Source organism: Streptomyces sp. CA-249302, from assembly GCF_050936785.1.
Classification (GTDB): Bacteria; Actinomycetota; Actinomycetes; order Streptomycetales; family Streptomycetaceae; genus Streptomyces.
In genome coordinates this window covers 2,727,044-2,783,717 of sequence record NZ_JBNJMG010000001.1, presented here as the reverse complement: position 1 = coordinate 2,783,717, position 56,674 = coordinate 2,727,044, and the positions used below count along the sequence as shown (strand labels likewise).

Here is a 56,674-nt window from a genome sequence, read left to right as displayed (position 1 = left end):
GAACTGGCCCACCTCCACTACGGCGGCGAGGAGGGCGTCGAGGCGGTCTCCCGCACGGTGCCGCTGGGCCGCCTCGCGACCCCCGCCGACATCGGCGCGGCGGCCGTCTTCCTCGCCTCCGACGCCGCCTCCTACATCAGCGGGGCGAGCCTGCTCGTGCACGGCGGCGGGGAGCGGCCGGCCTTCCTCGACGCGGCAACCGCCAACAAGGAGACGTGAGATGAGCGGAATCTGCGCGGGACGGGTCGTCGTGGTCACCGGCGCCGGACGAGGCCTCGGGCGGGCGCACGCGCTCGCGTTCGCGGCGGAGGGCGCACGGGTCGTGGTCAACGACCTCGGCGTCGGACTGGACGGCGCGCCCGGCGCCGGCAGCCCCGCCGGGCAGGTCGTTGACGAGATCCGCGCGGCGGGCGGCGAGGCGGTGGCCCACGGCGGCGACATCGCGACCACCGAAGGGGCCGCGTCGCTGGTGGCGGCCGCCCTGGAGGCGTACGGCCGCCTCGACACGCTCGTCAACAACGCCGGTTTCCTGCGCGACCGGATGCTCGTCAACCTCGACGAGGACGACTGGGACGCCGTACTCCGCGTCCACCTCAAGGGCCACTTCCTGCCACTGAAACACGCGGCCGCGCACTGGCGGGCGGAGGCCAAGGCCGGTCGGGTGCCGGTGGCCCGGATCGTCAACACCAGCAGCGGAGCAGGGCTGTTGGGTTCGGTCGGGCAAGGGAACTACAGCGCCGCGAAGGCGGGCATAGTGGGGCTGACGCTGGTCGCCGCGGCCGAACTCGCCCGCTACGGCGTCCAGGTCAACGCGATCGCGCCGGCCGCCCGGACCCGGATGACTGAACGGGCCTTCGCCGAGACGATGGCGGCGCCCGCGGCCGGCTTCGACGCGATGGCCCCCGAGAACGTGTCGCCCCTCGTCGTCTGGCTCGGCTCCGCCGCGAGCGCGGGCGTGACCGGGCGGGTCTTCGAGGCGGAGGCCGGCCGGATCACCGTCATGGAGGGCTGGCGGCCGGGCCCGACCGCCGACAAGGGGGCGCGCTGGAGCCCGGCCGAGGCGGGCGAGACGGCACTCAAGCTCCTCGCGGAGGCCGAGGTTCCGGGAGCGGTGTACGGGGCGTAGCGCCTGATCCGCCGTACCCTGCCTGGGGCTGGGGCTGGGGCTGGGGCTGGGGCTGAGGCTGAGGCTGGGGTCGGGGCCGACGCACCCGGCGGATCAGACCTCGGACAGGAGCCAGCCGATGCGCAGCTCCTCCGCGCCCGGGCGGGACGTCCGCAACAGCTCGGCGCGCTCGGGGTCGTCCTCGGGAAGGTGGTCGGCGAGGAGGGCCTGTGCGGCGACCGTCTGGGGCCGGGCGCCGAGCGCCGCGCGCAGGTGCAGCGAGCGGCGCAGCATCGCGAGCCGCTCGGCGGGCTCCTTGTGCGGTGCCAGGTGCCGGATGATGTAGGACTCGAAGTAGCCGTCGCCGGACTCCGTCGCGACCTCGAGGGCCGTCTCGTACAGCGGGAGGGCGCCGGCCGGGTCCTCGTCGATGTTGTCCAGCAGGACGGCCCAGTGGTACTCGGCCCAGGCGCGCGTCATCTCGTCGCCGCTCTCGGCGGCCGCGCGGTAGCCGGCCTCGGCCACGGCTCGGTCGTCGGGGCGGGCGTCGCGCCCGAACAGCAGGCGGCTGTAGGCCAGTCGAGCCGTCAGCAGGTGCGCGGTCGGCGATGCGGGATCGAGTGCCGCGACCGCCTTCTCGGCCTCCTCGTGACCCTCCATCCGGAAGAACCAGCGGTCTACGGCGATCTCCGCCCGCAGCTCGGGATCGGCGTCCGGGCCCAGGACGGCGAGCGCGGCATCCCACTCCCCGAGAAGCTGCAGGCGGCGTGCCGTGTAGGTGTCATCGGTTAGCATGACGCCTACATTAGGAAGCGGCGATGTAGGTGGTCAAGTGCAATACGGTGACTACATTGGGAACGTGACGCGGCTGGCCGTCGAGCTGGCCAACACCGGGACCCTCGATCGGGACGGCGAACTGGTCGCCGTGTTCTTCGAAGAGCACGAGGTCACTCCGCCGGAGGGCGGCGACTACGGCGAACTGCCGGACCTCGTGCGCACGGCCCTGGCGGAGACGGTCGACCGCGCCGCCCCCGAAGCGGTGCACCGCCTGCTGCGCGACTATCCGCCGGAGATGCACCTGTCCGACCACGACGGCGACTGGCACGTCCACTTCAGCCGCAACGGCACCCCGGCGGAGCGCTGGGTCGGCCAACTGATCGCCGCCAAGCTCGCCCTCGTCGTGGCCGGCGATCCGGCCGTGACGCTGGGGCGGTGCGCCGCGGCCGGGTGCGAGAACTACTTCGTGGACCAGTCACGGAACCGGACACGCCGCTTCTGTTCCAACGCGTGCGCGAGCCGGACGACGGTCGCGGCGTACCGGGCCAGGGCGGCGAAGGACTCCTAGCGGAGCCATCGGCGGAAGCGAGAGGCCGCTTACGTGTCGCACTCCAACACCGTCCGGCACAGCCCGCACCGCGCCCGCATCCTCCCCTTCACCGGCACCCGGATCCGCTGCTGGCAGGTCGGGCAGGGGAACGACACCCGTAGTGGACCCCGGCCGTCGGGCGTGAAGGCGTACGGGGTCTCCGGGTGCGGAACGGGGGAGTGGTCCTGGGCGTGGCGGCGGTCGCGGGCGTAGCGGCGGCGGCCCGCCCAGCCGGCCGCCGTCAGCGGCGGTTGCTGTTCGTCGCGGCGGGCCATCGCCATGCCCCGGGTGTACGCCTCGTACGCCTGCGGGCTGGTGAACCACACGGACGGGTCCTCGCCGAAGACCAGGGCGCGCTTGGCCAGCACGTAGCCGAACTCCTCCGGGGTGAGGTAGCCGAGCTTCTGCGAGGACGCCGCGTCCTCACGGAAGGCGTCCAGGAGGAGCCAGCCGGCGCCGAGATACGTCGTCGCCGTGTCCGTGAGGATCTCGTTGTCCCGGGTGCCCGGGAAGGACAGGTCCAGGCGGTGCAGATAGACGTGCATCACCTCGTGGGCCAGCGCGGCCCCGATGTCCCGACGATGGCTGCGGAAGCGGTCGTTCAGCTCGACGAAGTACTCGGGACCCGCGGCCAGCTCCACGTTGGCCGCATGGGTCATCTCCCGGAAGCCGACGATCATCCGGGCGTCGGGGAGCCGGTAGTGCCGGACCAGCTCGCGGGCCACCCGCTGGGCCCCCAGATGGAGATCGTCCGTGTCGCAGAAGGCCACGTCGGCCGGGGCCACGCTCGCCGAGAAGGACTGGATGGTGTCGTACGACAACCGTTTGTAGAGCGCGGTGATGGCGGCCCGCACCGTCTCCAGGTGTGGGTAGCCGTGCTCGACCGGTCCGCCGTTCGCCACGCCCGACCCCCAAGACGCCCTGAACCCGATTCCACTCTACGGGGAGCCGAGCGGATTTTCCCTGGCCGGGTTCCGCGGCCCCGGCGTGAGATCCGTCCTTGTCATGCCCGCTACTTGATCTTCATATTGATCGTCGGATCCATCTGCGTCTTCTGCCACTCAACCCCCCAAGAAAGGACCCACGTTGACGTCCATCACCCCCGGGAGGCGCCGTCGGCCCCTGGTCCGGCGCGCCGCGGCCGTCGGTGCCGTCGCCCTCGCCGTCGCGAGCCTGGAACCCGTCGCCGCGGCGCAGGCCGCGCCGTCGCCCGTCGTCGGAGGAACGCCCGCCGCGCAGAACGAGTTCCCGTTCATGGTCCATCTCTCGATGGGCTGCGGCGGGGCGCTCTACAAGAAGGACGTCGTACTGACCGCCGCGCACTGTGTGGGCGGTTCCGGCAGCACCACCCGCATCACCGTCACCGCCGGTGTCACCGACCTGAACTCCACCTCCGCGATCAAGGTGAAGTCCACCAAGGTCAAGCGTGCCCCCGGCTACGACGGCAAGGGCAAGGACTGGGCGCTGATCAAACTCGCCCACCCCGTCAACCTGCCGACCCTGAAGATCGCCACCAACAGCCGCTACAACCGCGGTGTGTTCACCGTCGCCGGCTGGGGCACGACCAAGGAGACCAGCCACACCGGCTCCACCAAACTCCTCAAGGCCACCGTCCCCTACGTCCCCGACAGCATGTGCAGGTGGAACTACGGCAACCGGCTCACTCCCAAGGACGAGCTCTGCGCCGGTTACCCCCAAGGTGGTGTCGACACCTGCCAGGGTGATTCCGGCGGCCCCATGTTCCGCAAGGACGACGCCGATCACTGGATCCAGGTCGGCATCGTCAGCTGGGGCGACGGCTGCGCCCGCCCGGGCGCGCCCGGGATCTACACCCAGGTCGACACCTTCGCGGGCGACATAGCCCGGGCGGCGGCAGCGCTCTAGAGCCGCTCTACACGCTCACCAGGCGTACGGCGGCAGGTCCGGCGGAGTCCGTCCCCTCCAGTTCCAGCAGCCACACCTCGTTGTCGCCCTCCCGCAGTACCGGCCCGGGGACGTACAGCGACTGCTGCGGTCCGGCCGACCAGTAGCGGCCCAGGTTGAAGCCGTTGACCCAGGCGAAACCCCGGGTCCAGCCCGGGAGTTCGAGCAAGGCGTCGCCCGCGCCGGCGACCGTGACGGCGCCCCGGTACAGCCCCGGGGCGCCGTCCTCGCCGAGCGGCTCCAGGGCGACGGCCCCTATGTCGTCGAGTGCGTCCAGGCGCAGCCCACGCGCGCGTACGTCGTGCAGGTACTGCCGTTCGTGCAGCAGGCCCCCGGTGATGCCCTTGGGTTCGCCGCTGCGCGGCCCGTAGTTGACCCGCCCCAGGGACTCCACCCACAGCTCCACGCGCGCGTGCCCGGCGACCGGCTCCTTGAGCTCCTCGTCGCCCTCGGCGAGCACCCCGGCCCGCTCCCCGTCGACGTACACCACCGCCAGGTCCCGCAGACCGCGCGCGATGAGCGGGTACGGCTGCCGCGGACCCGGAATCGTCGCCGCGTACCGCACCAGGCCCCGGTCCACGTCCAGTTCCTCGAAGGTCGGCGGCACAGGAGCCGCCGTCTCCGGGCCGCCGAGCGTCTCCAGTACGGTGTCCAGGGACGCCCGGCCCGTCAGGGTCACGTCGGCCGCCGCGCCCAACCGCGGGGGTGCGGGCGGGAGTTCGGGCAGCGGGCCCTCCGCGTACTCGGCGAGCACCTCGCGGAAGCGCCGGAACTTGTCCGTCGGCTTTCCGAACTCGTCGATCGGGGCGTCGTAGTCGTAGGACGTCACGTCGGGCTCCAGCGGGCCGTCGTGCAGCGCGCCACCGCCCCGGTTGGCGCCCGCCCAGCCGGCGAAGTTCGTACCGCCGTGCGCCATGTAGATGTTGACCGAGGCACCGCACTCCAGGACCTCGCGCAGGGCGGCCGCCGCGTCCTGCGCGTCGCGGGTGACGTGCCCGGCACCCCAGTGGTCGAACCAGCCGCACCAGAACTCCATGCACATCAGCGGCCCCTCGGGCCGGTGCCGGCGCAGCGTCTCGAACGCCTCGCGCGCCTGGGAGCCGAAGTTCACCGTGGCGAGCACACCGGGGATCGAACCGCCGGAGAGCATGTGGTCCTCCGGGCCGTCCGAGGTGACCAGCGGGACGGTGACGCCCTTGTCCCGCAGCAGCTCCACCAGCCGGCCCAGGTACTCCGCGTCGGAGCCGTAGCTGCCGTACTCGTTCTCGGCCTGCACCATCAGCACCGGGCCGCCCCGGTCGATCTGCCGCTCCACGACCTGCGGCAGCAGCGCGTCGAACCAGCGCTCCAGGTGCGCCAGGAAGCGTTCGTCACGGGTACGCGCGCGCGTGCCCAGCTCGCCGGTCAGCCAGTGCGGCAGCCCGCCGTTCTCCCACTCCGCGCAGATGTAAGGGCCGGGCCGCACGATCGCCCACAGCCCCGCCGCCCGGGCCGCGTCCAGGAAGCGCCCCAGGGCGCCCACATCCTCGTAACTCCCCGGCCTCGGCTCGTGGAGGTTCCACGGCACGTACGTCTCCACGCAGTTGAGGCCCATGGCGCGCAGCATCCCCAGCCGGTGCTCCCAGTGCGCCTCGTGCACCCGGAAGTAGTGCAGCGCGCCGGACAGCAGCCGTACCGGCCGCCCGTCCAGCAGGAAATCCGTGTCCCCCACCCTGAAGTCGCTCATACGCCCCAGCCTCACCCCTGGCGGTGATCACCGTCCATGGACAAAGATCGGCGCTGCTTGGACGAAAACGACCGGTACGGCGACGGCCGGGACCGGAGCGGCGCCGGAAGGAGCGCGTCGATGTACCACACCTGGATGCGGTTCTTCACGCCCGGACCGGCCCACCACCGGCTCGGCCTGGTCTGCCTCGGCGTCGGCCTCCAGTACGGCGCGCTGCCCACCGTCGGCCCGCGCACCCTCGACCACCACGTCGCCGTCGTCATCAGCGCGGGCGGCGGCTGGTACCTGGCCCCCGACGGACGCCGTACGACCGTCACCGCACCCGCACTGCTCTGGCTCACCCCCGGAGTCCCGCACCACTACGCGCCCGACGCCGGCGCCGGCTGGGACGAGGGGTTCGTGGACTTCGCCGGGCCCGCCACGGTCACGTACACCGAACTCGGCTACATCGAGCCGGAGCGGCCCGTGGTGCCCCTCTCGGACGCCGCCGGCGCGCGTGCCGTCATCGGCCGTATCGCGCGCGCCGCCCGCCGCGGCAACCCCCTCCTGGAGGTGGAGACCGGCGCCGCCGTCCATGAGCTCCTGGTCGCCCTGCGCCGCGCCCGTGCCGACCTCGCCCCCGACGGCGACCCGGTCCTCAAGGCCCTCGCCCGCGACGCCTGTCTGCCGCTGTCCGTCGCCGAGCACGCCGCCCGCAACCACATGACCCCCGCCGAACTGCGCACCGCCGTCCGCCGCGGCGCCGGATGCAGCCCCAAGGACTACCTCCTCGGCATCCGCCTGGGCAGAGCCAAGGAGCTGCTGGCGGCCACGGAACTCCCGGTCGCCGCCGTCGCCCGCCGCGTCGGCTACGACGATCCGGCCTACTTCTCCCGCCTGTTCACCCGCCGCGTCGGCACGGCCCCGGTCCGCTTCCGCGCCCAGCAGGGCCGCGCCGTCCCCGGCGGTTGGAGCAACCAGGTCCCCGACCCCGACGATCCACCCATGATCGGGCCGGCGCCCGCCCCGTAGGCTTGGCGCCCATGACCACCAGCAACAACGCGACCGGTGACGTCGACCCCGCGGTCCGTGAGGAACTCGCCCGGCTGCGCGACAGCATCGACAACATCGACGCGGCCGTCGTCCACATGCTCGCCGAGCGCTTCAAGGCCACCCAGCAGGTCGGCCACCTCAAGGCCGTGCACCAGCTGCCGCCCGCCGACCCGGCCCGCGAGGCCCGCCAGATCGAGCGCCTGCGCACCCTCGCCGAAAGCGCCAAACTGGATCCGGCGTTCGCTGAGAAGTTCCTGAATTTCATCATCGCCGAAGTGATCCGCCACCACGAGCGCATCGCCGAGGACACGGTGAACGGCGCCGCAAAAACGGCGAATTGACCTCGGTGATTACCGCCGGGGGCGTGACAGGAGCGCCCGCGCGGGGCATGCTGCGCTGTGCACTCCTTGTCAGCTGACGAGCACACCGCGTCAGCGCATCGGTCATAAGCTGGTTGTCCCATGCGGGAGGGACGTCGGGCCATGCCGGATGCCAAGATCCTCATCGTCGACGACCATGAGGACACGTTGTACGCGCTGGAGAGCGCCCTGGCCCCGCTGGGCTACCTGCTGGGCCGCGCCACCAGCGGCGACGAGGCGCTCAAGCAGGTGCTCCGCGGCCAGGTCGGCCTCCTGCTGCTCGACGTCCGCATGCCCGGCGTCAGCGGCCTGGAAGTGGTCCGCTACATGCGCCGCGTGGAACAGACCCAGCACATCCCGGTCGTCCTGCTCACCGGCTTCGGCCCGGACCACGAACTGACCTCCGCCGCCTTCGGCCTCGGCGTCGCCGACCTCGTCATGAAGCCCATCGACCCCTGGGCGCTGCGCACCAAGGTCCGCTACCTCTACGACTCCCACCGCCGCCACCTCGCCCTGGAGCAGGAGATCCGCGACCTGCGCGCCCTGGTCAAGGGCCAGAGCGTCGCCGCCGAACCCGCACCCCGCGGCGCGCTGCCGCACCCGGACGCGCGCGTGCCCGTCCAGCGCACGCCCGAGGCGCACGACGGGGAGTTCGAGCAGGACCGGACATAGGGCGCGTACCGATCCGCCCCTGTGCCTTGTCAGTGGCATCGGGCAGCATTACCTGCATGTCCGTACTGACGCGCGACGAAGCGCAGACCCGTGCCAAGCTCCTCGACGTCCACCGCTACACGATCGACCTCGATCTGACCGCCGGCGACGAGACCTTCGACTCCCGCACCGTCATCCGCTTCACCGCCGGCACGGACGCGGACACCTTCGTCGAGCTCAAGCCCGCCGAGCTGCGCTCCGCGACCCTGGACGGACGTCCCCTCGACCCGGAGACCCTCGACGGCAACCGCCTGCCGCTGAAGAACCTCACCGCCGGCGAGCACGAGCTGCGGATCGACGCGAGCATGCGCTACTCCCGCACCGGCGAGGGCATGCACCGCTTCACCGACCCCACCGACGGGGAGACCTACCTCTACACCCAGCTGTTCATGGAGGACGTCCAGCGCGTCTTCGCCGCCTTCGACCAGCCCGACCTCAAGGCCGTCTTCGAGCTGACGGTCAAGGCCCCCGAAGAGTGGACCGTCCTCGCCAACAGCGTCACCGAGCACCTCGGCGAGGGCCGCTGGCAGGCCGCCCCCACCCCGCTCATCTCCACCTACCTCGTCGCCGTCGCCGCCGGCCCCTGGCACTCCGTGCGCACCGAGCACCACGGCCTGCCCTTCGGCCTGCACTGCCGCCGCTCGCTCGCACCCCACCTGGACGTGGACGCCGACGAGCTCTTCGAGATCACCAAGCAGTGCTACGACCGCTACCACGAGAAGTTCGAGGAGCCGTACCCCTTCGACTCCTACGACCAGGCGTTCGTACCGGAGTTCAACGCCGGCGCCATGGAGAACCCCGGACTGGTCACCTTCCGCGACGAGTTCGTCTACCGCTCCGCCGTCACCGACGCCGAGCGCCAGACCCGCGCCATGGTCATCGCCCACGAGATGGCCCACATGTGGTTCGGCGACCTCGTCACCCTGCGCTGGTGGGACGACATCTGGCTGAACGAGTCCTTCGCCGAGTACATGGGCTACCAGACCCTCACCGAGGTCGCCCTCGGGGGGTTTGGGGGGGTGCCCCCCAAATGGAGGGGCACCGACACCTGGACCGACTTCGGAGTCGTCCGCAAGGGCTGGGGCTACGACGCCGACCAGCGCCCCTCCACCCACCCGGTGGCCCCCGAGGCCGTCGACGACACCGCCGCCGCCCTCCTCAACTTCGACGGCATCTCCTACGCCAAGGGCGCCTCCGCGCTGCGCCAACTCGTCGCCTGGCTCGGCGAGAAGGACTTCCTGGCCGGCATCAACACCCACTTCGCCCGCCACCGGTTCGGCAACGCCACCCTCGCCGACTTCATCGACTCCCTCGCCTCCGCCACCGACCGCGACGTGCACGCCTGGGCCGACGCCTGGCTGCGCACCACCGGCGTCGACACCCTCCGCCCCGTGGTCACCCGGGGCGACGAAGGCACGTACACCCTCCAGGTCGAGCACGACGGCAGCCGCCCGCACCACATCGCCGTCGGCCTCTACGACCAGGACGTCTCCGACGAGGGCCGCCACCTCACCCTGCGCACCCGCCTCGACCTCGACATCCCGCAGTCCGAGCCGACCCCCCTGGGCAAGCGCCCCGCCCTCCTCCTCCTGAACGACGGCGACTTCACCTACGCCAAGGTCCGCTTCGACCCCGAGTCCTTCGAAGCGGTCCGCACCAGCCTCTCCGGCCTGCCCGAGCCGCTCACCCGCGCGGTCGTCTGGAACGCCCTGCGGGACGCCGTCCGCGACGGCGGCAGTGCCCATCGGGGGGCGACCCCCGAACCCCCGCTGCCGCCCACCGCCTACCTGGACACGGCCCGCGCCCACCTCCCGCACGAGACCGACCTGGCCCTCGTCCAGGGCGTCCTCGCCTTCGCCGCCGCCCAGGTGGCCGGCCGCTACCTCACCCCCGACGAGCGCCCCGCCGCCCTGGCCACCCTCTCCTCCCTCTGCCGCGACCTCATCCGCCGCACCGAGGACGGCGACAACCCGGGCCTGCGCCTCATCGCCGTACGCCACTTCATCGACGTCGCCGCCCAGCCCGACACCATCGCCGCCTGGCTCGCCGACGGCACCGTCCCCGGCGGCCCCGAACTCGACCCCGAGCTGCGCTGGCGCGTCCTCGCCCGGCTCGCCGTCCTCGGCGCCACCGACGAGGCCACGATCGCCGCCGAACTGGACCGCGACCCCTCCGCCACCGGCCAGGAGGGCGCGGCCCGCTGCCGCGCGGCCCTGCCCGACGCGGACGCCAAGGCACGGGCCTGGGACGCCATGTTCGCCACCGACGACCTCTCCAACTACCTCTTCACCGCCACCGCCCAGGGCTTCTGGCAGCCCGAACAGGCAGATCTGGTACGGCAGTACGTCCCCCGCTACTACGAGGACGCCGTCGCCGTGGCCGCCCGCCGCGGCCCCGCCATCGCCGACGCGGCCGGCCGCTGGGCGTTCCCGGTGTACGCGGTGGACGAGGAAACCCTCCGCCTGGGCGAAGCCTGTCTGGCCGACGCGAACCCGATCCCGTCCCTGCGCCGCAAACTGGTCGACCAACTGGACGATCTGGCACGGGCGTTGCGGGTGCGGGAGGCGTAGGACCGGCGACGTGGGACGGCGCGGTCGGGACTGGTCCCTGCCGACGATGCGGGGGGCTGATCGTCTTTCCTGGGCTCGACAGGGCCGAAGACGATCAGCCCGAGCCCTCCAGGAGGCAATCCCCGTGATCGTAGTGACCGGCGCCACCGGCAACGTCGGCCGTGCTCTCGTCGAACGACTCGTCGCCGCCGTGGCCGAGCGGACCCTCCTCGACACCGGCCACGAGGGCGCGGTCCACCGCCTTACCGGGCCCGGGCCGATCAGCAACGCCGAACAGGTCGGCGCGATCGGCCGGACGCTCGGACGCGACCTGGACTTCGTCGAGGTACCCCCGGACCGGGCCGGTGCCGGGCTCTTCCCGCACGTTCCGCCGGCACTCCTCGACGGCCTGCTGAAGACGTTCGCGGCCACCGTCGACGTCCTCCCGGAGATCACCTACACCGTCGAGAAGATCACCGGGACACCGGCCCGCGCCTTCGGCCGGTGGGCTCACGACCGCGCCGGCGACTTCCGCGCCTGAACGGCCCCAACAGGCTTTCTCCGCACGGACGTACCCCCTTTCGGGTTCCTCTCGTTGAACTTTTCGGGCACGCGCCCCCATCCGCATACAAGCTGGAACTCCCTCAGCGCGCGTGCCCGGGAGGAACCCATGAGCCCACCGAGCCTCGCCTCGGGCCCCGAAGGCCCGGACGCGCTCCGCCCGCTGCTCGACACCGTGCTCGACGCCCTCACCGACGGCGCCGACGCGCGCGGAGGCCCACTGCCGGCCGGCGGCCCCGACGCGGTCGCCGCCAGGGTCCGGGCCGCCGTGGGCGACGTACTCCCCGAAGAGGGCGATCCGGAGGCTCTACGGCGCCTGGTACGAGCCCTGGCGGAAGGTTCCGCCGACCCCGCCGACCCCTTCTGTGCCGCCCACCTCCACTGCCCGCCCCTGGCGGTGGCAGCGGCAGCAGACCTGGCGGCGTCCGCCCTCAACCCGTCGATGGACTCCTGGGACCAGGCCCCGGCGGCGTCAGAACTCGAGTCACTGGTGACACGTTCACTGGCAAGAGAGGCGTACAGCGATTCCCTGAGGGGCGCGGGGCTGTATCGATATGCGTCTCCGCCGCGGGGCGCGACCAGCCCCCACGCACCCGCACCCGAATCCCTGGTGACAACCGGCGGCACCGAATCCAACCAACTGGCCCTCCTCCTGGCCAGAGAAGCCCTCGGCGCCGACGTCCGACTCGTCTGCGGAGCCAACGCCCACCACTCACTCCCACGCGCCGCCTGGCTCCTGGGCCTACCCGAGCCGCTGATCGTCCCCACCCCCACCGGCACCCTCGACCCCGCCGCCCTCCACGCCGCCCTCACCGACGGCCCCCACCTCGTCGCCGCCACAGCCGGCACCACCGACGCCGGACTCATCGACCCCCTCCCCGAGATCGCCGCCGTCTGTGAAGCAAACCGCGCCCGAATGCACATCGACGCCGCATACGGCGGAGGGCTCCTCTTCAGCGACCGCGAACGGCACAAGCTCACCGGCCTGAGCGCCGCAGACACCGTCACACTCGACCTGCACAAACTCGGCTGGCAACCAGTCGCCGCCGGCCTCCTCGCCGTCCGCGACCCCCAGGACCTCGCCGCCCTCCGGTACCGCGCCGACTACCTCAACGCCGACGACGACACCGAGGCCGGCCTCCCCGACCTCCTCGGCCGCTCCCTGCGCACCACCCGCCGCCCCGACATCCTCAAGATCGCCGTCACCCTGAAGACCCTCGGCCGCACCGGATTCGCCGCACTGGTCGACCAAGTCTGCGACCGGGCAAGGGAGTTCGCCGACCTCGTCCAGACCCACCCCGGCTTCGAACTCCACGACCTGCCGGTCATCAGCACGGTCCTGTTCCGCCCCGCCCGCGTCGACGACGACGCCGTGGCCGCCGTACGCCGAAAACTCCTCACCGACGGCCGTGCCGTCCTCGGCCGCGCCAGGCTCGACGGACGGCTCTGGCTGAAGGCCACGCTCCTCAACCCCCACACCCGGCTCGACGACCTGGCCGCCCTCCTGAAACTGGTGGAAGGAAACACCCCCCGATGAGTACCGCCCCCACCCCCACCCCCACGCCCACCCCCACCCCCACGCCCCCGCCCCACGAGCCCGACGCACCCCGCGACCTGGTCGGCATCGGCATCGGCCCGTTCAACCTCTCCCTCGCAGCCCTCGCCCACCCGCTCGCCGAACTCGACACCGTCTTCTACGAGCAGCGCCCCGGCTTCGACTGGCACCCGGGGCTGCTCATCGAGGGCGCCCGCATCCAAGTCCCGTTCCTGGCCGACCTGGTGACCCTCGCCGACCCGGCCAGCCCCTGGACCTTCCTCAACTACCTCAAGGCCCGCGACCGGCTCTTCCCCTTCTACTTCGCCGAGCGCTTCCACATCCAGCGCGCCGAGTACGACGCCTACTGCCGCTGGGTCGCCGGCCAACTCCCCGGCCTGCACTTCGGCCACCAGGTCGACGCTGTCCGCTGGAACCCCGAACGCGACGTGTTCGAGGTCGACTTCACCCAGCTCGACGCGGACGGCGAGGCGGAGGCACTCGGGCGGACGTACACCCGGAACATCGTGCTCGGCGTCGGCACCGAACCGTACGTCCCCGAGCCGCTCAAACCGCTCGTCGAGACGCCGACCGTCCCCGTCCTGCACTCCGCCGACTACCTCGCCCACCGCGACACGCTGCTCGCCGCCGAGCACGTCACCGTCGTCGGCTCGGGGCAGTCCGGCGCCGAGATCTTCCTCGACCTGCTGCGCGCCCGTCCCGCCGGCCGTGAAGGGCTGCACTGGATCGGCCGCACCCAGGCCTTCGCGCCCATGGAGTACTCCAAGCTCGGCCTGGAGCACTTCACCCCCGACTACACGCGCTACTTCCACGCCCTGCCCGAGGGCGAGCGGGACCGGCTCGTCACCAGTCAGTGGCAGCTGCACAAGGGCATCGACGCCGACACCATCGACGCCATCCACGACGAGCTCTACCGCCGTACCCTGCAAGGCGGTTGGCCCGACGCCGTCCTCACCCCCGGCGTCCGGGTCCGCACGGCGGGCCGCATCGCCACCACCAAGGTCGAGCTGCACCTGGAACACGTCCAGCAGAACACCCGCTCCCGCCTCACCACCGACGCGGTCGTCCTCGCCACCGGCTACCGCGAGCGCCCCCTGGACCGCATCCTCGCCGGCCTCGACCCGTACCTGCGCCGCGACAGCCGCGAACGCCCGCGCGTGGACGAACAGTTCAGGCTCGTCTGCGACCCGTCCGTCACCGGCGCGATCCACCTCCAGAACGCCGAACGCCACACCCACGGCGTCGGCACCCCCGACCTCGGCCTCGCCGCCTGGCGCAGCGCCACCATCCTCAACTCCCTGACCGGCAAGGAGACCTACCCGCTGCCCACCCGCACGGCCTTCACCACCTTCGGCCTCGACCCACTGCCCCACATCCCCCGGGCCCGCCAGGCCCAGGTGCTCACCCCGCTGGTCGACGGTCGGTAAGAAACCGTGCGGGGAGGGAAGAAGTCCGCCGGCGGTGATGTTGGGCCCGCCATGACCACCACCTGGATCGCGGCCCACCGCTCCGCCGTCATCAACCCGCACGAGGGCTTCGGCCTCTTCGAGACCCGCGGCTTCACCGACCGGACCGTCCGCCAGTCCCTGCGCCTCGCGGGAGGCGGCGACGCGCTGCGCATCCGCCTCAGCAACCGCTACGGCAAGGAGCCCCTCCGCATCGGCGGCGCCCACCTCGCCGTACGCACCCGGGGCAGCGGTATCGACCCCGGCAGCGACACCCCCCTGCGCTTCTCGGGCGCCGAGACGGCCACCGTCCCGGTCGGCGAGGAACTCGTCAGCGATCCGGTCGAGCTGCCGGTGAGCGCGGGGGAGGAGCTCACGGTCAGCCTCTACCTGCCGGGCGACACGGGGCCGAGCACGTACACCGCGATCCCTTACGACATCGGGTACGCCGTCCCCGGCGAGCGACTGTCCGCCGAACTCCTCGAAGGCGCCGAGGAGTTGCCGACCGGCCACTACCTCACCGGCGTCGACGTCCTCGCCCCCGAGGGCACCCGTATCGCCGTCGCGTTCGGCGACTCCTGGATCGAGGGGGCGGCCACCACGCCCGGCGCCGACAACAGCTTCCCGGCCCGGCTCAGCCGCCGGCTCACCCGCGGCTGGATCGTCAACCAGGGCATCTCCGGCAACCGCCTGCTCACCGACGAGATCGGCGACCACCTGCTGTCCCGCATCGACCACGACGTCCTCGCCGTGCCCGGCGTCAGCCACGTCCTGATCCACATCGGCCTCAACGACCTCGGCCTGCCCGGCCACATCGCCTACCCCGAGCCCGCCGAAGGGCCAAGTGCCGAGGAGTTCATCGCGGGCCTGACCGCCCTCGCCGACCGGCTGCACGCGGCCGGCCTCACCGTCCTCGGCTCCACCATCGGCCCCTACCGCGGCACCGTCCACGACGGCTACGACACCGAGACCGGCCAGGCCGTGCGGAGCGAGGTCAACGCCTGGCTGCTCGGCGACGGCCACCCCTTCGACGCGGTCGTGGACGTCGCCGCCGCCGTCGCGGACCCGGACCAACCCGACCGGATCCGCGCCGAGTTCAACGCCGGCGACGGCCTCCACGTCAACGACGCCGGCGCGAAAGCCATCGCCGACGCCGTGGACGTGACCCTGCTGGACCTGTAGCGGCAGGCGCCTAGAAGACGGGCGTGCCGTCCCGGGTCAGCTTCCAGTCCGCCGACGCGAAGTCCTTCGGGTCCAGGACGCCCTTCGTGGTGACCCACTCCGCGATCCGGGTGCGGATCTCCGTCGACTCCGACCACAGTTCGGTCGCGGAGGCCACGTGCGGGAAGGCGCCGCCGCCGTTGGCACGGTAGTTGTTCACCGCGAACACGAACTGCTGCGTGTCGTCCAGCGCGGCCCCGTTGTAGGTGAGGTTCTTGATCCGCGAACCGGGCGCCTGGGCGATGTCGATGTCGTACGAAAGTCCCGACACGTAGTCGTAGTTGTAGTCCGGACGGCTGTTCGCGTTCGTCAGCTTCTCCACGTCGACCGTGGCGTCCGCCGCGGTCTGCACGAAGTACTGCGCCGAGTACTCCAGGTAAGCCCGCAGCTGCGCGCCCGTCAGCAGCTTCGCGACCAGCGTGTTGTCGTACACGTAGAGGCTGGAGAGGTCCCGGATCGTCACGTTGCCGGCCGGGATCTCCGAGGTCCGCGAGAACGGCGAGGCCTGCGCGATCACCGGCAGCGAGGCGTACGAGGTGCTCGCCAGCGCCGCCTTGACCACGTCCTCCTGGACCTTGGTGATCAGGTCGATGATCGGGGCGTCCTTGTAGCGCGCCTCGACCGTCGTCAGCGTCTCCGTCGCCGTCCCGACGACCTGGTTGACGTACTGAACGACCTTCGCGTGCTCGTCCGAGAGCAGCTTGGTGATCTTCGGGTCGTCGGCGACGGTGTTCGAGTTCAGCACCTTCGACGACACCGACTCGACCGTCCAGCGGCCCTTCGCGAAGACCAGCTGCACGTCGAAGACCGACAGCCGCTCCGCGTACGCCAGCGGCTCCGAAAGCACCACCGTCTTCCCGGACTTGGCGTTGGTGACCTTCAACTCCGGGATCTCCACGTGCGCGTGGCCGACCAGGATCGCGTCGATGTCCGGCACCTGCTGCGCCACCAGGGCCGCCGAGTTCTCCACGTACGGCAGCTGGTCACCGTACGAGGAAGTGCCCGAGGAACCGCTGTGCGCGGAGACGATGACGACGTCCGCACCCATCGACTTCAGCTTCGGCACCCACTTCGCGGCCTGCTCCTCCAGGCCGGGGAACTCCAACTTCCCCTGCACGTACGCCTTGTCCCAGATCGCGATACCCGGGTTCGTCAGCCCGAGCACCGCGACCTTGACCGGCGGCAGCCCGGGGACGTGGAACTTCTTGATGAAGTACGGCGGGAAGGCGGGCTTCTGTGTCTTCGCGTCGACCGCGTTCGCGCCCAGCAGCGGGAAGCGGCACTGCTGCTCGAACTTCCGCAGCGTCTCGATGCCGTAGTTGAACTCGTGGTTGCCCAGCGCCGCCGCGTCGTACCCGATCGCGTTCATCGCCTGCGCCATCGGGTGCACCGGACCGCCCTTGGCGGTGATCGGGTCGACCTTCGCGTAGTAGTACGTCAGCGGGGTGCCCTGGATCGTGTCGCCCGCGTCGAGCAGCAGCGTGTTGCACCGCCCCTTCTCCTCCCGCAGCTGGTTCACCAGCGTCGAGATCCGGGACAGGCCCTGCGCGTTGCCGGCCGCGTCCTTGTACTCCGCGTCCTTGAAGTAGTCCCAGTTGAAGACGTGCCCATGCAGGTCGGTGGTGCCCATGACGGTCAGCGCGTACCGCTTGGCGGGCTTCTTCGCCGCCGTGGCCTCGGCCGCCTGCGCCGCCGGAGCCGCGACGGCGCTCGCCACCGCCACCCCCGCCCCGGTCGCGGCGGACTTCTGCAGGAACTTCCGGCGGTTCAAGGGCATGTCTCGGTCTCCTAGGGGAATGGTCAACAACGCGCGTAGATTCTGACCTGCGCATGACCGGCGGCAACAGGTCCCGCAGGTTGCGATTGGATGACCGAAGCGGTCAACCGCCGCGCTGCGACCGGCCAAGAGCTGACAGAGTGGGGCGTATGGCCACCTCTTCGCCGGACGACCCGCAGCCCGCCGTCCCCTACGGCACCCCCGACGCCCCCCGCATCGCCGTCCGCGGCGAGGCCCATCTCGAGGTCGACCCCGAGATCGCCCGCATCGGCGTCACCGTCGCCTCCCGCGGCAAGGACCGCCGCGCCGCCCTCGACGACCTCACCCGCCGAAATGCCGGCGCCCTCGACCTCATCAAGACGTACGGCGAGGCGGTGGAGCGGCTGGAGACCGGCGCGTTCTCCATCAGTCCGGAACTGAAGGAGAAGGGCCGGGGCGAGCGCGTCCACGCCTACCACGGCCGCGTCCACATCACCGCCGAGCTGACCGACTTCACCGCGCTCGGCGAACTCACCACCCGGCTGGCCGACTTGGAGCTGACCCGGGTCGACGGGCCCTGGTGGGCGCTGCGGCCGGACTCGCCGGCCCACCGGCAGGCCCGGCAGCAGGCCGTGCAGGAGGCGGTCCAGCGGGCGCGGGAGTACGCGGAGGCCCTCGGCACGTCACTCGCCGCGCTCGTGGAACTGGCGGACATCGGAGCGGAGGACGCCCGCCCCTACGTCCAGCCCCAGGGGCGGATGCGATCCATGGCGTACGGCGCCGCCGCCGAGGACACCGCCGCCGCACCCCTCGACCTCGAACCCCAGCGCCAACAGGTGTACGCGGCGGTCAACGCACGCTTCACCATGGCGCCGCCGACGCTGTAGAAACCGCCGTAGAAATGCTCATCGGAGCGCCCCCGTGCACAATTCAATACTTGTCAACAGCCCTTCACGCAAAGGTTGTTGAGTGGCCATGCGGGACCAATTCCCTACCCACCGGTAAGGCCTAGGCTCGAAGTATGCGCCGAGCGAAGATCGTCTGTACTCTGGGCCCCGCCACCGACTCGTACGACCAGATCAAAGCCCTGGTCGAGGCCGGGATGGACGTCGCCCGCTTCAACCTCAGCCACGGCGGCTACGCCGAACACGAGGAGCGCTACCACCGCGTTCGGAAGGCCGCCGACGAGAGCGGCCGCAGCGTCGGAATGCTCGCCGACCTTCAGGGCCCGAAGATCCGACTCGGCCGATTCACCGAGGGCCCCGTACTCCTTGAACGCGGTGACACCTTCACCATCACGGTCGAAGAAGGCTTCGAGGGCAACGGCCACAGCTGCGGAACCACGTACTCCGGCCTCGCCGCCGACGTCACTCCCGGCGAGCGCATCCTCGTCGACGACGGGAAGGTCTGCCTCGAGGTCACCGAGGTGGACGGCCCTCGCGTGCACACCACGGTCGTCGAGGGCGGCATGGTCTCCGACCACAAGGGCCTCAACCTCCCCGGCGTCGCGGTCTCCGTCCCCGCCCTCTCGGAGAAGGACGAAGCGGACCTCCGCTGGGCCCTGCGCACGGGGTTCGACGTCATCGCCCTGTCCTTCGTCCGCAGCGGCCGTGACATCGAGGGCGTCCACCGGATCATGGACGAGGAGCACCGTCGGCTCCCCGTCATCGCCAAGGTCGAGAAGCCCCAGGCAGTCGAGGCGATCGACGACATCGTGGCGGCCTTCGACGGGATCATGGTCGCGCGCGGGGACCTGGGCGTGGAAATGCCCCTCGAAGCCGTCCCGATCGTCCAGAAGCGGGCGATCAAGCTGGCGAAGCGGAACGCCAAGCCGGTGATCGTGGCGACCCAGATGCTCGACTCGATGATCGAGAACTCCCGCCCGACGCGCGCGGAGGCTTCCGATGTCGCCAACGCGGTCATCGACGGCACGGACGCGGTGATGCTGTCCGGCGAGACTAGTGTCGGCAAGTACCCCGTCGAGACGGTCCGCACGATGGCGAAGATCGTGGAAGCCGCGGAGGAAGACATCCTCGCAAAGGGCCTCCCGCCTCTCACCGAACGGAACAAGCCCCGCACCCAGGGCGGCGCGGTGGCCCGGGCGGCGGCAGAGATGGGCGACTTCCTCGGCGCCAAATTCCTGGTCGCCTTCACCCAGTCCGGAGACACGGCCCGCCGCCTCTCCCGCTACCGCTCCCCGATCCCCCTCCTGGCCTTCACCCCGGACCCGGCCACCCGTTCCCAACTGAGCCTGACGTGGGGCGCGGAGACCTTCCTGGGGCCGCAGGTGGACTCGACGGACGCGATGGTCGACCAGGTCGACGAGCTGTTGTTGAAGTACGGGCGGTGCGAGAAGGGCGACGTGGTCGTGATCACGGCGGGTTCGCCGCCCGGGGTGTCGGGCTCGACGAACATGGTGCGGGTGCACCACATCGGGGAGGACGACAGTCCCAAGTAGCACCGATGAAGAAGGCGTGGGACAGAAGCACTGAGCACCTGTTCCGTACCAGGGTGCTGAGTTGCCGTGTCGTGGGGGAGGCGGTGACGGTGAAGCCGTGTGACTTCATGGCCGAGGTCATCTCCTCCAAACCCGTCCCGAAGCGGAGCGGCCCGACACTCTGGAGCGGCACGAGGTCCCACTGCGCGCGCTCGGCGTCATCGACGACGGACCACATCGAAAGCCCCTCCCGGCATCGCGGGACTGCCGTGGGCGGGCACGCTCGGGTGGCTGTACAACTGCCTTTGTTTCGATGCCTACGTGGTCGAGTGCCCCGGCCGTGCGTCGGCGCACGCGATCCGCAGGTAGTAACCAGGGCCGCGCAGCAAAAAGCGGATGCTCACGAGAACGTGGACATCCGCTTTTGGCGTCGCCTTCGAATCGAAGGAAAAGTGCCCCGGGTCGGATTCGAACCGACGCTGTCGGTGGTTTGAGCACCGTGCCTCTACCGCTGGGCTACCGGGGCTTCCTCTAAAACAAAGGTCAGCGGTCACCCGCTGTGCCCCTACCTTATCGCAGCTAGGTAGTCTCTTGTCAGCAGCACCCCTGCCCTGAACAAGGAGCCCCCGTGACCGCCCCCGAGTCGCCACAGCCCGTAGACGCGCCCGACGACGACAAGTCGCACGTGCCTCCGCTGACGACCCGTGTCGTCATCGCCGAGGACGAGGCCCTGATCCGGCTCGATCTCAAAGAGATGCTGGAGGAGGAGGGCTACAGCGTCGTCGGTGAGGCCGGTGACGGCGAGCAGGCGATCGAGCTCGCCCGCGAACACCGGCCCGACCTCGTCATCCTCGACGTGAAAATGCCCAAGCTGGACGGTATCTCCGCCGCCGAGAAGATCGCCGAGGAGAGCATCGCCCCCGTTCTCATGCTCACCGCCTTCTCGCAGCGCGATCTGGTCGAGCGTGCCCGCGATGCCGGTGCCATGGCCTACCTCGTGAAGCCGTTCAGCAAGAGTGACGTCGTTCCGGCGATCGAGATGGCCGTCTCCCGGTTCACCGAGCTCAAGGAGCTGGAGAAGGAGGTCGCCGACCTCACGCTCCGCCTTGAGACCCGCAAGCTCGTCGACCGGGCCAAGTCCATCCTCCAGACCGAGTACGGCCTGACCGAGCCCGCTGCCTTCCGGTGGATCCAGAAGACCTCCATGGACCGCCGGATGTCCATGCAGCAGGTCGCCGAGGCCGTCATCCAGGACGCCGACGAGAAGAAGGCCGGCAAGAACGGCTGACGCAGGCGTAGTACGTACGACAGAGGCCCGCGCCCCCTGAAGCAGGGGGCGCGGGCCTCTGTCGTGATCGAAGTAGTCGAAGAACCGTCAGTCCTCGCCGAGGTACGCCTTCCGTACGGACTCGTCGTGCAGCAGGTCCTGGCCCGTGCCGGAGAGGACGATGTTGCCGACCTCCATGACGTGGCCCTGGTCGGCCAGGGAGAGGGCCGCCTGGGCGTTCTGTTCGACCAGGAGGATGGTCGTGCCCTGGGACTTGAGTTCGACGATGGTGGACATGATCTTCTGCATCATGATCGGCGAGAGGCCCATGGAGGGCTCGTCGAGCATCAGCAGCTTCGGCTGGGACATCAGGGCGCGGCCCATGGCGAGCATCTGCTGCTCGCCGCCCGAGAGGGTTCCCGCGGCCTGCCTACGGCGCTCACCGAGGATCGGGAAGAGGTCGTAAGCGCGCTGGATGTCCTTCTCGATGCCTTCCTTGTCCTTGCGGAGGAAGGCGCCGAGCTGGAGGTTCTCCTCGATGGTCAGGCGCGGGAAGATGTGCCGGCCTTCGGGGGAGTGGGCGAGCCCGAGGGCGACGATCTTGTGCGCGGCGACACCGCTGAGCGGCTTGCCGTCGAACGTGATCTTGCCGGAGCTGGGCTTGAGCAGGCCGGACAGGGTGCGCAGGGTCGTGGTCTTGCCGGCGCCGTTGGTGCCGATCAGGGTGACGACCTGGCCCGCCTCGACGGCGAAGGAGATGCCCTTGACGGCCTCGATCTTGCCATAGGCGACCCGGAGGTCCTCGACCTCTAGCAGTGCGGTCACTGGGCGTCTCCCTTGGTGGTGCCGGCGGTGCCCTCGGCGGCGGCGACCTCGGCCGCCTCCGCCTCGCCGGGGTCGCCCTCGAACGGTTCGCCCAGGTAGGCGGCGATGACCCGCTCGTCGGCCTGGACGACCTCGGAGGTTCCCTCGACGAGCTTCTCGCCCTGGACGAGGACGGCGACACGGTCGCAGAGGTTGAAGATGAAGCGCATGTCGTGCTCGATGACGAGGACGGCGATGCCCATGTCCCGGATGGCGAAGACCAGTTCCTCGGTGGCCCGGGTCTCCTGGGGGTTCATGCCGGCCGTCGGCTCGTCGAGCAGCAGCAGGCCCGGCTCGGACGCCAGCGCCCGCGCGATCTCCAGCTTGCGCTGCTCGCCGTAGGGGAGGTTGCGGGCGAGGTGGTCGCGCTTGTGGGCCAGGCCGATGAACTCCAGGAGTTCCATGGCCCGGTCCTCGCTGGCCTTCTCCGCCTTCTTGAAGCCGGGGCCGCGCAGCAGGGCCGACCAGAGGCCTTCCTTGGTGCGGGTGTGGCGGCCGACGAGGACGTTCTCGAGGACCGTCATGTTGGCGAAGAGACGGATGTTCTGGAACGTACGGGCGATGCCCGCCTTCGTCACCAGGTGGGGCTTGGGCGGGAGGACCGTGCCCTTGTAGGAGACGGTGCCTTCCGTCGGGATGTACAGGCCCGTGAGGCAGTTGAAGAACGTTGTCTTGCCGGCGCCGTTGGGGCCGATGAGTCCGACGATCTCGCCGGAGTTCACCGTGAAGTCCACCGACCGGACGGCGGTGAGGCCGCCGAAGCGCATGGTGACGTCGCGGGCTTCGAGTACAGGTGTCGTCATGGTTCTTTACGCCCCTGCCTTGGTGATGGCCGGTTCGTCCGTCAGCGTTTCGGTGTCCGGTACGTCGAGTTGGCCGGTCTCGTGGAATTCGAGCTGGCGGCGGCGGTTGGCGATGATGCCCTCGGGGCGGAAGCGCATCAGGAGGATGAGCGCGATGCCGAAGGCGAGCAGGGACTTGTCCTGGAGGAAGTCGAGCTTCTCCGGGAGCAGGTAGAGCAGCGCCGCGCCGAGGATGGGGCCCGCGACCGTGCCCATGCCGCCGAGGACGACGGCGGCCAGCAGGAAGGCCGAGTTGGGCGGGGTGGAGCCGGCGAACTGGTAGGGGTTCGGGACCACGCTGTACGTCACGTGCGCGCTGACCGTACCGGCGAGACCCGCCAGCGAGGCGCCCAGCGCGAAGGCGATGAGCTTGACGCGGAAGCCGTTGATGCCCATGGCGGTGGCGGCGGTCTCGTCCTCGCGGATGGCGATCCAGGAGCGGCCGATGCGGGAGTCGGCGGCGCGGTTGTAGACGGTGACCACGATCGCCATGATCAGGACCATCAGCAGGTAGTAGTTGGCGAACCGGCCGAGGGTGAACCCGCCGAGGTCGTGCGGCTCCCCGAAGTTGAACCCGAGGAGGTTCAGGTCGGGGATGGCGGGGATGCCGTTGGGGCCGTTGGTGAGGTCGGGTCCGGACTCGCCGTCCATGTTGTTGACGGCGATGCGGAAGATCTCTCCGAAGCCGAGGGTCACGATGGCGAGGTAGTCGCCGCGCAGCCGCAGGGTCGGGGCGCCGATGAGGACGCCGAAGAGCAGCGAGGCGGCGGCGCCGGTGAGGGCGGCGGCCCAGAAGGGGAACTGGACGCCGGAGAACTTGGAGAACTCCGAGCCGGAGACCAGGGCGGCCGTGTAGGCGCCGACGCCGAGGAAGGCGACATAACCGAGGTCGAGAAGGCCGGCGAGGCCGACGACGATGTTCAGCCCAAGGGCGACGGTCCCGAAGATCAGGATGTTGACGCCGATGTTGGCGTAGTGGTCGTCGGTCTGGGTGAACGGGAAGGCGATGGCCGCGAGGAAGCCCATGGCGAGCGTGAAGCTGCGGTTGGCGGCGACCATGGCCGAGAAGCGGTCGAGCAGGCCGGCCGTGTGCAGTGCCCAGACGGCGAAGACGACGACGATCAGGAAGCCGATGAACAGCTCGCCGTACTCGGTGTCGATGCCGTAGGTGAAGACGGCGAGGCCGATGATGGTGCCGACGGTGATGACGGCCCGCTGGATCCAGGGGCTGGTCGGCTGCGGGGCCGGGATGCGGTCCGGCTTGGGCAGGTAGGACTTGAAGAAGTCCTTGGTCTCCGCGTTGTCCGGGGGGAGCGCGAGGGCGCCGAGGACGGGCAGCAGGGAGGCGATGATCGCGATCCAGGTGCCGGTCTCCCAGTTGGCGACGCCGCCGAGCTTGGCGGCGATCTCGATCGCGGTGAACCAGGTGACGGCGAAGCCGCCGAGGGCCACCAGGACGAGCGGCGCGTTGTTGCGGGCGGGCAGCAGCCAGCCGAGGCCCCGGATGCCGTACGAGGCGAGGGCGAACACGGCGGTGAGGACGCCGGCGATGAGGGACAGCCACTGCAGGCCGCCCGGGTAGCCGGTGACGGTGAGGTCGCCCGGGAACTCCGAGGTCCAGGTCCAGGCGAGGAACGTGGACGCGACGGTCGCGATGCCGCCGACCAGCAGCAGGGCGCGGGCGGCCGCCTCGGGCAGCGGGACGAGACCGTGCGCCGGGCGGGTGGGCACGGCGTCGGAGGGCGGCGTGGCGGGGGTCTTGGTCGTCTCGGTCATGTCATCACGCCCTGTCCGCGACGCGCTCGCCGAGCAGACCCTGTGGCCTGAAGAGGAGCACCAGGATGAGGAGTACGAAGGCCCAGACGTTGGCCCAGCTCTGGCCGCCGAGCTGCTGCATGCCGGGGATGTTGTTGATGTAGGCGGAGGCGAGGGTCTCGGCGATGCCGAGGACGACGCCGCCGAGCATCGCGCCGTAGATGTTGCCGATACCGCCGAGGACGGCCGCGGTGAAGGCCTTGAGGCCCATCAGGAAGCCCATGCGGTAGTCGATGCTGCCGTACTTGAGGCCGAAGGCGAGGGCGGCGACGGCGGCGAAGAAGCCGCCGATGGCGAACGCGATCACGATGATGCGGTTGGTGTCGATGCCCATGAGCTGCGCGGTGTCCGGGTCCTGCGCGGTGGCCTGCATGGCGCGGCCGGTGCGGGACTTGCGGACGAACCAGGCGAGCGCTGACATACAGATGATCGCGGCGGCGATCAGGAAGATGTCGGCGTCCTTGATGGTGACGGAGCCGATGTCGTGGGTGGCGTCGAGGCCGGGGAAGGGGAGGGCCTTGTCCGCGTTGGGGTAGAAGTTGCGGACGGCTTCCTGGAGGGCCAGGGAGAGACCGATGGCGGTGATGAGCGGTGCCAGGCGTGGTGCTCCGCGCAGGGGCCGATAGGCGAACCGTTCCGCGCCGACCGCGATCAGGACGGAGACGATGGCGCCGCCGACCAGCATCAGGGGGATGGCGGCGGCCATGGGGGTGCCGTCGGGCAGGATGTAGAGGTAGACCGTGAGGGCGCCGAAGGCCCCGGTCATGAAGATCTCGCCGTGCGCGAAGTTGATGAGCTGGACGATGCCGTACACCATCGTGTAACCGATGGCGATCAGCCCGTACATCGAGCCGAGAAGCAGCCCGTTGGCCAGCTGCTGCGGCAGGGTGTTCACCGCGTGGCCTCCATGTCGCTGGTGGTCGTGTGCACAGAGTCGTTGTGTGTGTGCACGGGGCGTGAGCAGGTTCTGGGTGTGGAAACGGGCCGCGCGGTCGGGATCCTCCTTCCGCGCGGCCCGTGGTGCGGTCTTGCCGGTACTGCGAGCGTCAGCTGGCGGTGCCCGTCTTCACAGCCTTCCACGCGCCGTTCTCGACCTGGTAGACGGTGAGCTGCTTGTTGCCGGTGTCGCCGTACTCGTCGAAGGAGACCTTGCCGGTGATGCCCTGGAAGTCGGACTTGCCGACCTCGTCGACGACCTTGGAACGCAGGTCGTTGATGTCGCTGGGCAGCTTGCCGCTGTTGGCGTCCTTGACGGCCTTCACGGCCTTGATGATGGCGGTGGCGGCGTCGTAGGAGTAACCGCCGTAGGCGCCGTAGTCACCCTTGTAGCCCTTGGCCTTGTAGGTCTCGACGAACTGCTTGGCGGCGGGCAGGGTGTCGACCGGGACGCCGACAGAGGTGACGAGGTCGCCCTCGGCGGCCTTGCCCGCGACGTCGATGTAGGTGGTGGCGTACATGCCGTCGCCGCCGAACAGCGGGATCTTGACGCCGGCGTCCTTGAGCTGCTTGGTGATCAGCGAGGACTCGTCGTACTGGCCGCCGTAGTAGAGCAGGTCGGCCTTGGAGTTCTTGATCTTGGTGACGAGCGAACCGAAGTCCTTGTCACCGGTGTTGACGTGGTCGGTCTGGACGACCGTGCCGCCGAGGCCCTTGAACTTGTCGGCGAAGATCTTGGCGAGGCCGGCGCCGTAGGTCTGCTTGTCGTCGACGACGAAGGCCTTCTTCTTCTTGAGGCCGTTGTACGCGTAGTCGGCGGCGAAGCTGCCCTGCAGCTCGTCGGTGGTGGCGGTGCGGAAGTACGTCTTGTACGGCCGCTTCTTCGCCGTCTGCCAGTTCTTGCCCTGGGTCAGCTCGGGGTTGGTGTTCGAGGGGGAGATCTCGACCATGTTGGCCGAGGCGAACACCTGCTGCATCGACTGGGCGACGCCGGAGTTCAGGGGGCCGACGGTGCCCACGACGTTCTTGTCGCCGACGAGCTTGGTGGCGTTCTGCTGGCCGGTGGCCGGCTGCGCCTTGTCGTCGAGGGGCTCGACCTTGAACTTGACGCCGGGAACCCAGTTGTTCTTGTTGGCGTCGTCGACGGCGACCTGGACGCCGTACTGGATACCGAGACCGGTGGTCGAGTTCTCGCCGGAGAGCGGGGCGTCGACACCGATGGTGTACGTGACGCTCGAACCGCTGTCGCTCTTGTCACCGCTGTCGTCTCGGGAGCCGCAGGCGGTGAGCGTCAGAGCTCCAGTCGCTAGGACGGAGGTAAGAACCACCAAGGAACGCTGTCGCACAATCAGTCCTTTCCGCAGGCATGTCCGCCCCGGTGGGGACGTTGGATGCCGCGCTGGTACCGAACTCCCGATGGAGCGGTGACTGGCCGTGACTCTAAGCCCGATCTGTGGGCAGGAGCATCGCCGTGCGCTGGCTTGTGACTTTCTTGTTATGACGTGGTGCGGAGCGAGGTATCGGACGGCGGCTCTCAGCCGTTTTGGCGGATTATCCTCTCAGTCCGCATTCTGAGAACCTGCACTTCCGCTTGGCCGTGGGGCCGGACGGGCGGGAGAGCGGTTGCAGGCCCGCCGGAACAGAGTGGAGAGATCACGGGCGTACGCGCCGTCGAAGATGAAGCTGTGGTGTTGTATTGCGCGCGTGTTACGGAGCGTTACGTCAAGAAAGGGTAGGTCGGCGCTCACGGGCAGGCCCGAACAGTCGGACACCGAAATCTTTACGGTGACCCGGCGTGTCGTCCCGGCGAGAACGGTAAAAGCGGGCCGCGGCGTGGCGTGCGCGGTGAGTCCCGGGAAGGCGGCGTCGAGGACCGTCAGGGTCACGGGCGGGCCGATGTCGACGGACACGGCGAAGCGGAAACTCCCGCCGGTGGCACGGGAGGCGAGGGGTTCACCGAGGCCCAGGTAGTGCCAGTCGGTGACGTTCGCCGGGTAGGGGATCGGGTCCGGCGGCCGGGCGTGGTCGGGGCTGCCGGCCTGCGGCGCGAGCAGGGCCACGGCGGTGACGGCGGCGATCACGCCGGCCCCGAGCGCGGTCCGGCGGGCGCGTGGCGAGACGGTGGGCCAGCGGTCGGTGAGGCGCGGGGCATCGGCGCCGATGACGTCGTGGCCTTCGGCCGGCCCGGCGGAGCCGACGGGTTCGACGGGACCGATGCCGCTCATGACCGCAGCCTCATGGGGAAACGGTAGGTGAGAGGGGTGGCGTGGGATAGATGCCGGTGGCGAGCCCGTCCCCCGGCACCGGCGGCCGGTCAGCCCGCGGAGCTCAGATGCGCCCCGTCGCCCGGCCTGACGTCACGCAGCAGACAGGTCAGCCGCGCACTGCACACGCGCCGCCCCTCCTCGTCACTGATCACGATCTCGTACGTCGCCGTCGAGCGCCCCCGGTGCACGGGCGTCGCCACTCCGGTCACCAGGCCCGAGCGCGCGCCCCGGTGATGGGTGCAGTTCAGGTCGACGCCGACCGCGATCTTGGAGCTGCCGCCGTGCAGCATCGAACCGACGGAGCCGAGCGTCTCGGCCAGCACCGCGGAGGCGCCGCCGTGCAGCAGGCCGTAGGGCTGGGTGTTGCCCTCCACCGGCATGGTGCCGACGACGCGGTCCGCGGAGGCCTCCAGGATCTCCACGCCCATGCGCGTCCCCAGGTGGCCCGCGGAGAACAGGGCCGGCAGGTCGACGCCGAGCGCGGCGTACTCGTCGATGACCTCCTGCGGGAACCTCACATACTGGTGCTCGCCCATGGGCCGTGCTCCGTTCGTCGTGATCAGTCGTGCAACCTGCCTGAGCAAACGCTCAGTCGGTTGCCGATTGTTCCAGACGTACGACGACGGACTTGCTGGCCGGGGTGTTGCTGGTGTCCGCGGTGGCGTCCAGCGGGACCAGGACGTTGGTCTCCGGGTAGTAGGCGGCCGCGCAGCCCCGCGCCGTCGGGTAGTGCACGACCCGGAAGCCGGGCGCCCGGCGCTCGACGCCGTCCCGCCACTCGCTGACGAGGTCGACGTAGGAGCCGTCCGCGAGCTTCAGCCGCCGCGCGTCTTCGGGGTTGACCAGCACGACCCGGCGGCCGTTCCTGATCCCCCGGTAGCGGTCGTCGAGGCCGTAGATCGTGGTGTTGTACTGGTCGTGCGAGCGCAGGGTCTGCAACAGCAGCCGGCCCGCTGGCAGTTCGGGGTACTCCACGGGGGCCGCGGTGAAGTTGGCCTTGCCGGTCCTGGTCGGGAAGCGGCGCTCGTCGCGCGGGGCGTGCGGGAGCGCGAAGCCGCCGGGGTGCGCCACGCGCGCGTTGAAGTCCTCGAAGCCGGGCACCACGCGCGCGATGCGGTCGCGGACGGTCGCGTAGTCCTTCTCGAACTCCTCCCAGGGCACCGAGTTCGCCGCGCCCAGCACCCGGCGGGCCAGCCGGCACACGATGGCCGGCTCGGACAGCAGATGGGCGCTCGCGGGCTCCAGACGGCCGCGGGAGGCGTGCACCATCCCCATGGAGTCCTCGACGGTCACGAACTGCTCTGTGCTTTTCCCATTCGGGCCGACCTGGAGATCGCGCTCGGTGCGCCCGAGCGTCGGCAGGATCAGGGCACGCGCGCCCGTGACCGCGTGCGAGCGGTTGAGCTTCGTCGACACGTGCACCGTCAGCCGGGCGCGCCGCATGGCCGCCTCGGTGACCTCGGTGTCGGGGGAGGCGGAGACGAAGTTGCCGCCCATGGCGAAGAAGACCTTGGCCCTGCCGTCGCGCAGGGCGCGGATCGCCTCGACGGTGTCGTAGCCGTGCTCGCGCGGGGGCGCGAAGCCGAACTCCTTCTCCAGGGCGTCCAGGAAGGCGGGCGCGGGCCGCTCGAAGATGCCCATCGTGCGGTCGCCCTGCACGTTCGAATGACCGCGCACCGGGCACACGCCCGCGCCCGGGCGGCCGATGTTGCCGCGCAGCAGAAGGAAGTTGACCACCTCGCGGATGGTCGGCACGGAGTGCTTGTGCTGGGTCAGGCCCATCGCCCAGCACACGATGGTGCGCTTGGAGTCGAGCACCATGCCGAGGGCCTGCTCGATCTCCGTGCGCGTGAGACCGGTCGCGGCGAGCGTCTCGTCCCAGTCGGCGGCCTTGGCAGCGGCCACGAACTCCTCGTAACCATGGGTGTGTTCGCGCACGAACTCCTCGTCGACCGCGCCTTCGGTCTCGAGGATCAGCCTGTTGAGGAGGCGGAAGAGGGCCTGGTCGCCGCCGATGCGGATCTGCAGGAACAGATCGGTGAGCGCGGCGCCCTTGAGCATGCCCTGCGGGGTCTGCGGGTTCTTGAACTTCTCCAGGCCCGCCTCGGGCAGCGGGTTGACGCTGACGATCTTCGCGCCGTTCGCCTTCGCCTTCTCCAGGGCGGAGAGCATGCGCGGGTGGTTGGTGCCCGGGTTCTGGCCGGCGACGATGATCAGGTCGGCCTTGTACAGGTCCTCCAGGTGGACGCTGCCCTTGCCGATGCCGATCGTCTCGTTCAGGGCCGAACCGGACGACTCGTGGCACATGTTGGAGCAGTCGGGCAGGTTGTTCGTACCGAGCTGCCGCGCGAACAACTGATAGAGGAACGCGGCCTCGTTGCTCGTCCGGCCCGAGGTGTAGAAGAGGGCCTCGTCCGGGGAACCGAGGGCGGCGAGCTCCTCGGCGACGATGTCGAAGGCGCGCTCCCAGCTCACCGGCTCGTAGCGGGTGCCGCCCTCGGGCAGGTACACGGGGTGCGTCAGCCGCCCCTGCTGCCCCAGCCAGTAGCCGCTCCGGGTCGCCAGGTCGGAGACCGGGTGCGCGGCGAAGAACTCCGGGGTGACCCGGCGCAGGGTGGCCTCCTCGGCGACCGCCTTCGCGCCGTTCTCACAGAACTCCGCGGCGTGCCGGTGGTCCGGCTCCGGCCAGGCGCAGCCCGGGCAGTCGAAGCCGTCCTTCTGGTTGACGCTCAGCAGCGTCAGCAGGGTCCGCTTCACACCCATCTGTTGCTGGGCGATGCGCAGCGTGTGCCCGATGGCCGGCAGCCCGGCCGCCGCGTGCTTCGGCCCGCCGACCTGCGGCGCGTCCTGGACCGGATCGCCCTTGGGCGCCTTGCTGGCCATCGCGCACTCTCCTTCGCGTACACGTGCGGTACGTCTTCGATCCTCGCACGTGCCGGTGACAGCGAGGGCGTTCGAGCGGCGGCGGGCCGGACTGTCAGTGGCGCATGGCAGGATCGGGGATGTGGCAGAGACAGCATCGAAGAAGACCGAGAACAACTCCGGCGGCAAGCGGCCCCGGCTGATGCTCATGGACGGGCATTCGCTGGCGTACCGCGCGTTCTTCGCGCTGCCCGCGGAGAACTTCACGACGGCGACGGGCCAGCCGACGAACGCGATCTACGGCTTCGCGTCGATGCTCGCCAACACCCTGCGTGACGAGGAGCCCACGCACTTCGCGGTGGCCTTCGACGTCTCCCGCAAGACCTGGCGCTCCGAGGAGTTCACGGAGTACAAGGCCAACCGCTCCAAGACCCCGGACGAGTTCAAGGGCCAGGTCGAGCTGATCGGCGAGGTCCTCGACGCGATGCACGTCTCGCGGTTCGCCGTGGACGGCTTCGAGGCGGACGACATCATCGCCACGCTCGCCACCCAGGCCGAGGCCGAGGGCTTCGAGGTGCTGATCGTCACCGGCGACCGCGACTCCTTCCAGCTGGTCACCGACAGCACCACGGTCCTGTACCCGACGAAGGGCGTCTCCGAGCTGACCCGGTTCACCCCGGAGAAGGTATTCGAGAAGTACGGCCTGACACCCGCCCAGTACCCCGACTTCGCGGCCCTGCGCGGCGACCCGTCCGACAACCTGCCGGGCATCCCGGGCGTCGGCGAGAAGACGGCCGCGAAGTGGATCAACCAGTTCGGGTCCTTCGCCGACCTCGTCGAGCGCGTCGAGGAGGTCAAGGGCAAGGCCGGGCAGAACCTCCGCGACCACCTGGAGGCCGTCAAGCTCAACCGCCGGCTCACCGAGATGGTGCGCACGGTCGAGCTGCCGAAGACGGTCGGCGACCTGGAGCGCGCTCCGTACGACCGCAAGACGCTCGCGATGATCCTCGACACCCTGGAGATCAGGAACCCCTCGCTGCGCGAGCGGCTGCTGGCCGTCGACCCGGGCGCCGAGGAGGCCGAGGACGCCCCGGTCGTGGTGGCCGGCGTGGAGCTGGACGGCAAGGTGCTCTCCACCGGCGAGCTGGCCGGCTGGCTCACCGAGCACGGCGGTACCACCCTCGGCGTCGCCACCGTCGACACCTGGGCGCTGGGCACCGGCTCCGTCGCCGAGGTCGCGCTGGCCACCGGGGAGGGGCCGGCCGCCTGGTTCGACCCGGCCCAGCTGGACGAGGCCGACGAGACGGCGTTCGCGGCGTGGCTGGCCGACGACGCTCGCCCCAAGGTCTTCCACAACGCCAAGGGCGCGATGCGGGTCTTCGCCGAGCACGGCTGGAGCATCGCCGGCGTCTCCATGGACACCGCGCTCGCCGCGTACCTGGTCAAGCCGGGCCGCCGCTCCTTCGACCTGGACGCGCTGTCCCTTGAGTACCTGGGCCGCGAGCTGGCGCCTGCCGCCGCGGCCGACGGCCAGCTGGCCTTCGGGGCGGACGACGGTGCCGAGGCCGAGGCCCTGATGGTGCAGGCCCGCGCCGTGCACGACCTGGGCGAGGCCTTCGAGAGCCGGCTGCAGGAGGTCGGCGCGGCCGACCTGCTGCGCGACATGGAGCTGCCGACCTCCACCCTGCTGGCCCGCATGGAGCGGCACGGCATCGCGGCCGACCGGGCCCACCTGGAGGCCATGGAGCAGATGTTCGCGGGCGCCGTGCAGCAGGCGGTGAAGGAGGCGCACGCGGCGGCCGGGCACGAGTTCAACCTGGGCTCGCCCAAGCAGCTCCAGGAGGTCCTCTTCGGCGAGCTGGCCCTGCCCAGGACGAAGCGCACGAAGACCGGTTACACCACGGACGCGGACGCGCTGGCGTGGCTGGCCACCCAGACGGACAACGAACTTCCGGTGATCATGCTCCGCCACCGTGAGCAGGCCAAGCTCCGCGTGACCGTGGAGGGCCTGATCAAGACGGTGGCGACGGACGGCCGTATCCACACCACTTTCAACCAGACGGTCGCCGCCACGGGCCGGCTGTCCTCGACCGACCCGAACCTGCAGAACATCCCGGTCCGCACGGACGAGGGCCGGGCGATCCGCCGGGGCTTCGTGGTCGGTGAGGGCTTCGAGTCCCTCATGACCGCCGACTACAGCCAGATCGAACTGCGCGTGATGGCGCACCTTTCCGAGGACGAGGGCCTCATCGAGGCGTTCACCTCGGGCGAGGACCTGCACAACACGGTGGCCGCGCAGGTGTTCTCGGTCGACCGGGAGCATGTCGACGCGGAGATGCGGCGCAAGATCAAGGCGATGTCGTACGGGCTGGCGTACGGGCTGTCGGCCTTCGGCCTCTCCGGGCAGCTGAACATCGACGCGGGCGAGGCACGGGGCCTGATGGACACGTACTTCGAGCGTTTCGGCGGTGTCCAGGACTATCTCCGCCGGGTCGTCGACGAGGCCCGCGCCACCGGCTACACGGCGACCCTCTTCGGCCGCCGCCGCTACCTGCCCGACCTCAACAGCGACAACCGCCAGCGGCGGGAAGCGGCCGAACGAATGGCCCTGAACGCGCCCATCCAGGGCACGGCGGCCGACATCGTCAAGATCGCCATGCTCAACGTCGACAAGGCCCTGCGCACGGCGGACCTCACCTCCCGCATGCTCCTCCAGGTCCACGACGAAATCGTCCTGGAGATCGCCCCGGGCGAGCGCGCGGCGGTGGAGGAGATCGTCCGCCGCGAAATGTCCGACGCGGTCCACCTCAGGGTCCCCCTGGGCGTCTCGGTGGGCGACGGCCCGGACTGGGAGTCGGCAGCGCACTAGCCTGCGGCGGTGGGGCGGGGGTCGTCGCGGCGGGGGGTGCGGCGACGGGCCTCGCCGGGGGCGGAGTGGCGGCGGCCCTGTGGGGTGCGCGGCGACGGGCCTCCTGTGCTGCGGCGACGGGCCTCCTGTGCTGCGGCGGTGGGTCTCGGGCGGGGTGATGCGGCGACGGGTTTGTTGCCGTGCGGCGGTGGGCCCCTGCGGTGCGGGGACGGGCCTTGCGCTGTGTGGCGACGGGTCTCTCGTGCGGTCGCTGGGCGGTTGGCGGGCTCTGGGCGTGGTGGGGTTGCTCCGTCGCTATTCGGGCTGCCCCCCCGAGAACCCGTATTCGGCGGTGCCGTCCCCCGGACCCCCTCCGTCAAACGCCCCGCACAACCCCCGGCCAAGCCCCGCAGGGCGTGTCACTCACGTGGCCCCCGTCAAGGCGCCCCCCACCCCCGGCTCCCGCAAGGATGCGGGCATGGGTATACGCATGCTCAACCGCCGTCCGGCGAGAGCGCAGGCGAGTGTCGAGTCGGCGCCCGTCGTGCCCCCCGCGCCGGTCCCGGCCTTCGCGGCCGACGCAAGCACCGCCCGCATCCCCACCGACCTCGCCACTGCCCTGCGCAGCATCCCCACCGACCTCGCCACCACCCTGCGCCGCACGGCCACCGACCTCCGGCGCAGACTCCCCGGGCGAACCGTGGGCCCAGCCGACCGTGCCGAATTCACCGGCCCCCCGGACGACCCCGCCCGGCGGCGCTGACCGCCTCCGGTTCGGCTGTGGTCGGCGCGGGGCGCCACACCCGTACCCCCGCGGCGTACAGCAGCAGGCCAAGGACCAGCCCCGCGCCGGCGCCGAAGCACACGGTCGGGAGCAGTTCCCAGGGCTTCGCCGTGGAACTCCAGTACGCCCACCACCGCGTTGCCCGCTCCACCGCCGCGACCCCGGCGCACCCGCCGATGACGACCCCGGCCCACCACCGGTCCCGTACGGACAACACGGGGACCGCCGGAGCAACCGCCGCCGCCCCGACCCCGCGCCGCAGAGCCCACCCCACCCACAGGGCGATCACCGCCGCCCCCACCACCGAACTCGCGTACTGAAGGTACGAGAACAGCGGCGAGCCCCCGAAGTCCTCGCCGAGCACCGGGAACAGCCGTACCCCCCACCGGTCGTGGTGCGTGAACGCGTCCCACACCACATGGGTCAGCGCGCCCAGACAGGCGGAGACGTACCAGCGTGCCACCAGCGACGGCCGTACGCGGGCGCGCGGCGCCCCGCAGTGGAGCAGGGCCGCCGGACGGGGCTGCCAGGGGCGGGGGAGGAGCGCCACGAGTGGCTCGCGGAGCAGCAGCCACAGGGCCGCCAGCATCCAGGACACCAGCACGTCGACCGTGAAGACGCCGGGGAAGGAGTGCGTGACCTCGCCGAACTCCATCGCCCCGGGCACGACACTCGCCGCGTAGTAGGTCATGTCGGGCGCGAACGACCCCGCCACGAGCATGGCCGGAACCAGTCGCCCCCGGCCCGTTCCGTCGGTGCGCACGGCGGGCAGTACGGCCGCCGCGTGGCTCAGGGTGAACGGCAACGGAGCTCCTCGCGCAGGGGATTGGCCCGGGGTGATCGATTCCGTCCAGTATGGGCCCTGTACGAGCACGGACCCGCGGGGCAACAGGACATGGCCAACCGGTGAAAACCGGGCGCGAACGGGTCCCCATGGAAAGGAAGTTGTCATAGGGTCGCCTGGGTCACCGTGCCGGGGAACATGTCGAACGGAATACCGATCGGCACCACGGGGCAACCGGCACGGCAGGTCGATCGTCACAACAGGGCGAGGGCACGGACTCGGCACCACAGTGCGAGTGCAGCGACGGAGACGGGACGCCCGGGCGTCCACGGGAGGGGTTCACTCTATGGCGGCGCAATTCGGCAGGAGGCTGGCCAAGGGCGCGGCGACCACCGCCGTGGCGGCACTCGCGGTCGCGGCTCTGTCCGCGTCGCAGGCCCCGGGGGTCACCGTGGACGACCACGGCAGACAGTCCGCGTCTGACGCCCAGCCCACACCCGACGCCACCGCCGACCCGGGTGCCGCCACCGGCAACTCCCCCTATTACACGGACCTCCCGCCGCTGAAGAGTCCGAACCCCTCGCCCAGCGCGGGCGCGGGCACCCCGGTCGCCCAGGGGGAGGCCGAGGCCGGCATCCCCGCGACCGTGCTCGACGCCTACAAGAAGGCCGAGACGGCCATGCAGGAGGCCAAGCCCGGCTGCAACCTGCCCTGGCAGCTGCTCGCCGCCATCGGCAAGGTCGAGTCGGGCCAGGCCCGCGGCGGCGAGGTCGACGCCAACGGCACCACGATCACCCCGATCCTCGGCCCGCAGCTCGACGGCAACGGCTTCGCGCTCATCAAGGACACCGACGGCGGCAAGTACGACGGCAACAGCTCGTACGACCAGGCCGTCGGCCCCATGCAGTTCATCCCGTCGACCTGGGCCTGGGCGGGCCGCGACGGCAACGGCGACGGGGTCAAGGACCCCAACAACGTCTACGACGCCGCCCTCGCCGCCGCCCACTACCTGTGCCGCAACGGCTGGGACCTGTCCCAGCAGTCGAACCTCAACAGCGCGATCCTCAGCTACAACAACTCGCAGGACTACCTGAACACCGTCCTGTCGTGGCTGGAGTACTACCGCAAGGGCACCCACGAGATCCCGGACGGCACCGGCTCGGTCCCCTCCAACCGCAGCGACGACGACGAGAAGGCCAACCCCACGCCGTCGCCGACGAAGCCGTCCAAGCCGACGCCGGGCACCGGCTCCCCGAGCCCGAGCGCGCCGAGCAGCCCGAGCCCGTCCACGCCGAGCTCGCCGACGCCGACTCCGACACCCACCGACACGGTGGACCACCTGGAGGACGCCGGCACCGCCAAGCTCACCGCGATGGCCGGGGACGCGTTCACCAAGAAGATCAGCACCAAGGCCGAGACCAAGGCCGGCAAGGCCGTCGCCAAGGTGCGCATCCGGTTCACCATCGTCGGCGACACCGACGCCACCTTCACCGGCGGCGAGACCGTGGCCACGGTCGTCACCAACAGCACCGGCACGGCCGTCGCGCCCGCGCTCCAGGCAGGCGAGAAGACCGGCGACTTCACGGTCCGCACGACCGTCGTGGGCCGCACCATCACCGGCCTCGACTACACGGCCACCGTCACCGAGCGCGTCGCCGACACCCTCGTCCGCACCAGTGACACCGCGCTGACCTGCACCCCGGGCGCCGAGTTCGCCGACCAGGTCGAGGTGAAGGCCACCTACAAGAGCGCCGTCGCCGACAAGGTCGCGGCCACCGCCACCCTGATCAAGGCGGCGGACGACGCGACCGAGAACGACAAGGGCCCCTACTTCAAGGACGCGGACGGCAAGACCGTACGCACCCTGACGGGCCTGACCACCGACGACAAGGGCGTCCTCCAGCTGCCCAAGCTGTACGCGGACGACACCACCGGCACCTTCCTGCTCCGCATCACCACCGCGGGCGGCGCCACCCTCGACGTCCAGTTGACGGTGGCGGCCGCCGACTCGGCGAGCCCGAGCCCGTCGGCGAGCGCCTCCTCGTAAGCGAGAACGAAGTCCCTTCACGGCAGGGCGCCCGATCCGTCACGGCGGACCGGGCGCCCTTCGTCTGTCGTGTCCGACGTGTTCTCATCTCGCCCACCCGTTGCTACGGTGCCGGACCTGACGATGTATCAGTTCCACTCCGTCGGGAGGCAGGCATGCGCGCCCTGATCGCCGCGGCGACCGGTCTCGCCCTCGCGTTCGCGCTCGTCCTCACGATCACCGCGATGGGGCAGCCGACGGGCAAGACGTCCCCGAAACCGCTGCTCACGACGGTGCCCGCACACCCCTAGCCGTCCGCCCGGGAGGCCGAGATGCGCCGCAAGGCCAGTCTGGTCCTGCTCGCCTTCGCCGTGTTCTTCGCGGCCCTGTCCCCACTGCTGCGCTGGTACGCCTTCCCGCGCCTGGCCAAGATCCCGGCCAACCAGTACCAGGACATGGTCCTCGAGGCGAAGAACGCGACCCTCCTCGACTACGGCACCATGAAGGCGCGCACGGTCCCCAAGGTCACCATCGTGCAGACCCTCAAGGGCAACGTGGAGGCCGCGAAGCAGATCGAGAAGACGGCGGGCCGGGACGTCGTCGTCTGGGACGGCCTCTCCTACGTCCAGGGCCCCGACGGCAAGATGGTCTCCAAGATCCCCGAGCGCTACATCTTCGACGCCCACACCCAGGCCCCGGTGCACGCGACCGGCGAGATGGTCGACGGCGACCCGGTGAAGCGGACCGGCATCGAGTTCAAGTGGCCCTTCCTGACGCAGAAGCGGGACTACGAGTACTTCGACGCGCAGACCCGCACCACCAACCCCATCCACTACAAGGGTACCCAGGACTTCCGCGGCCTGAAGGTCTACTACTTCGAGCAGACCATCCCCTGGACCAAGGTCCACTTCCCGAAGACCATGCCCGTCAAGGGCATCACCCAGGCGTCGCTCGCCAAGACCGGCACCACCATCTGGTACACGACGGTCCGCAAGTTCTGGGTCGAGCCGGTCACCGGCGCGCCCGTCTACGGCGAGGAGATCCACAAGGAGGAGCTGCGCGGCGGCACCCTCCTCGGCGACCGCGACAAGGTGACGGCCTTCGCCGGCCACGTGAAGATGCGCGAGGACTACATCAAGCACACGGTCGCGCTGGTCAAGTCCAACCGCACGCTGGTCCTGCTGATGACCTCGTACCTCCCCTGGGGCTTCCTGGCCCTCGGCACCCTCCTCCTCGCCCTCTCCCTCTGGCTGGAGGCCCGCGGCCGCCGCCCGGCGGACCCGGAACCCGCCGAGTCCGAGACACCGGAACCGGTCATCGCCTGAGCCGTGCGTTGGTGTACCGGGTCGGCTCGGCGGATGCCGGGTCCTCCGGCCACGGATGCTTCGGATACCGCCCCCGCAACTCGGCGCGCACCCCCTTGTAGCCGTCCCTCCAGAAGGAGGCGAGATCGGCGGTCACGGCGGCGGGCCGCCCGGCCGGCGACAGCAGATGCACCAGCAACGGCACCCCGGCCACGGCGGGCGACTCGTGCAGCCCGAACATCTCCTGCAACTTCACGGCGAGCACGGGCTGTTCGGCGTTCCCGTAGTCGATCCGGATTCTGGACCCACTGGGTACGGCGATCCGCTCGGGCGCCAACTCGTCGAGCCGCCCCGCCTCCCCCGACGCCCAGGGCAGCAGACGGCCGAGCGCCTGCCCGGCGTCGATCCGCCCGAGATCCGCCCGCCGCCGGGCCCGCCCCAACTCCGGCTCCAACCACTCGTCCACGCGCGCGTACAGCGCATTTTCGGAGACGTCGGGCCAGGGCTCCCCAAGATGCAGATGAAGGAAGGCGAGCCGCTGCCGCAGTACGAGGGCATCGGCCGACCAGCGCAACAGACCGAGCCCTTCCTCCCGCAGCCCTTCGAGAAGCGCCTGGCGTACGAGGGTGCGGTCGGCGTCCTTCAACGGCCGCACGGCAAGCTCGATCGCCCCCAGCCGCTCCACCCGCCGCGCGACGACGTCCCCGTCGGCCCAGTGCACCTCCGGGCCCTCGGAGTACAGCGAAGCGGCGGCCTTCCGGGCCATGTCCTCATCCACCACGGCGGCAAGCTGCACACGCGCGTGCCCCTTGCCGACGGGCCGGTCGGCGACGGCGACGGCGATCCAGGGGGCGCCGCGCAGCGGACTGCCCTCACCGAGCTCGGCACGCGTCCCGGAGGCCATGAGATACGACCCGCCGTCGGCCTTGGCGACGCGTTCGGGGAAGGCGAGGGCGGCAACGAGTCCAACGGTGCGGTCGGCGACGTGCTGTGGCGCAGGTGGGTCGTCGGCGTTCGCCCGGAGCCTCCGTACCTCCGCACGCCACCGTCCCGCATAGGCGTCACCCCCACGCCGGGCAGAGCGCAGAGCGGCCGCCAGGTCGTCGCCGTACGCCCGGGGCGCCTCCTCGGACAGCAGCGCGACCACTTCGGCACCCCCAGCGGGAGCGTCGAGCAACGCCCGCCCCAGTCGCGGATGCAACCCCAGCCGGGCCAGCCGCACGCCCCTTTCCGTGGCTCGCCCGACGGAGTCCACCGCGCCGATCGCCGTCAGCACGCCCCGCGCCGCCGTCATCGCCCCGCCCGGCGGCGGATCCAGCAGCGCCAGCCCGGAGGCGTCCGGATCGCCCCAGCACGCCGTCTGGAGGGCGAACGCCGTCAGGTCGGCCACCTTTATCTCCGGCGACGGGAAGCGCGCCAGACGCGCGTCCTCGGCCTCCGCCCAGCAGCGGTACACCGCCCCCGGCGCCTCACGCCCGGCCCGCCCCGCCCGCTGCCGTCCGGCCGCCTGCGACGCCCGTACCGTCGTCAACGCGCTCAGCCCGCGCGCGTGGTCGACGCGGGGCTCGCGGGCCAGCCCGGAGTCGACGACCACCCGCACTCCGGGCACCGTCAGCGAGGACTCGGCCACCGAAGTGGCGAGGACGACCCGGCGCCGTTCGCCCGCCGCCAGCACCGCGTCCTGCACGGCGGCCGGCGCCCTCCCGTGCACCTGGAGCACGTCGACGCCCTCCAGAGCCCCCAACTGCCCCGCCACGCGCGCGATCTCGCCCACGCCCGGCAGGAAGCACAGCACGTCCCCGTCCCGCTCGGCCAACGCCCGCCGTACCGTCGACGCCACGTGGGAGAGGAGCGCGGGGTCCACGCGCATGCCGTGCGGCGGCCGTACCGGACGGCTCGGCGGTGACCACACCACCTCCACCGGATACGAGGCACCCTCCGCCTCGACCACCGGCGCACCGCCCAGCAGCCGCGCCCAGCCGTCCGCGTCCGTGGTCGCCGACGCGGCCACCAGCCGCAGCTCCGGCCGCAGCGTCTCGCGTACGTCCCACAGGAAAGCCGCCGTGGTGTCCGCGTCCAGGTGCCGTTCGTGGCACTCGTCGAGGACCACCACGTCGACGCCGGACAGCTCCTGGTCCCGTTGCAACCGCTGCAACAACACACCGGTCGTCACGACCTCCACGCGCGTGTGGCGGCCCACCACCCGTTCGCCGCGCACGGTGTGGCCGACGCTCGCGCCGGCCTTCTCGCCCAGCAGCCACGCCATCCGCCGGGCCGCGGCGCGGGCGGCGATACGGCGGGGTTCGGCGACCACCACTCGACGCGCAGGCCCGTTCCCGAGCAGCCCGGCCAGCTCCAGCGGCACGAGGGTGGTCTTGCCGGTGCCGGGAGGGGCGACGAGAACCGCCGTCCCGTGCCTCTCCAGGGCGTCGTTCAGGGCGGGCAGCGCCCCGCGTACCGGCAGTGCCTCCAGGGCGTCGTAACGGATCACGCCCCCAGTGTCGTACGACCCCCGAAGACGCCGTCACGCGCGCGTGCTTTCAGTCCCGCTCGCACACGAAGATCGCCGACCCCGGGATCAGGTTCCCGCGCAACGGCGACCAGCCGCCCCACTCCGAGGTGTTCCAGGCCGGCCACTCCGGCTCGACCAGGTCGACCAGGCGGAAACCGCCCGCCACCACGTCCCGGACACGGTCGCCGATCGTCCGGTGATGCTCGACGTAGACCGCCTGTCCCTCCTCGTCCTGCTCGACGTACGGAGTGCGGTCGAAGTAGGAGGCCGAGACGCTCAGGCCCTCGGGGCCCGGCTCGTCCGGGAAGGCCCAGCGGATCGGGTGGGTCACCGAGAAGACGAAGCGGCCGCCCGGGCGCAGTACGCGCCGCACCTCGCGCAGGACGAGGACGGGGTCCGCGACGAACGGCAGCGCCCCGTACGCCGAGCACGCCACGTCGAAGGAGGCGTCCGCGAAGGGGAGGGCGCCGGCGTCGGCGCAGACCAGGGGGAACGTTCCGCCGATGCGCAGCGCGTGCTGGAGCTGGCGGTGGGAGATGTCCAGGGCGACCGGGTGGGCGCCCTGCGCGGCCAGCCAGCGCGAGCACTGGGCGGCGCCGGCGCCGATCTCCAGGACATGCCGGCCCTTCAGGTCCTCGGGCGGACCGAGCAGCTCGGCCTCCACCTCGTCGAGGCCCTCGGGACCCCACACGAAGCGGTCGTCGCCGAGGAACGTGCCGTGCTCGACCTGGTACTCGTCCGCGTTCCGGTCCCACCAGCCGCGGTTGGCGCGGGAGCTCTCCGAGACGTCGGCCTGGCGTCGGGTGGCTTCCGGCTCGAACTCGGTCCCGGAAGAAAGAGGCTCTTGGATGATCGGCTCCCTCGTCGTACTCTTCCCTCCAACCCGACGCCCACGGGTGTGCTCGAGGGCGTCACGGAAGGGGTGTCTCAGGCCTGCGTGGCCTCCAGAGACAGTTCTTGTGCCGGGTATGCGGCGATCCGCCCCGGGTGTGCGCCTTCGCGCATTGACCCTGTCCGGCTGCCCCCGTATGCTACAAGTTGCGCTGCGGGCCTGCGCACCTCAGACGTAGCAGGCTGCGCTCGCATCTGTCGTATGTCCCCTCGGTTGTCGAGGCGCCACCGGATTTCAGTGGCGCTTCCTTGGCTGTCCGGCTTCTTCAGAGCGATCACGGGCTCCCGGCGTAGCAGTACCTACGACTTCAATGTCCGTACCGGAGCCCTTTCCCACATGACGAGCAGCACCGAGACCACCGCCACCACCCCGCAGGTTGCGGTCAACGACATCGGTAACGAGGAAGCCTTCCTCGCCGCGATCGACGAGACGATCAAGTACTTCAACGACGGCGACATCGTCGACGGCGTCATCGTGAAGGTCGACCGGGACGAGGTCCTGCTCGACATCGGTTACAAGACCGAAGGTGTCATCCCGAGCCGCGAGCTCTCGATCAAGCACGACGTCGACCCGAACGAGGTCGTCGCCGTCGGTGACGAGATCGAGGCCCTTGTTCTCCAGAAGGAGGACAAGGAAGGCCGCCTGATCCTCTCGAAGAAGCGCGCCCAGTACGAGCGTGCCTGGGGCACCATCGAGAAGATCAAGGAAGAGGACGGCATCGTCACCGGTACCGTCATCGAGGTCGTCAAGGGTGGTCTCATCCTCGACATCGGCCTCCGTGGCTTCCTCCCGGCCTCCCTGGTCGAGATGCGCCGCGTTCGCGACCTCCAGCCCTACGTGGGCAAGGAGCTCGAGGCGAAGATCATCGAGCTGGACAAGAACCGCAACAACGTGGTCCTGTCCCGCCGTGCCTGGCTGGAGCAGACCCAGTCCGAGGTCCGCCAGACGTTCCTCACGACCCTCCAGAAGGGTCAGGTCCGCTCCGGTGTGGTCTCCTCGATCGTCAACTTCGGTGCCTTCGTGGACCTGGGTGGCGTCGACGGTCTGGTCCACGTCTCCGAGCTGTCCTGGAAGCACATCGACCACCCGTCCGAGGTTGTCGAGGTCGGCCAGGAAGTCACCGTCGAGGTCCTCGACGTCGACATGGACCGCGAGCGTGTCTCCCTGTCGCTGAAGGCGACGCAGGAAGACCCGTGGCAGCAGTTCGCCCGGACCCACCAGATCGGTCAGGTCGTCCCGGGTAAGGTCACCAAGCTGGTTCCGTTCGGTGCGTTCGTCCGCGTGGACGAGGGCATCGAGGGTCTGGTCCACATCTCCGAGCTGGCCGAGCGCCACGTGGAGATCCCGGAGCAGGTCGTCCAGGTCAACGACGAGATCTTCGTCAAGGTCATCGACATCGACCTCGAGCGCCGCCGCATCAGCCTCTCGCTGAAGCAGGCCAACGAGGCCTTCGGTGCCGACCCGGCCACGGTCGAGTTCGACCCGACCCTGTACGGCATGGCCGCGTCCTACGACGACCAGGGCAACTACATCTACCCCGAGGGCTTCGACCCCGAGACCAACGACTGGCTCGAGGGCTTCGAGTCCCAGCGTGAGGTGTGGGAGAACCAGTACGCCGAGGCGCAGCAGCGCTTCGAGCAGCACCAGCAGCAGGTCATCAAGAGCCGCGAGGCCGACGCCGCGGCTGCCGCCGAGGGCGGCGACGCCGCCGGTGCGGCTCCGGCCGCGGGTGGCGGCGGCGGTTCGTACTCCTCCGAGGGTGCGGACACCTCCGGTGCGCTGGCCTCGGACGAGGCGCTTGCCGCTCTGCGTGAGAAGCTGGCCGGCGGCCAGAGCTGATCACTGAGCAGTAGCTCTTGAACTGAGGGCCCGTATCCCTTCGGGGGTACGGGCCCTCGGTATTGCAGAAACGTGCGGGATACACGAGTAACCCGTGGGCCGTAATCGGCCGTTGGGAGGCTCCCCCGGTCAATCGTGATCGGAAAGGGGAGCCGAGAGATGGCACAGATCCAGCGTGCGTCCGGTAGCAGCCGCCGCGCATTCCTTCGTGACGTGGGGCTCAGCAGTGGCGCCGGCGCCATGCTCGCCACCATGGGGGCCCTCGGGCTCGCGCCCACCGCGCAGGCCGCTCAGCGGGACGAGCCCTTTCGGGCGCTCAGCGCGGGCGACTTCAGCCTCACCGGGCGTGGCGCCGCCAAGGTGGTCGTCGTCGGAGGCGGGATCGCCGGACTCACCACCGCGTACGAACTGGGCAAGGCCGGCTACGACTGTACGGTTCTCGAGGCCAGAGAGCGCACCGGCGGGCGTAACTTCACCGTGCGCGGTGGGGACACGACCACCGATCTGTACGGGAACACACAGACCGCCCGCTTCGCCGACGGGCACTACATGAACTGCGGGCCCGCCCGTATCCCACAGTGGATGGTCACCCTCGACTACTGCCGTGAACTCGGCGTTCCCATCGAGGTGTTCACCAACGTCAACGCGGACGCGTACATCTACAACGAGTCCGCCGGGATGACCAAGGCGATGCGGTACCGGACCGCGAAGGCCGATGTCTACGGCTACGTCTCGGAGTTGCTGGCGAAGGCCACCGACAAGGGTGCCCTGGACAAGGAGTTGACCTCCGAGGACCAGGAGCGGCTCGTCGACTTCCTGGCGGACTGGGGCGAGCTCGGTGACAAGCTGACGTACGAGGGCGGCGAGCGGCGCGGGTACACGACCGTGCCCGCCGCGGCCGGGACGCCCGGAGTGCTGCTCGGGGACGTGCCCGGCGCCTCCGAGGTGTTCGCCAGCGGTGTCGGGCGCTACTTCTCCTTCGAGTTCGGCTTCGACCAGGCCATGCTGATGTTCCAGCCGGTCGGCGGCATGGACCAGATACCCAAGGCGCTGACCAGGGCGATCGACGCCCGGCGCATCCGTACCGGCGCGGTCGTCTCGAAGATCACCGACACGGGGAGCGGGGTGTCGGTCGCCTACACCCAGGGCGGCCGTACCAAGGTCGTCGACGCCGACTACTGCGTCGCCGCGCTGCCGCCCAACATCCTCGCCAAGGTGCCGCACAACCTCGGCTCGGGCGTGCAGTCCGCGCTGGAGGCGATCACCCCGTCCTCCGCGGCCAAGATCGGGCTCGAGTACCGGTCGCGCTGGTGGGAGCTCGACCACAACATCTACGGCGGCATCACCGAGACCGACCAGGACGTCACCCACATCTGGCACCCCTCGTACGGCTTCCATGGTGAGAGGGGCGTCCTCATCGGGTACTACAACTACGACGACAACGCCGACTCCTACGCCAAGCTCACGCCCAAGGCGCGCGAGGCACGGGCCGTGGCGGCCGGCGTGAAGATCTACGGGGACAAGTACCGCACCGAGCTCGCCTCCTCCTTCTCCCACCACTGGCGTCAGACGGCCCACCTCGAGGCCGCCTGGCACGACACCCCCGGCGGCCCCGACGACGTCCGCTACAAGCCGCTGAATGAGCCCACCGGGCGGGTCTGGTTCGCGGGCGACTGGCTCAGCTACACGGACGCCTGGCAGCACGGAGCGTTCAGCTCGGCGCGAAAGGCGGTGACGGCCCTGCACGCGCGCGTGATGTCCTCGTAGGGCCGCGGCCGGGCATGAAAAGGCAGTAAGAGAGGCCTGACCAGGGGCACGGGCGGGAATGCCCGTGCCCTGGGGTGCGTTGTGCAGTACGAACACGAGGAGGAGCGGTCACTGTGCTTGATCCGCAGGGTTTGTACGCATGGGAGCCGAAGGGGCTGGCCGTCGTCGACATGGCGCTGGCCCAGGAGTCGGCCGGACTGGTCATGCTCTACCACTTCGACGGATACATCGACGCGGGCGAGACCGGCGACCAGATCGTCGACCGGCTGCTCGACTCGCTGCCCAACCAGGTCGTCGCCCGTTTCGACCACGACCGGCTCGTGGACTACCGCGCCCGCCGCCCGCTGCTGACCTTCAAGCGCGACGAGTGGACCGACTACGAGGAGCCCACCATCGACGTGCGGCTCGTCCAGGACACCACCGGCGCCCCCTTCCTGCTGCTGTCGGGCCCGGAGCCGGACGTCGAGTGGGAGCGGTTCGCAAAGGCCGTCGAGCAGGTCGTGGAGCGGCTCGGCGTGCGCCTGGCCGTGAACTTCCACGGCATCCCGATGGGCGTCCCGCACACCCGCCCGGTCGGTCTCACCCCGCACGGCAACCGGACCGACCTCGTGCCGGGCCACCGCAGCCCCTTCGACGAGGCCCAGGTCCCGGGCAGCGCCGAGTCGCTCGTCGAGTACCGCCTCATCCAGGCCGGGCACGACGTCCTGGGCGTCGCCGCGCACGTGCCGCACTACATCGCGCGCTCCCCGTACCCGGACGCGGCGCTGACCGTCCTGGAGGCCATCACGGCCGCCACCGGCCTGGTGCTGCCGGCCATCGCGCACTCCCTGCGCACGGACGCGCACCGCACCCAGACCGAGATCGACCGGCAGATCCAGGAGGGCGACGAGGAGCTCACCTCGCTCGTCACGGGCCTGGAGAACCAGTACGACGCCGTCGCGGGCGCCGAGAGCCGCGGCAACATGCTCGCCGAGCCGGTCGACATCCCGTCGGCGGACGAGATCGGGCTGGAGTTCGAGAAGTTCCTGGCGGAGCGTGAGGGAGACAACTGACTCCTGAGGGGTGCGTTGTCAGAGGCGGGCCGTAAGCTGCCGGGCATGTTGAAAGTCGGCCTGACCGGGGGCATCGGTGCCGGTAAGAGCGAGGTGTCGCGGCTGCTCGTCGGATGCGGGGCCGTGCTGATCGACGCGGACCGCATCGCCCGCGAGGTCGTCGAGCCCGGGACACCCGGGCTGGCGGCCGTCGTCGAGGCCTTCGGCGAGGACGTGCTGGCCGACGACGGCACTCTCGACCGGCCCAGGCTGGGGTCCGTCGTCTTCGCCGACCCGGCCAAGCTGGCCGTACTGAACTCGATCGTGCACCCCCTGGTGGGCGCGCGCTCCCGGGAGCTGGAGCGGGCCGCCGCCGAGGACGCGGTCGTCGTCCACGACGTACCGCTGCTCGCCGAGAACACCCTCGCGCCGCTGTACGACCTGGTGATCGTCGTCGACGCGGCACCCGAGACCCAGCTCGACCGCCTGGTGCGGCTGCGCGGCATGACCGAGGCGGACGCACGGGCGCGGATGGCCGCGCAGGCGACGCGCGAGCAGCGCCGGGCGATCGCGGACGTCGTCATCGACAACGACGTACCGCTGGAGGAGCTGGAGCGCCGGGTGAAGGAGGTCTGGGCCGATCTGGTGCGCAGAGCACAGGGGTCAGGGGACTTGTCTCAGCAGCCTCAGGAATAGCAGGCGCTTTCGGGCGCGTTGAACCCCTTGAGTGAGGGAAGGACTCTGCCGTGCCCGAGACCAGCGGATCGACCGGACGTACTCCGGAGACGCATGTCATCGACTTCCGTGCCGCCGAGCAGTTGCTCAACGCACGGGATCCGCGGGGCGCGGTGAAGCTGCTCGACTCGGTCATCGCCGCGCACCCCGAGAACACCGCCGCCCGGCTGCTGCGCGCGCGTGCCTTCTTCGCCGCCGCCCAACTGCGGCCCGCGGAGCTGGAGTTCACGATCGTCCTGGAGCGCGAGCCGGACAACTCGTTCGCGCACTTCGCGCTCGCCCGCACCTATGAGCGCCAGGGCCGGGACGAGCAGGCCAAGCGGCACTTCAGACTGGCGGCCGCGCTGGACCCCAACCCGCAGTACCTGAAGGCGGCAAGGTTCGACGAGTCGGCGTGAGCCGAGTCACCGGGGGCCGTCCGGTCCGCGGTCACCGGGGCCGGTTCTCCGGTGGGCGGTACGGCGGGACGTCCGGGCCCGGCTGGTAGTGCGGGCCCTGGCGGAGGTGCCGGAGGATGACGGTCATGTCGACGGTGACCACCAGCCACAGCACTCCGCAGGCCACCGCCCAGCCCGGGCGCCCGGCCAGCGCGAAGGCCGCCGTGCCGAAGACCGACCAGATCAGCCCCCACACGCTCAGCCAGAACCGCGCCCGCAGCGCACTGCGCGCGGTCGTCGGCTCACTGCCGGTGCGCATGGCCTGATCACTACTCCTCTTTGCAACGTACTCTTCGATGCGGACGTTCACCAAAGAGCCCGGACCAGGGGGACGCGTGCTGCCCGATGCCGATGAGCTGGCCGAGGTGCTGCTCGACCTCGCCGTACCGCACGAGGACATCAACGAGCTCGTACGCATGGGCCGGCGGGTGACCGACGACCCGGAGCTGCGCGGGATCCTGGAGGCCTCGGTCGGGGAACTCGTCCAGGACATGGGCGAGGTGGGCAGCCCGGTCGACCTGCCCGAGCTCGACTGGCCCTCGGGGCCGCTCCAGCGCTGCTTCTCCGTGTACGTGTTCGTGGCGGCGCTGCCCTACACGCGCGCCTACCACCGCGCACGAGGTGTCCCGGACGAGGTCTCGCGGCACACCCTCGCCGACCTCGGGCGGAACATGGCCGTGCACCGGCGGCGGCACGGGGTGCCGGGCGTGCAGGCCCCGTGGTGGCTGGTCCACCACTTCCGGGGCGAGCTGTACCAGCTGGGGCGGTTGCAGTTCGAGCGGGCCCGGCACGGGGAGCGCACGGCGCGGATGATCGCGGGGGCCGGCCTCGACGTGACCTCGGGCATGCCCTGCCTCAACCTCCACATCCCCGACTACCTCGGCCCGTTGTCGCCGCGGGCCTGCGACCGTTCGCTCGCGCTGGCCGCCGAGTTCCTCGCCCGGCACTTCCCCGAGGAGAAGTACCGCGCCGCGCTCTGCCACTCCTGGCTGCTGGACCCGCAGTTGAAGGAGTACCTGCCCGCCGACTCCAACATCCTCCGCTTCCAGGAGAGGTTCCGACTGGCTCGCCGGGACGCCGAGCCGGCCGACGCCGAGCCGGTCCAATTCGTGTTCGGGGACCCGGGGTTGGCGGTGGCGTCGCTGCCCCGGCGCACCGCAGTGGAGCGGGCCGTGGGGGACCATCTGCGGGCGGGCGGGCACTGGTACGTCGGGCACGGGTGGTTTCCCCTCTAGCCCGCTCCCACCGATGAGTTCGGACGCGCGCCCCGGTCTATCCCTGTGACAGCGACACCAACCGCTCACCGCAGGAGACCACCATGTCCGAGACCACCGTCCCCGTCGCCACCGCCTCCTCCGGCACCGTCGTCGCCGAGTCCGCGACCGCCCGTGGCCGCCGCGCCCGGATCGCCCTGCGCACCCTCCAGGTCGTGCTCGCCCTCTTCTACGCCCTCGCGAGCGCCCTGCCCAAGCTGATCGCCAACTCCTACGCTGTCGACTCCTTCGACAGGATCGGCTGGGGCAGCACGGGCATGTACACCATCGGCGCGCTCGAACTCGCCGGTGCGGTGGCCCTGTTGATCCCGGTGCTTCAGTCGGTGGCCGCGGGCGCGCTGAGCCTGCTGATGGTCGGGGCGTTCTTCGTCCAGCTCGTCGTCTTCGGCGGCGAGAACGCGGCGACCCCGCTCATCCTGATCGTGCCGCTGCTGCTGATCGCCTGGGCGCGGCGGGGCGCCAACCGGGAGCTGGTGAATCTGGTACGACGACGGGCCTGAGCCCGCCAGGCCCGGGGTCAGTGCCCGCCCGGGTGTCCTGTGCCGCCGTGGCCGCCGCCCGTCAGACCGCGCAGGCGTTCCAGTTCGCGGCGGTCGCGCTTGGTGGGGCGGCCGGTGCCGCGGTCGCGGATGCCGATGGGGGCGACGGCCTCGCGGGGCGGCGGGGGAGGGGAGTTGTCGACATAGCACTGAACAGCCACGGGGGCGCCCACGCGCTTGCGGATCAGGCGTCTGACGATGACGATCCGCTCCCGGCCCTCCTGGCGCAGCCGCACCTCGTCGCCGATGCGCAGGGAGTGGGAGGGCTTCACGTTCTGGCCGTTCACCCGCACATGGCCGCCCTTGCAGGCGGTGGCGCCGGCCGAGCGGGTCTTGATCAGGCGTACCGCCCAGATCCAGCTGTCGACCCGCACGGACGTGCCGTCTGCGGGTCCCGCGGCCTCGGCGGCGGCGATGGCGGCGGCCACCTCGGGGTCGACGTTCCTGTCCTCGTCAGCCATGCCCTGACCCTAGCTCCCCGGGACCGGGCACCCCGCACGGTTTTCACCTCGATGTCCGGCATCCGCCACTGCCGCGGACGGGAGAGCACCTCAGCGCCCTGCTCCTCGTGCGCGCAGGAACACCGCGCTGGTGACGGTGCCGAGCAGGACGACGGCCGCGTTCACCGCGATCGCCGTCTTCAGGCCGCCCAGGACGGCCGCGGTGCCGGAACCGGTCATCGCCGCCGTGGCGACCGCGCTCATGACCGGCGTGCCCATGGTGATGCCGATCTGCTGGGTCATGGTGGCGAGACCGGTGGCCAGGCCCTGTTCGTGGTCGGCCAGGCCCGAGGTCGCGGTGACCATGAAGCCGACGATCACCAGCATGTTGCCGACCCCGCCCACGAAGGTGCCGGTCAGCAGCAGCCACAGCGAGGTGCGGGTGTCGCCGAGGCCCAGCAGGGTCGCCGTGGCCACGGTCTGCGCGATCCCGCCGACGATCAGGGCCGGGCGGCTGCCGAACCGTCCGATGACCATCGGGGCGACGGAGCCGCCGACGACCGTACCCAGGCCGAGTACACCGAAGCTCAGACCAGCGGCCAGTGGGGAGAAGCCGAGCACTTCCTGGAGGTAGAGGGTGAGCAGGAAGACCAGGGACGTCTCGGTCAGGAACGCGATCAGACCGGCGACGTTTCCCCAGGCCACGGAGCGCTTGCCGAGCACGGTGAGGGGGACCAGCGGAGCGGTGACGCTGCGCTCGACGCCGTAGAAGACCAGCAGCAGTACGACGCCGGCCGTGAGCGACAGCAGGGCGGTGGGGGAGCCCCAGCCGGACTCGCCGGCCCGGGTGAGGCCGAAGACGATCGCCAGCAGGCCGAGGGTGACGCTGACCGCGCCGGGCAGGTCCAGCTTCGGGCGTTCGGCCTGGCGGGACTCCTCGACGACCGTCGGGGCGGCGAGGAGGACGGCGAGGGCGACAGGGACATTGATGAAGAACGCCCAGCGCCAGGAGAGGAGGTCTGTCAGGAGGCCGCCCAGGATGGCGCCGGTGGTGAAACCGGCCGACATCAGCGCCCCGTTGAGGCCGAGCGCCTTCTCGCGCAGCGGGCCCTCCGGGAAGGACGTCGTCAGCAGGGAGAGGGCCGCCGGGGTGACCGCGGCGGTCGCCAGGCCCTGGAGGATCCGTGCCGTGATCAGCAGCTCGGGGCTCTGTGCCAGGCCGCCCAGGAGCGAGGCGGCGCCCAGGACGGCGAGGCCTCCGAGGAACAGGCGGCGGCGGCCGAACAAATCCGCGACCCGGCCGAAGAGGAGCGTGAATCCGGCCGCGCACAGGGCGAACGCGGTCCCGATCCACTGGAGGTGCGCCATCGAGAAGCCCAGGCCGTCGCCGATGACGGGGAGGGCGACGTTCAGGATCGAGAAGTCCACGGCCAGCATGAACTGGGCCGCGAGCAGGAGGACCAGGACCAGGCGGAGGCGGGGGGTGAGGGTGGTGCCGGGTGACCTCGTGTCGCTGGCGGTCATGACGTCGTAACCCTTCCTGACGGTCTTTCGGCGCTGCGTGCCGCGCCGTTCAGGAAGGCTCACTCGCTGGGGTGGGCCCAGCCAGAACCTGCTCGTGGGTGGTCATGGCGTGACCACCCTCGGCGACCCCGTTCGCACAGGCCGGCGGGCATCATGGGGACGAGAGAAAGGAGGCGGTGGTGGAGGCCTTGTCCGAGTTGGGGGACTTCCTCAAGTCCCGCCGTGCCGCGGTGCGTCCCGAGGACGTCGGCATCAGTCCGCTGCCGAGCCGCCGCCGTGTCGCCGGGCTGCGCCGCGAGGAGTTGGCGATGCTCGCGGGCGTCAGCATCACGCACTACACGCGCCTGGAGCAGGGGCGTGGGAACGGCGCCTCGGACGCCGTACTCGAAGCGATCGCACGCACATTGCGGCTGACCGAGGACGAGACGGCGCACCTCAAGAGGCTCGCCCGACCCGTCTCCGGGTCCCGGTCGACCCCGGTGCGGGCTCCCCAAGTGAGCGCGTCAGCACGGCAGTTGCTGACGGCGATGACCGAGGTGCCCGCCCTCGTCCTGGACCGGCGCGGTGACGTCCTCGCCTGGAACCGGCTCGGGCACGCCCTGCTCGCCGGACATCTGGAACCGGACGCCCGCCCCAATCTGATCCGGATGCTCTTTCTCGACGAGCGATACCGGGAGCTCTACCCGGACCGGACGGAGGAGGTCCAACTCGCCGTAGCGTCCCTGCGGTTGGTGGCCGGTCGGCATCCCGACGACCGCAGGCTGGCCGAGCTGATCGGCGAACTCTCCATGAAGTCGAGGGAGTTCACATCGCTCTGGGCCCGACACCCGGTGCGCACCTGCACCTCGGGCGTCAAACGCCTGTGCCACCCGCTGGTCGGCCCGATGGACCTCGCCTTCGAGAACCTCGACATCCCCGGCAGCTCCGGACAGCGGCTGATCGCCTACACCGCCGAGCCCGGTTCCCCGTGCGAGGCGGCGCTGCGGCTGCTGGGTGACCTCACCGCCGTATCGGCTCATGACCGCACCTCTTGACATGTCCGCGGCCGGGTAGCACGCTCACCGCACCTCGTTCGGGAGCCGCCATGACCGTGCAGGAGTCCCCCGTCCTCCCCGAAGCGATGCGCCGGCACCGCCGCCGTGCCGTGGTCGCCAGTACGGTCGGTACCGCGATCGAGTGGTACGACTTCTTCCTCTACGGGACCGCCGCCGCCCTGGTCTTCCCGCAGGTGTTCTTCCCGGGCGCGGAGCCGTACACCGGAGTGCTCGCCTCGTTCGCCACGCAGTTCGTGGGGTTCGCCGCGCGACCGCTGGGAGCGGCGATCTTCGGGCATGTCGGGGACCGGATCGGGCGCAAGTCCACCCTCGTGACCACGCTCGTGCTGATGGGTGTCAGCACCTTCCTCATCGGCCTCCTGCCCGGCTACTCCAGCTTCGGTCTCGCCGCGCCGCTCCTCCTCGTGCTGCTGCGGGTCGCCCAGGGCATCGGCGTCGGCGGGGAGTGGGGCGGCTCGGTCCTGCTCTCCATGGAATGGGGGCCGGAGCGCCGCCGCGGGCTGATGGCCAGCTGGCCGCAGCTCGGCGTGCCGCTCGGTCTGCTCGCCTCCACCGGCATGGTCAAGCTGATGAACGCCACCGCCGGCGACGGCTTCGACAGCTGGGGCTGGCGGGTCCCCTTCCTGGCCAGCGCGGTGCTGATCGGCATCGGGCTGTACGTGCGGCTGCGCGTGCTGGAGAGCCCGGCCTTCACCGAGGTCAAGGAGGAGCGGGTGCTGGTGCGGCAGCCGGTCTGGAGCGTGCTGCGCCATCAGCCGCTCACCGTGCTGACCTCGGCCTTCGTCCGGATGTCGGAGCAGGCGCCGTTCTACCTCTTCATCACCTTCGTGCTCACCTACGGCACGAAGGAGCTCGGTCTGGCGCGCGGCGACCTGCTGAACTACACGCTCGTCGCGGCCGCCGTCGGGCTGGTCAGCGTCCCGCTCTTCGGCCACCTCTCCGACCGCTTCGGACGCCGCCGGATCTACGGCATCGGCATCGTCTGCACCGCCCTGTTCGCGTTCCCGTACTTCGGCCTGCTCAACACCGGCAGCTCCGGGCTCGTACTGCTCGCGATCGTGCTCTCCCTGGTCTTCCACGACATCCAGTACGGCCCCCAGGCCGCGCTGATCGCCGAGGGCTTCGGCACGAACGTCCGCTACAGCGGCGCCGGGCTCGGCTACCAGCTCGCCTCGGTCATCGCGGGCGGACCGGCGCCGCTCATCGCCACGGCGATCCTGGAGCACACCGGCTCCAGCACGGGCATCAGCTGGTACATCGTCGGCTGCTGCGCCGTCGCCATGGCCGCGCTGCTGATGATGCCGCGCCGGGTGTCCGAGGGCACGGCCCCGCGGCGGGCGGTGCCCGCGAGCACCGACGCGGAGGCCTGACCAGGGCCTACGGCGTGTTGCCCCACTCGTACGGTCCGCCGCCCTGCCACTCGATCAGCTCGGGGTCGTCGACCGCCCGGTCCTCGGTGGGCAGGCCGGCCCGGTGCACGAAGTCCAGCACGTCGAACAGGCTGTATGCGGTGCCCATACGCTCGCCGTCGACCGTCACATGCCGGCCGCCGTCCGACTCCGGCGGCAGCACGACCACACTGGGATGCGCGTCCATACCTCCAGCATGCGCCGTGGCCGGGCCGGACAGCTCGCTGACGGCGGGGTTCCTTGGGCCATACCGTTGACATATGGACCATCTCGCCGAGCTCGACGCCCGCGTCGCCGGGTGCACGGCCTGCCCCCGGCTCGTGGCGTGGCGGGAGGAGGTCGGGCGGGTCAAGCGCGCGGCCTTCCAGGACTGGACCTACTGGGCGCGCCCGGTGCCCGGCTTCGGCCCCGCCGACGCCCCGCTCCTGATCATCGGCCTCGCGCCCGCCGCCCACGGCGGCAACCGCACGGGTCGCATGTTCACCGGCGACCGCTCCGGGGACGTGCTGTACCAGGCCCTGTACGACATCGGGCTCGCCTCGCAGCCGACCTCGGTGAGCATCGACGACGGCCTCGAACTGCACGGCGTCCGCATCACCGCGCCCGTCCACTGCGCCCCGCCCGAGAACAAGCCGACGCCGGGGGAGCGGGACGCCTGCCGGCCCTGGCTGGTCCAGGAGCTGAAGCTGCTGCGGCCGACGCTGCGCGCGGTGGTCGTGCTCGGCGCCTTCGGCTGGCAGGCCGCGCTGCCCGCGTTCACCGAGGCGGGCTGGGCGGTGCCGCGGCCCCGGCCGGTGTTCGGCCACGGCACGCGCGTGCCGCTCGACGGCCTCGACCTCTTCGGCTGCTTCCACGTGAGCCAGCGCAACACCTTCACCGGCAAGCTCACCCCGGAGATGCTCCGGGACGTGCTGCGCACGGCGGGGGAGGCGGCGGGGCTGCCGGTGAAATGAGCCGGCGGCTCAGGTCGCGAAATGGGGAGGCGCCACGGTCGCGGCAGGGTTACGGTGCCCGGATGCCCATCCACCCGGAGATCGAGCCCTACGACCACGGCCTCCTCGACGTCGGCGACGGCAACCGCGTCTACTGGGAGACCTGCGGAAACCCCGACGGCAAACCGGCGGTCGTCCTGCACGGCGGCCCGGGCTCCGGCAGCTCCCCCTACTTCCGGCGCCTCTTCGACCCCGCCGCCTACCGGATCGTCCTCCTCGACCAGCGCGGCAGCGGACGCTCCACGCCGAACGCGAGCGCGTACGACACCGACATGAGCGTCAATACGACGGCTCGTCTCATCGCCGATCTGGAGCTGCTGCGGCGGGAGTTGGGGATCGGGCGGTGGCTGGTGTGGGGCGTTTCGTTCGGGTCGGTGCTCGGGCTGCGGTACGCGCAGACGCATCCGGAGGCGGTGAGCGAGATCGTGCTGACCGGGGTCGCGACCGGCTCCAACGCCGAAGTCGCCCTGCTGACCAGGGGACTTGGGAAGATCTTCCCGGAGGCCTTCGAGCGGTTCGTGAGTGAACTGCCGGAGGACGAGCGGGACGGCAACCTCGCCGCCGCCTACAGCCGGCTGCTGGAGTCGCCGAACCCGGAGGTGCGGGCGCGGGCCGCGCGGGCCTGGACCGACTGGGAGACGGCGACGATTCCCGCGGCGCCCAGGTCCGTCGAGCGGTTCGAGGACGCGGAGTTCCGGATGGGCTTCGCGCGTACGGTCACGCACTACTTCGGCAACGACCACTTCCTCGGCGAGGGCAACGACGAGGGCGTCGTCCTGCGGGACGCGCACCGGCTGAAGGGCATCCCGGGCACGCTCGTCCAGGGCGGGCTCGACTTCGGCAACCTGCTCGGCATCTCCTGGCGGCTGCAACAGGCCTGGGCCGGAAGCGAGTTGGTGGTCGTCGACGAGGTGGGGCACAACGCCGGGGCGGCAGGCATCGGGGAGGCGCTGGTGGCGGCGACGGACAAGTACGCGCTCAGGTCAGCTTCTTGAGCTGGGCCTCGACGACTTCTTCCGGTACGGCGGCCGTCTTGTCGCTGTTGGACTTGGAAGGTCTGACGAAGGTGGTGAACATGGCGATCGTCGCCCCCTGCCGGACGGCCAGCACGGTGTAGGGGACCTTGACGGTGCTGTCGGGCAGCAGCTGGGTGAGCTCCAGGGAAACGGAGTCGTCGCCGTAGTCGGTGCCGGACCGGACGCCCACGCCCTGGTAGTCGAAGTCCGCCATGACGTCCTTGAAGGTCTCGCACTTCTCGGCGGCCTTCTTCAGCGAGTCCATCACCTGGGCGGCGTCCTCGGCGCTGTGTGAGGAGAGGGTCATCTGTGTTCCCTGGCCGGCCTTCTTCGGGAAGACCGACCGGGCGACGCGCGCGGTGGCCGCGTAGCCGCTGCTGCCGCCGATCGCGGCGGCGAGGGGCGTGCACTCGGACGGTTGCGCCGTCCTGCGGGAGGCGAAGGTGGCGGACAGGGCGCGCTGCACCTCGTAACCGTCGAGGTCGGCGCTGGTGACCGTGGCCTTCTCCAGCTCCGCCGCGCTCAGGGTCCGGGCCGGTGCCACGTCGGGCGTGGTGTCCTTTTCCGAGCCGCAGGCCGAGATCGGCAGGATGGTCATGAGCATGACGACGAAAACGCCGAAACGGGCTGGTCGGGCCACTGTCTTCCCCCACTGGATGCGGCTTTGAATGCCGCTGGACGCGATTTTGACCGCACGCTGTCAGGCGAGCGGTTCAGTCTCCCCGAAGAGGTGGCGGACCGTCGACCGGTAATTGGTCCGCACGTGGGCCAGTGCGTGCGCGCGGGCCCGGTCCGGGTCGCCGGAGGCGATCGCCTGGTACAACTCGCGGTGTTCCACGAGGAGTTGGGGCCACTCCTCGTTCCGCC

At 70.7% G+C, this 56,674-nt stretch carries 52 protein-coding genes and 1 tRNA gene (2 of these 53 cut by a window edge); 31 read left to right on the top strand and 22 right to left on the bottom strand.

The genetic code is table 11. From position 1 onward, the window contains the following. Together ACQEWB_RS12575 and ACQEWB_RS12570 are read left to right on the top strand one after the other, a co-directional pair. A protein-coding gene (locus ACQEWB_RS12575; protein ID WP_432830156.1) for an SDR family oxidoreductase crosses the window boundary here: on the top strand, positions 1–219 show its 3' portion. 522 nt of this gene lie to the left of the window's left edge; 219 of the gene's 741 nt are visible here — the last part of the coding sequence; the start codon falls outside the window, past its left edge; its stop codon occupies positions 217–219. Position 220: 1 nt separating this feature from the next. After that, positions 221–1,126, top strand: a complete 906-nt coding sequence (locus ACQEWB_RS12570) for an SDR family oxidoreductase (protein ID WP_432830154.1) — start codon at positions 221–223, stop codon at positions 1,124–1,126. A gap of 93 nt (positions 1,127–1,219) precedes the next feature. Here ACQEWB_RS12570 and ACQEWB_RS12565 read toward each other — a convergent pair whose 3' ends face one another. Then, entirely contained in the window at positions 1,220–1,900 is a 681-nt protein-coding gene (locus ACQEWB_RS12565) for a hypothetical protein (RefSeq protein ID WP_432830152.1), read from the bottom strand. Between the two features lie 64 nt (positions 1,901–1,964). Here ACQEWB_RS12565 and ACQEWB_RS12560 point away from each other — a divergent pair, with 64 nt between their 5' ends. Then, entirely contained in the window at positions 1,965–2,450 is a 486-nt protein-coding gene (locus tag ACQEWB_RS12560; protein WP_432830150.1) for a CGNR zinc finger domain-containing protein, read from the top strand. A gap of 29 nt (positions 2,451–2,479) precedes the next feature. Here the strand turns inward: ACQEWB_RS12560 and ACQEWB_RS12555 are convergent, their stop codons facing one another. After that, positions 2,480–3,373: a hypothetical protein gene (locus tag ACQEWB_RS12555; protein WP_432830148.1), complete on the bottom strand. Its 894-nt coding sequence runs from the start codon at positions 3,371–3,373 to the stop codon at positions 2,480–2,482. Positions 3,374–3,557: 184 nt separating this feature from the next. Here ACQEWB_RS12555 and ACQEWB_RS12550 point away from each other — a divergent pair, with 184 nt between their 5' ends. Continuing rightward, the gene (locus ACQEWB_RS12550; RefSeq protein ID WP_432830146.1) at positions 3,558–4,355 is read left to right on the top strand and encodes a S1 family peptidase; all 798 of its coding nucleotides are present in this window, start codon (positions 3,558–3,560) and stop codon (positions 4,353–4,355) included. Between the two features lie 7 nt (positions 4,356–4,362). Here the strand turns inward: ACQEWB_RS12550 and ACQEWB_RS12545 are convergent, their stop codons facing one another. Further along, entirely contained in the window at positions 4,363–6,120 is a 1,758-nt protein-coding gene (locus ACQEWB_RS12545) for a glycoside hydrolase family 35 protein (protein ID WP_432830143.1), read from the bottom strand. Between the two features lie 120 nt (positions 6,121–6,240). Between ACQEWB_RS12545 and ACQEWB_RS12540 the strand changes: the two genes are divergently transcribed. The 8 genes from ACQEWB_RS12540 (at position 6,241) to ACQEWB_RS12505 (ending at position 15,514) form a co-directional block, all read left to right on the top strand. After that, positions 6,241–7,131, top strand: coding sequence for a helix-turn-helix domain-containing protein (locus tag ACQEWB_RS12540; protein ID WP_432830141.1), 891 nt, complete (start codon positions 6,241–6,243; stop codon positions 7,129–7,131). 11 nt (positions 7,132–7,142) lie between these two features. Then, positions 7,143–7,493: a chorismate mutase gene (locus ACQEWB_RS12535; RefSeq protein ID WP_432830139.1), complete on the top strand. Its 351-nt coding sequence runs from the start codon at positions 7,143–7,145 to the stop codon at positions 7,491–7,493. Positions 7,494–7,634: 141 nt separating this feature from the next. Continuing rightward, positions 7,635–8,183, top strand: a complete 549-nt coding sequence (locus tag ACQEWB_RS12530; protein ID WP_432830137.1) for a response regulator — start codon at positions 7,635–7,637, stop codon at positions 8,181–8,183. A gap of 56 nt (positions 8,184–8,239) precedes the next feature. Continuing rightward, a complete protein-coding gene (gene pepN / locus ACQEWB_RS12525; RefSeq protein WP_432830135.1) occupies positions 8,240–10,792 on the top strand; it encodes an aminopeptidase N in 2,553 nt (850 codons plus the stop codon). A 124-nt stretch (positions 10,793–10,916) separates the two neighbouring features. Beyond that, complete coding sequence (locus ACQEWB_RS12520) at positions 10,917–11,312, top strand: hypothetical protein (RefSeq protein WP_432830133.1); 396 nt, start codon at positions 10,917–10,919, stop codon at positions 11,310–11,312. Between the two features lie 129 nt (positions 11,313–11,441). Continuing rightward, the gene (locus tag ACQEWB_RS12515) at positions 11,442–12,869 is read left to right on the top strand and encodes a pyridoxal phosphate-dependent decarboxylase family protein (protein ID WP_432830131.1); all 1,428 of its coding nucleotides are present in this window, start codon (positions 11,442–11,444) and stop codon (positions 12,867–12,869) included. Next, positions 12,866–14,314 (top strand): lysine N(6)-hydroxylase/L-ornithine N(5)-oxygenase family protein, encoded by a 1,449-nt coding sequence (locus tag ACQEWB_RS12510; protein ID WP_432830129.1) that lies wholly within the window; start codon positions 12,866–12,868, stop codon positions 14,312–14,314. Before ACQEWB_RS12515 ends, ACQEWB_RS12510 begins: the two co-directional genes overlap by 4 nt. 51 nt (positions 14,315–14,365) lie before the next feature. Continuing rightward, the gene (locus ACQEWB_RS12505) at positions 14,366–15,514 is read left to right on the top strand and encodes a GDSL-type esterase/lipase family protein (RefSeq protein WP_432830127.1); all 1,149 of its coding nucleotides are present in this window, start codon (positions 14,366–14,368) and stop codon (positions 15,512–15,514) included. A gap of 10 nt (positions 15,515–15,524) precedes the next feature. Here the strand turns inward: ACQEWB_RS12505 and ACQEWB_RS12500 are convergent, their stop codons facing one another. Next, on the bottom strand, positions 15,525–17,330 hold the full coding sequence (locus ACQEWB_RS12500; protein WP_432830125.1) for a bifunctional metallophosphatase/5'-nucleotidase: 1,806 nt from the start codon (positions 17,328–17,330) through the stop codon (positions 15,525–15,527). A 149-nt stretch (positions 17,331–17,479) separates the two neighbouring features. Between ACQEWB_RS12500 and ACQEWB_RS12495 the strand changes: the two genes are divergently transcribed. After that, positions 17,480–18,196, top strand: a complete 717-nt coding sequence (locus tag ACQEWB_RS12495; RefSeq protein ID WP_432830123.1) for an SIMPL domain-containing protein — start codon at positions 17,480–17,482, stop codon at positions 18,194–18,196. Between the two features lie 134 nt (positions 18,197–18,330). After that, positions 18,331–19,767 carry a pyruvate kinase gene (gene pyk / locus ACQEWB_RS12490; RefSeq protein ID WP_432830121.1) on the top strand — a complete coding sequence of 479 codons (1,437 nt, stop codon included), beginning with the start codon at positions 18,331–18,333 and terminating at the stop codon, positions 19,765–19,767. A 432-nt stretch (positions 19,768–20,199) separates the two neighbouring features. Here the strand turns inward: pyk and ACQEWB_RS12485 are convergent. Next, positions 20,200–20,272 (bottom strand) — tRNA-Leu (locus tag ACQEWB_RS12485). A 102-nt stretch (positions 20,273–20,374) separates the two neighbouring features. Between ACQEWB_RS12485 and ACQEWB_RS12480 the strand changes: the two genes are divergently transcribed. After that, the gene (locus tag ACQEWB_RS12480) at positions 20,375–21,034 is read left to right on the top strand and encodes an ANTAR domain-containing response regulator (protein WP_432830119.1); all 660 of its coding nucleotides are present in this window, start codon (positions 20,375–20,377) and stop codon (positions 21,032–21,034) included. An 87-nt stretch (positions 21,035–21,121) separates the two neighbouring features. Here ACQEWB_RS12480 and ACQEWB_RS12475 read toward each other — a convergent pair whose 3' ends face one another. The 8 genes from ACQEWB_RS12475 to ACQEWB_RS12440 all read right to left on the bottom strand — a co-directional run bounded on the left by ACQEWB_RS12475 (position 21,122) and on the right by ACQEWB_RS12440 (position 30,620). Further along, positions 21,122–21,838: an ABC transporter ATP-binding protein gene (locus tag ACQEWB_RS12475; protein ID WP_432830117.1), complete on the bottom strand. Its 717-nt coding sequence runs from the start codon at positions 21,836–21,838 to the stop codon at positions 21,122–21,124. Further along, positions 21,835–22,680: an ABC transporter ATP-binding protein gene (locus ACQEWB_RS12470; protein ID WP_432830115.1), complete on the bottom strand. Its 846-nt coding sequence runs from the start codon at positions 22,678–22,680 to the stop codon at positions 21,835–21,837. The genes ACQEWB_RS12475 and ACQEWB_RS12470 overlap by 4 nt, the downstream gene beginning before the upstream one ends. A 6-nt stretch (positions 22,681–22,686) precedes the next feature. Next, on the bottom strand, positions 22,687–24,495 hold the full coding sequence (locus tag ACQEWB_RS12465) for a branched-chain amino acid ABC transporter permease (protein WP_432830113.1): 1,809 nt from the start codon (positions 24,493–24,495) through the stop codon (positions 22,687–22,689). Positions 24,496–24,499: 4 nt separating this feature from the next. Continuing rightward, positions 24,500–25,429, bottom strand: a complete 930-nt coding sequence (locus tag ACQEWB_RS12460; protein ID WP_432830111.1) for a branched-chain amino acid ABC transporter permease — start codon at positions 25,427–25,429, stop codon at positions 24,500–24,502. Between the two features lie 151 nt (positions 25,430–25,580). Continuing rightward, a complete protein-coding gene (locus ACQEWB_RS12455; RefSeq protein ID WP_432843774.1) occupies positions 25,581–26,801 on the bottom strand; it encodes a branched-chain amino acid ABC transporter substrate-binding protein in 1,221 nt (406 codons plus the stop codon). 228 nt (positions 26,802–27,029) lie between these two features. Next, positions 27,030–27,695 carry a hypothetical protein gene (locus ACQEWB_RS12450; RefSeq protein WP_432830109.1) on the bottom strand — a complete coding sequence of 222 codons (666 nt, stop codon included), beginning with the start codon at positions 27,693–27,695 and terminating at the stop codon, positions 27,030–27,032. 89 nt (positions 27,696–27,784) lie between these two features. Then, a complete protein-coding gene (locus ACQEWB_RS12445) occupies positions 27,785–28,273 on the bottom strand; it encodes a PaaI family thioesterase (RefSeq protein WP_432830107.1) in 489 nt (162 codons plus the stop codon). Positions 28,274–28,325: 52 nt separating this feature from the next. Further along, a complete protein-coding gene (locus tag ACQEWB_RS12440) occupies positions 28,326–30,620 on the bottom strand; it encodes an FdhF/YdeP family oxidoreductase (RefSeq protein ID WP_432830105.1) in 2,295 nt (764 codons plus the stop codon). Positions 30,621–30,741: 121 nt separating this feature from the next. Here ACQEWB_RS12440 and polA point away from each other — a divergent pair, with 121 nt between their 5' ends. Further along, positions 30,742–33,468 carry a DNA polymerase I gene (polA, locus tag ACQEWB_RS12435; protein ID WP_432830103.1) on the top strand — a complete coding sequence of 909 codons (2,727 nt, stop codon included), beginning with the start codon at positions 30,742–30,744 and terminating at the stop codon, positions 33,466–33,468. 457 nt (positions 33,469–33,925) lie between these two features. Beyond that, positions 33,926–34,210 (top strand): hypothetical protein, encoded by a 285-nt coding sequence (locus ACQEWB_RS12430; RefSeq protein ID WP_432830101.1) that lies wholly within the window; start codon positions 33,926–33,928, stop codon positions 34,208–34,210. Here ACQEWB_RS12430 and ACQEWB_RS12425 read toward each other — a convergent pair. Beyond that, complete coding sequence (locus tag ACQEWB_RS12425) at positions 34,173–35,036, bottom strand: DUF4184 family protein (RefSeq protein ID WP_432830099.1); 864 nt, start codon at positions 35,034–35,036, stop codon at positions 34,173–34,175. The genes ACQEWB_RS12430 and ACQEWB_RS12425 overlap by 38 nt on opposite strands. A 325-nt stretch (positions 35,037–35,361) precedes the next feature. On the opposite strand from ACQEWB_RS12425, the gene ACQEWB_RS12420 reads away from it, so the two are divergent. The 3 genes from ACQEWB_RS12420 (at position 35,362) to ACQEWB_RS12410 (ending at position 38,366) form a co-directional block, all read left to right on the top strand. Further along, on the top strand, positions 35,362–37,062 hold the full coding sequence (locus ACQEWB_RS12420; protein ID WP_432830097.1) for a lytic transglycosylase domain-containing protein: 1,701 nt from the start codon (positions 35,362–35,364) through the stop codon (positions 37,060–37,062). A gap of 155 nt (positions 37,063–37,217) precedes the next feature. Further along, on the top strand, positions 37,218–37,352 hold the full coding sequence (locus ACQEWB_RS12415) for an SPW_0924 family protein (RefSeq protein ID WP_360832560.1): 135 nt from the start codon (positions 37,218–37,220) through the stop codon (positions 37,350–37,352). A 21-nt stretch (positions 37,353–37,373) separates the two neighbouring features. Next, entirely contained in the window at positions 37,374–38,366 is a 993-nt protein-coding gene (locus ACQEWB_RS12410) for a DUF3068 domain-containing protein (RefSeq protein ID WP_432830094.1), read from the top strand. Here ACQEWB_RS12410 and hrpB read toward each other — a convergent pair. Both hrpB and ACQEWB_RS12400 read right to left on the bottom strand, forming a co-directional pair. Continuing rightward, entirely contained in the window at positions 38,356–40,836 is a 2,481-nt protein-coding gene (gene hrpB, locus ACQEWB_RS12405; protein ID WP_432830092.1) for an ATP-dependent helicase HrpB, read from the bottom strand. The two genes, ACQEWB_RS12410 and hrpB, sit on opposite strands and share 11 nt — an antisense overlap. A 49-nt stretch (positions 40,837–40,885) precedes the next feature. Beyond that, entirely contained in the window at positions 40,886–41,710 is an 825-nt protein-coding gene (locus ACQEWB_RS12400) for a class I SAM-dependent methyltransferase (protein WP_432843772.1), read from the bottom strand. Between the two features lie 375 nt (positions 41,711–42,085). Here ACQEWB_RS12400 and rpsA point away from each other — a divergent pair, with 375 nt between their 5' ends. From rpsA to ACQEWB_RS12375, 5 genes are all read left to right on the top strand, one after another. Then, positions 42,086–43,588, top strand: coding sequence for a 30S ribosomal protein S1 (gene rpsA, locus ACQEWB_RS12395; RefSeq protein WP_432830090.1), 1,503 nt, complete (start codon positions 42,086–42,088; stop codon positions 43,586–43,588). 240 nt (positions 43,589–43,828) lie between these two features. Then, positions 43,829–45,355, top strand: a complete 1,527-nt coding sequence (locus tag ACQEWB_RS12390) for a flavin monoamine oxidase family protein (protein WP_432843770.1) — start codon at positions 43,829–43,831, stop codon at positions 45,353–45,355. A gap of 113 nt (positions 45,356–45,468) precedes the next feature. Next, positions 45,469–46,407: a PAC2 family protein gene (locus tag ACQEWB_RS12385; protein ID WP_432830088.1), complete on the top strand. Its 939-nt coding sequence runs from the start codon at positions 45,469–45,471 to the stop codon at positions 46,405–46,407. A gap of 45 nt (positions 46,408–46,452) precedes the next feature. After that, a complete protein-coding gene (gene coaE, locus ACQEWB_RS12380; RefSeq protein WP_432830086.1) occupies positions 46,453–47,082 on the top strand; it encodes a dephospho-CoA kinase in 630 nt (209 codons plus the stop codon). 50 nt (positions 47,083–47,132) lie between these two features. Continuing rightward, positions 47,133–47,519, top strand: coding sequence for a tetratricopeptide repeat protein (locus ACQEWB_RS12375; protein ID WP_432830084.1), 387 nt, complete (start codon positions 47,133–47,135; stop codon positions 47,517–47,519). A gap of 31 nt (positions 47,520–47,550) precedes the next feature. Here ACQEWB_RS12375 and ACQEWB_RS12370 read toward each other — a convergent pair whose 3' ends face one another. Continuing rightward, a complete protein-coding gene (locus ACQEWB_RS12370) occupies positions 47,551–47,817 on the bottom strand; it encodes a DUF6343 family protein (protein WP_432830082.1) in 267 nt (88 codons plus the stop codon). Positions 47,818–47,893: 76 nt separating this feature from the next. On the opposite strand from ACQEWB_RS12370, the gene ACQEWB_RS12365 reads away from it, so the two are divergent. After that, positions 47,894–48,793, top strand: a complete 900-nt coding sequence (locus tag ACQEWB_RS12365) for an acyltransferase domain-containing protein (protein ID WP_432830080.1) — start codon at positions 47,894–47,896, stop codon at positions 48,791–48,793. Between the two features lie 83 nt (positions 48,794–48,876). Next, a complete protein-coding gene (locus ACQEWB_RS12360; RefSeq protein WP_432830078.1) occupies positions 48,877–49,332 on the top strand; it encodes a DoxX family protein in 456 nt (151 codons plus the stop codon). 17 nt (positions 49,333–49,349) lie between these two features. On the opposite strand, the gene ACQEWB_RS12355 is transcribed toward ACQEWB_RS12360, so the two are convergent. Then, positions 49,350–49,832: an RNA-binding S4 domain-containing protein gene (locus ACQEWB_RS12355; RefSeq protein WP_432830076.1), complete on the bottom strand. Its 483-nt coding sequence runs from the start codon at positions 49,830–49,832 to the stop codon at positions 49,350–49,352. A 90-nt stretch (positions 49,833–49,922) separates the two neighbouring features. Next, complete coding sequence (locus ACQEWB_RS12350; RefSeq protein WP_432830074.1) at positions 49,923–51,335, bottom strand: MFS transporter; 1,413 nt, start codon at positions 51,333–51,335, stop codon at positions 49,923–49,925. A gap of 179 nt (positions 51,336–51,514) precedes the next feature. On the opposite strand from ACQEWB_RS12350, the gene ACQEWB_RS12345 reads away from it, so the two are divergent. Together ACQEWB_RS12345 and ACQEWB_RS12340 are read left to right on the top strand one after the other, a co-directional pair. After that, positions 51,515–52,369 (top strand): helix-turn-helix transcriptional regulator, encoded by an 855-nt coding sequence (locus ACQEWB_RS12345; protein ID WP_432830072.1) that lies wholly within the window; start codon positions 51,515–51,517, stop codon positions 52,367–52,369. A gap of 50 nt (positions 52,370–52,419) precedes the next feature. Continuing rightward, positions 52,420–53,760: an MFS transporter gene (locus ACQEWB_RS12340; protein ID WP_432830070.1), complete on the top strand. Its 1,341-nt coding sequence runs from the start codon at positions 52,420–52,422 to the stop codon at positions 53,758–53,760. A gap of 7 nt (positions 53,761–53,767) precedes the next feature. Here the strand turns inward: ACQEWB_RS12340 and ACQEWB_RS12335 are convergent, their stop codons facing one another. Next, positions 53,768–53,986 (bottom strand): hypothetical protein, encoded by a 219-nt coding sequence (locus ACQEWB_RS12335; RefSeq protein ID WP_432830068.1) that lies wholly within the window; start codon positions 53,984–53,986, stop codon positions 53,768–53,770. 73 nt (positions 53,987–54,059) lie between these two features. Between ACQEWB_RS12335 and ACQEWB_RS12330 the strand changes: the two genes are divergently transcribed. Beyond that, positions 54,060–54,752, top strand: a complete 693-nt coding sequence (locus ACQEWB_RS12330; RefSeq protein ID WP_432830066.1) for a uracil-DNA glycosylase — start codon at positions 54,060–54,062, stop codon at positions 54,750–54,752. A gap of 62 nt (positions 54,753–54,814) precedes the next feature. Further along, the gene (pip, locus tag ACQEWB_RS12325) at positions 54,815–55,786 is read left to right on the top strand and encodes a prolyl aminopeptidase (protein ID WP_432830064.1); all 972 of its coding nucleotides are present in this window, start codon (positions 54,815–54,817) and stop codon (positions 55,784–55,786) included. Here the strand turns inward: pip and ACQEWB_RS12320 are convergent. Together ACQEWB_RS12320 and ACQEWB_RS12315 are read right to left on the bottom strand one after the other, a co-directional pair. After that, the gene (locus ACQEWB_RS12320; RefSeq protein WP_432830062.1) at positions 55,770–56,405 is read right to left on the bottom strand and encodes a hypothetical protein; all 636 of its coding nucleotides are present in this window, start codon (positions 56,403–56,405) and stop codon (positions 55,770–55,772) included. The two genes, pip and ACQEWB_RS12320, sit on opposite strands and share 17 nt — an antisense overlap. Positions 56,406–56,507: 102 nt before the next feature. Then, positions 56,508–56,674, bottom strand: the final stretch of a protein-coding gene (locus ACQEWB_RS12315; protein ID WP_432830060.1) for a GntR family transcriptional regulator. It continues 505 nt past the right edge of the window; 167 of the gene's 672 nt are visible here — the last part of the coding sequence; the start codon falls outside the window, past its right edge; its stop codon occupies positions 56,508–56,510.

What these genes read in the sequence shown, in the direction of transcription:
- ACQEWB_RS12570 (WP_432830154.1), top strand. Translation starts at nt 221, where the DNA reads ATGAGCGGAATCTGCGCGGGACGGGTCGTCGTGGTCACCGGCGCCGGA.
- ACQEWB_RS12565 (WP_432830152.1), bottom strand. Translation starts at nt 1,900, where the DNA reads ATGCTAACCGATGACACCTACACGGCACGCCGCCTGCAGCTTCTCGGG.
- ACQEWB_RS12545 (WP_432830143.1), bottom strand. Translation starts at nt 6,120, where the DNA reads ATGAGCGACTTCAGGGTGGGGGACACGGATTTCCTGCTGGACGGGCGG.
- ACQEWB_RS12540 (WP_432830141.1), top strand. Translation starts at nt 6,241, where the DNA reads ATGTACCACACCTGGATGCGGTTCTTCACGCCCGGACCGGCCCACCAC.
- ACQEWB_RS12535 (WP_432830139.1), top strand. Translation starts at nt 7,143, where the DNA reads ATGACCACCAGCAACAACGCGACCGGTGACGTCGACCCCGCGGTCCGT.
- ACQEWB_RS12530 (WP_432830137.1), top strand. Translation starts at nt 7,635, where the DNA reads ATGCCGGATGCCAAGATCCTCATCGTCGACGACCATGAGGACACGTTG.
- pepN (WP_432830135.1), top strand. Translation starts at nt 8,240, where the DNA reads ATGTCCGTACTGACGCGCGACGAAGCGCAGACCCGTGCCAAGCTCCTC.
- ACQEWB_RS12515 (WP_432830131.1), top strand. Translation starts at nt 11,442, where the DNA reads ATGAGCCCACCGAGCCTCGCCTCGGGCCCCGAAGGCCCGGACGCGCTC.
- ACQEWB_RS12510 (WP_432830129.1), top strand. Translation starts at nt 12,866, where the DNA reads ATGAGTACCGCCCCCACCCCCACCCCCACGCCCACCCCCACCCCCACG.
- ACQEWB_RS12505 (WP_432830127.1), top strand. Translation starts at nt 14,366, where the DNA reads ATGACCACCACCTGGATCGCGGCCCACCGCTCCGCCGTCATCAACCCG.
- ACQEWB_RS12500 (WP_432830125.1), bottom strand. Translation starts at nt 17,330, where the DNA reads ATGCCCTTGAACCGCCGGAAGTTCCTGCAGAAGTCCGCCGCGACCGGG.
- ACQEWB_RS12495 (WP_432830123.1), top strand. Translation starts at nt 17,480, where the DNA reads ATGGCCACCTCTTCGCCGGACGACCCGCAGCCCGCCGTCCCCTACGGC.
- pyk (WP_432830121.1), top strand. Translation starts at nt 18,331, where the DNA reads ATGCGCCGAGCGAAGATCGTCTGTACTCTGGGCCCCGCCACCGACTCG.
- ACQEWB_RS12470 (WP_432830115.1), bottom strand. Translation starts at nt 22,680, where the DNA reads ATGACGACACCTGTACTCGAAGCCCGCGACGTCACCATGCGCTTCGGC.
- ACQEWB_RS12465 (WP_432830113.1), bottom strand. Translation starts at nt 24,495, where the DNA reads ATGACCGAGACGACCAAGACCCCCGCCACGCCGCCCTCCGACGCCGTG.
- ACQEWB_RS12450 (WP_432830109.1), bottom strand. Translation starts at nt 27,695, where the DNA reads ATGAGCGGCATCGGTCCCGTCGAACCCGTCGGCTCCGCCGGGCCGGCC.
- ACQEWB_RS12445 (WP_432830107.1), bottom strand. Translation starts at nt 28,273, where the DNA reads ATGGGCGAGCACCAGTATGTGAGGTTCCCGCAGGAGGTCATCGACGAG.
- ACQEWB_RS12440 (WP_432830105.1), bottom strand. Translation starts at nt 30,620, where the DNA reads ATGGCCAGCAAGGCGCCCAAGGGCGATCCGGTCCAGGACGCGCCGCAG.
- ACQEWB_RS12430 (WP_432830101.1), top strand. Translation starts at nt 33,926, where the DNA reads ATGGGTATACGCATGCTCAACCGCCGTCCGGCGAGAGCGCAGGCGAGT.
- ACQEWB_RS12420 (WP_432830097.1), top strand. Translation starts at nt 35,362, where the DNA reads ATGGCGGCGCAATTCGGCAGGAGGCTGGCCAAGGGCGCGGCGACCACC.
- ACQEWB_RS12415 (WP_360832560.1), top strand. Translation starts at nt 37,218, where the DNA reads ATGCGCGCCCTGATCGCCGCGGCGACCGGTCTCGCCCTCGCGTTCGCG.
- ACQEWB_RS12410 (WP_432830094.1), top strand. Translation starts at nt 37,374, where the DNA reads ATGCGCCGCAAGGCCAGTCTGGTCCTGCTCGCCTTCGCCGTGTTCTTC.
- rpsA (WP_432830090.1), top strand. Translation starts at nt 42,086, where the DNA reads ATGACGAGCAGCACCGAGACCACCGCCACCACCCCGCAGGTTGCGGTC.
- ACQEWB_RS12390 (WP_432843770.1), top strand. Translation starts at nt 43,829, where the DNA reads ATGCTCGCCACCATGGGGGCCCTCGGGCTCGCGCCCACCGCGCAGGCC.
- coaE (WP_432830086.1), top strand. Translation starts at nt 46,453, where the DNA reads ATGTTGAAAGTCGGCCTGACCGGGGGCATCGGTGCCGGTAAGAGCGAG.
- ACQEWB_RS12370 (WP_432830082.1), bottom strand. Translation starts at nt 47,817, where the DNA reads ATGCGCACCGGCAGTGAGCCGACGACCGCGCGCAGTGCGCTGCGGGCG.
- ACQEWB_RS12360 (WP_432830078.1), top strand. Translation starts at nt 48,877, where the DNA reads ATGTCCGAGACCACCGTCCCCGTCGCCACCGCCTCCTCCGGCACCGTC.
- ACQEWB_RS12355 (WP_432830076.1), bottom strand. Translation starts at nt 49,832, where the DNA reads ATGGCTGACGAGGACAGGAACGTCGACCCCGAGGTGGCCGCCGCCATC.
- ACQEWB_RS12350 (WP_432830074.1), bottom strand. Translation starts at nt 51,335, where the DNA reads ATGACCGCCAGCGACACGAGGTCACCCGGCACCACCCTCACCCCCCGC.
- ACQEWB_RS12340 (WP_432830070.1), top strand. Translation starts at nt 52,420, where the DNA reads ATGACCGTGCAGGAGTCCCCCGTCCTCCCCGAAGCGATGCGCCGGCAC.
- ACQEWB_RS12335 (WP_432830068.1), bottom strand. Translation starts at nt 53,986, where the DNA reads ATGGACGCGCATCCCAGTGTGGTCGTGCTGCCGCCGGAGTCGGACGGC.
- ACQEWB_RS12330 (WP_432830066.1), top strand. Translation starts at nt 54,060, where the DNA reads ATGGACCATCTCGCCGAGCTCGACGCCCGCGTCGCCGGGTGCACGGCC.
- pip (WP_432830064.1), top strand. Translation starts at nt 54,815, where the DNA reads ATGCCCATCCACCCGGAGATCGAGCCCTACGACCACGGCCTCCTCGAC.
- ACQEWB_RS12320 (WP_432830062.1), bottom strand. Translation starts at nt 56,405, where the DNA reads ATGACCATCCTGCCGATCTCGGCCTGCGGCTCGGAAAAGGACACCACG.